We start from the raw sequence: 56,236 nt of genomic DNA on the forward strand, positions 1-56,236 counted from the left end.
CGCCCGCAGGCGGCCCGTCGAGTATGTCTGAGCACAGCACCCCCTGTGACTGCTCTCTACCCCACAGCCCCGTTGTACTCCCGCATGGTCGCCTCGGCGCCTCGCTCAAGGACGCTGAGCGCCGCCTGGGCCGCAGTCGGCAGGGAAGCCTCGAACTCCTCCCATGCCGCACCCTTGAGCGGCTGCAGGACCCAGTCGGCTGCGTCCATCCGACCCGGTGGACGGCCCACACCCACGCGCACACGCAGGTAGTCGTCCGAGCCGAGCTTGTCGTGCAGCGACCGCAGTCCGTTGTGACCACCGTGGCCGCCGCCGCTCTTCACGCGAACGTCCCCGGCCGGCAGGTCGATGTCGTCGTGGATGATGACGATCTCGCTGACGGGCACGCCGTAGTGCTCGGCGAGTTTCTTGACTGAGGCGCCGGAGAGGTTCATGAACGTCTGCGGCTTGACCAGCACCAGCTCGCCCTCGCCCACACGCACGACAGCGACCTTCGCGCCCCTCTGGTCCTTCCAGTAGGTTGCGCGAAGGTTGTCAGCAAGCAAATCGATTGCAAGGAAACCCGCGTTATGGCGGGTCCGTTCATATTCAGACCCGGGGTTGCCCAAGCCTACGATCATCTGCGTCACAGCTGTTACTCGTCCTGCGCCTTCTCACCGATCACCTGCGGCTGGACGACCTCGGTCTCGGAGACCTCCTCGACTTCGACGTTGGGCGCCATCACGGATGCCACGAGAGCATCGGCGTCGTCCAACAGAGTCACGCCTGCGGGCGCGACGATGTCGCGCACGTGCAGCGAATCACCGACCTCCAGAGCAGCGACGTCGATCTCGATGCCCTCCGGCAGGTTGCCGGGCTTGGCCTCCACGCTGAGTTCATGCAGATCGACGTTGAGGACGCCGCCGGCCTTCACGCCAACGGAGTCGCCGACGAAGTGCAGAGTGATGGTCGCGTGCACCAGCTTGTTCATCGAAACGGCGAGGAAGTCGACGTGACGGATCATGCCCTTGGTGGGATGCGTCTGCATCTGGCGAATCATCGCATGGATCGGCTTCTTCTCGCCCTCGACCTGGAGTTCGACCACAGTCGAGCCGGCCGCGTGGTGGGCCAGGAACAGTTCGAAGTCGTGACGGCTTACTGAGACCGCGAGCGCCTCGCGACCCGCGCCGTAGACAACGGCCGGAATCGCGTCACCGGCTGCCATCCTGCGGTTGGCTTTGCCGATGATGGTGCGCGGAGCAACGGACAGGTTGATGCTACTCATGCTCTTGGTGTCCCTTCCGTGGTCGGCTGCATCTCGTAAGGAGTATGTTCCCCCGCGACGACGGTCGGCCTTGCTATAGTTGAAAATCCGGATCGAAGAGCTCGGAGACCGAGTCATCGTTAAACACGTTCTGGATGGCGTGCGCGAAGAGCGGGGCCACCGAAAGAACGTGGATTTTTCCTATCTGATGTTCCTTGGGAACCGGGATCGTGTTCGTCACGACTACCTCGACGATCGGCGCGGCGTCCAAGCGATCGTATGCCGGCGGAGAGAAGATGCCGTGGGTGGCGGTGACGTAGACCTTCTCGACGCCGCCATCGATGAGTGCCCTGGCACCAGCCGTGATCGAGCCCGCGGTGTCGATCATGTCGTCGGCCACAATCGCGATCTTGCCGCGCACGTTACCGATGACGCTCGTGATCTCGGAGACATTGTGTTCCGGCCGGCTCTTATGCATGATCGCCAGGTCGGCGCCGAGCATATCGGCCAGCTTCTTGCACGCCTTCGCACGGCCGACATCCGGTGATACCACAACAAGATTTTCGAGCTTCATGGACTCGAAGTAGTCGGCAAGAATCGGCAGTGCGGTGAGGTGGTTCACCGGCTGGCTGAAGAATCCCTGGATCTGGCCCTGGTGCAGGTCCATCGTGATCACCCGGTTGACGCCCGCAGCGGTCAACAGGTCGGCCACGAGTCTCGCAGTAATCGGTTCACGTGCAGCGGACTTCTTGTCCTGGCGGGCGTAGCCGTAGTGCGTGATAACCGCAGTGATGGAACGGGCCGAGGCACGCTTGGCGGCGTCGACCATGATAAGAAGCTCCATCAGCATCGCGTTCACGGGCGCGCAGATCGACTGGATGATGAAGACGTCGGCGCCTCGGACGCTGTCCAAGTACCGGACATAGATCTCACCGTTGGCGAACTTGCGAATCTTGACCCGGCCCAGCTCGACGCCCAGGTGCTGTGCAGCATCCTCGGCAAGTTCGGGGTTGCTCGTCCCTGAGAAGAGCATCATCCGCTTGGTGTCCTCGGCCATGTGCTGCTTAGCTCCGTTCCTTCTGGCTTTCCGTCACTTAAGGTGCGTCTTGCCTTTGCGTGCGGCGGTGACGCCAATCTTCGACGTTCACCTGCTCGCTGCGCTCGACTCCCAGCGCATTTGCAGGCACATCACGGGTGATCGCACTGCCCGCCGCCGTCACTGCGCCCGCCCCGACCGTAACCGGTGCTACGAGCATGGTATCAGAGCCGACGAAGGCTCCGTCGCCGATAACGGTCTTATGTTTTGAGAATCCGTCGAAGTTGCACGTAATCGTCCCCGCGCCGATGTTCGCGCGCTCGCCGATATTCGCGTCGCCGATGTAGGACAGGTGCGGCACCTTGCTGCCCGCGCCGATGGTGGAGTTCTTGATCTCGACGCAAGTGCCGGCCTTCGAACCCGCCTCAAGCACGGTTCCGGGACGGAGGTAGGCTACCGGACCCACCTGGGCCCCGCGCCCGACCTTCGCGCCGATGACCACCGAGGAGTCCACCGTCGCGTCCTCGGCGATGGTAGCGTTGGTCAGGCGCGAGTTGGGTCCGATCACAGCGCGGTCGCCCACCGTGGTGGCCCCGGCAAGAAACGTCATCGGCAGCAACTCCACGTCGACCCCGAGAACCACATCGGGACCGATCCACACGAGATCGGGGTCGGTCATCGTGACGCCAGCGAGCATGTGGCGGCGGTTGATGCGGCGCTGCGCGATCCTAGCGACGTCTGCAAGTTGCACCCGTGAGTTCACGCCCAGCATCTCGGATGCTTCGTCGGAGATGCTCGCTGAGACCGTGAGTCCCTCGGCGTTGAAGACGGCGACCATATCGGTGAGGTAGTACTCGCCCTGGGAGTTCTCTGTCCCGAGCCGGTCGAGATGCGCGAACAGGACAGCGGCGTCGAAGCAGTATGCTCCCGTGTTGACCTCGGTGATAGCGCGTTCGTGCGCAGTTGCATCCTTCTCCTCGACGATGCGGCTCACGCCACCGTCGCGCATATCGCGGACGATGCGGCCATAGCCGTTGGGATCGGCGAGTTGTGCGGTCAGGACCGTCAACGCCGCACCGCTCGACTCTCGCATCGCAACAAGCCCGGAGATGGTCTCGGGCCGGATCAGAGGCGTATCGCCCGACAGCACCACCAACGACCCCGTGAAGCCATCCAGCGCATGCTTGGCGCACATGACAGCGTGCCCGGTTCCCAGCTGGCGGTCCTGCAGGACCGGCTCGGCATCGCCGATAAGCGTCTCGACTGTCGCAGCACCGTGCCCGGTGATGACGATGATCCGCTGGCACCCGGCATCCCTCGCCGCCTCGATCACCCAGTTCAGCATCGGCCTGCCGAGGATCTCGTGCGCGACTTTGGGTTTGGCGGAATTCATCCGGGTACCTTCACCGGCCGCGAGAATGAGTGCGGCTGCGCTCATGTTCAGCTCCTCCTCTTCTCCGAGCGAACAAGACGTGCTCGTCCGCGTCGTGGCTGGGGCACTAGGGGTCGAACCTAGATTCCGGGAACCAAAATCCCGTGTCCTGCCATTAGACGATGCCCCAACAAGAAATCCGCGTGCGCACGAAGGCCGCAGTGCAGTGTAGAGTCTCAGCCGCTGATCAGTCCAGCAAAAACACTTCGGCGTCGACAAGCTGTTCCTGAGTTGCGGAGTTGAAAGCCTCAATCCCGCCCTCGGCGGCAAACTGTGCGAGCACGGCCTGCTGGATGTCGTTTCTCGTCTCGACGTTGAGCGGGTGACAAATATCGCGGAAATCGCCATTCGGAAGTTTGCGCGAAGGCATGGCCACGAACAGCCCTTTGTCCCCGTTCACAACACGCAAGTCATGAACCGCGAAACCGTCGTCGATCACGATACTCGCCAAAGCACACACCTTGTTCATCGCCACCGGCCGCAGCACAACTTTTGTAACTCGCATTGCTCCCCTCCCATCACCGGCTGGCCCCCTCGCCGGTTCATCCCAAGACCCACGTCTAGCCTGGTTCACTACCCGCGTCCAGTGTGCGCTGATAGAGCACCCTCTCGGTCACCACTACGTCGATCGGCTTGTCGACATCCGCGCCGATGGAGGCGTAGCTCGTGTAGACCGCTGCACACTTCGCGCCCATGAGCTGGCCCATCTTGCGCTCCACGTCAGCCACTCGAAGCTGCCCCGTGACGTACTTCACGATGAACGGCACGCCGATGACCCGTGCCATGGCCACTGGGCTCTTGCGCGTATCGAACAGCCGCTGGCCGATCTCCTGGTTGCGCTGTACCAGGCCAGGCGACAGGAGCATCATGTTGCCCCCTGTGACCTTGCCGCCCGCCACCTTGACGTAGGTGCGCTGCGACCCGGGGAACTGCGCTTCCATGTCCACCTCGCGGATCAGCGGATAGCTGAAGTCGGAGCTGGAATCAAACGAACGACGCACAAAGTCATCGATCGCCTCAGGCGTCACCGCAGGTATGTCTCCCGTGAGGGCAAGAACGTGCCGACCGCTTCCAAACGACTCGACCCCCGCGATCAGGTTGCCGATGATGGAGTCGTCAGAGACCACCAGGTGATCCACCATCGAGGCCCACGAGCCAAGATTCTCACTGGTCGGCAGAACCACGGAGATTTCCGCGACCGTGTCGGCAGAGTGCAGGGCCTCGACCACCCACTGGATCATCGGCTTGCCCGCGATCGGCACGAGACCTTTGACGCCGACCGTGGGATCGACTACCGCTCCGTCACCGCCCGCCAGAACCGTCGCGTCGACCTTCACTTCAGCACTCCTCTTTGTAGGCAACTGTCACACCTGCAGTCCTTGTCGTTGTCGAGGTGCCCCAACACCCCTGCGCGCGCACGGTCTTCGCGATCTTCTCGGCGACATCCGCGTTTTCGCATATCGCGAACACAGCCGATCCACTTCCTGCCATCGTCACACCGAGAACCCCTTCCACGGTGCGCATCCATGCTATCGCGTCTGATACCTCCGGCACCAGCACAGAAGAGGCTGCGATCATGTTGTTTTCGAGCGCCGAGGCCAGCGCATGCACATCGCCAGCCTCCAACGCGACGATGAGGGCCTCGGGGTCACGCGCGGGCGCGGGCTCCCGGTCGAAGGCTGCGTAGGCCGCAGCTGTGGAGACTGCCGCAGCCGGTTTGACCAGCGCGATGTAAACCTCGATGGACGGCAAGAGCTTCGCGAGTTCATCGCCGCGGCCGATCATGAGCGCTGCGGCGCCGGCGAGAAAGAACGGGCAGTCAGCCCCGAGACTGCGGGCAACACTCATGCACCGGGCGTCGGCAGGATCGATACGCGCGTTGACGGCCATGCCGGCGATGACGGCCGCCGCATCCGACGACCCGCCGCCCAGACCCGCGCCAGCGGGAATGCGCTTTTCGAGATGAATCGCCAACGGCTCCTGCGGGCCGAACTCTCTCGCGAAAGCGACAGCCGCCCGGTACGCGAGGTTCTTCTCAGCGGGGATACCAAGGTCCACGTCGCACGAGAACGAAAGCCCCTCCGCAGGGCAAAGTGTCACCGTATCGGCCAGAGCGAGGGCGTGAAGAACGGTCACGACCTCATGGTAGCCGTCAGAACGTACGGGGCCAACGCTCAGGTGGAGGTTTATCTTTGCGGGAGCGGTGATTGCGAGGGGTTGGATCATCGGCGACACTGATCCGGAAATGGAAAGGGCGCCGACGCCGACATGCGGCCCCGCGCCCTGTGTATACCTAGATGCTGCACCCTGCGGCCTAGTTTAGCCAGGGAAGCAGGTTCTCACCGCTCTCCGCGTGGGTGAGCTCAACCGTGCCGGTGAGCACGTCAACGTACTGGTACGACGCCCGCGCAAGCCGGTCGCGCTTCTCCTGCACTTCGACGACGAACAACGCCGGATGAGTCTGCATGAGCGTGCCCTCACGCTCGACGATTTTGGACCGGCCCATGTTCGCGCGAACGCGAATGCGGCTGCCGGTGAGAGTCTCAAGGTCGGTACGAATTCGGCCGACGACTTCGGCCTGATGAGCAAGATCCATGAAAAGAGCCTCCCTCTGATTTGAGGTGGCAGTATACCCCAAAGTGCGCCCAATTACTAGCCCAATTTAGAACGGTCGGTCAGTAGACCTTCTAGCGGGAAGACCGAGCACGATGCGGAAGGGCCACTCCCCCGGCGACAAACGCCTCCGCAAGCTCCAGATAACGCTCGGGCGGCAACGTCTCTGCGCGCGCGGAACCGTCGATGCCGGCCGCCGCAAGTATCCCGTCCAGCGCAGCCCCGTCGATGCCGAGGGATGCCTTCAGGGAGTTGCGCAACGTCTTGCGACGCTGAGCGAAAGCGGCGTCGGCAACGCGCGCCGCGGCGTACAAGAGCGCAGGATTCTGGGCGAGGGGGCTGCGATTCAGGCGAAGGACCGCGGAGTCGACACGCGGGGGCGGCAGGAAGCAGCCACGCGCCACACTGAAGCGTCCCACGGGCTCGGCGAGCAGGCGAAGCTTCACCGTGTAGGCACCGTAGTCCTTGGAACCGGGTACCGCCGCCATGCGGGCCGCGACCTCGCTTTGCACCATGACTGTGGCCGAGCACAGCGCCGGTAGCTCCTCGAAGAAGCGCAGCACGACCGTGGCCGCAACAGCATAGGGTAGGTTGGCAACGAGGGTGGTAGGGGCGCCGAAGGACTCGGCGATCGCCTCCGGTGACACGGCGACGGCATCGGCGTGCACGACGGCGAAGCGGGGGCACAACTCGGTGGTCTCGGCGAGGACGGGCAGCAGATCGGCGTCGCGCTCGACAGCCACAACGGCGCCGGCCGCAGTGCACAGCGCGACCGTGAGAGTGCCTATCCCGGGCCCGACTTCGAGAACGACCTGGTCGGGGTGCACGTCGGCAAGCGAAAGAATCCTGCCGATCACGTTGTCGTCGATAAGGAAGTGCTGGCCGAGCGACTTCTTGGTCGCAAGCCCGTGACGCGCGAGGACGGCGCGCGTTGCGGACGGCGTTGCGAGCGCGGAGTACGTCACCCTTAGTTCAGGATCAGGATGGTGACGGTACGGCGCCCCCAGGCATCGCACTCGACGAGAGAATCGAAGCACACGTCGATGCGGTCACCCTTGATCGCACCGCCGGTGTCTTCCGCAACAGCGTATCCATAGCCCGGGACGTAGACCCTAGTGCCCAGCGGAATGACCGACGGATCGACGGCGATCACACCTCGCCTTGCGAGGGTTCCGGAGGCCGTGTGCTCGTCAAGCTCCGGCTGCATGGCCGAGTATGCGGTCGCGACGACCTGGAGCGAACGCGCGTAGGCAGCCGGAGCCGCCGACGCAAGGTTGAAGTTCACGGTTATTTTCTTCGGCGCCATGGAGCCGACCACCACTACCTGATTGACCGCGGGGGTCAGCACGGTGGTTGAGAAGAGAACCTTCTCGGATTCAACGCCGTTGACGACAGTGGTGTGATAGACATTCGTCGCCACACCGTTTGCGCCGGCAACGACCTCACGCGACTCGCCAACCAGCATCTTCGGATCGCTGTCGGTCTCGGTTGCGAAAGGCACATCAACCGTGTCCTCGGTGACTCGAACGAACGAGTTGGGCAGGCTGATTATCATTCCTGAGGTGAGTTTGGCATCCAGGCCGGGCTGGACGGCCGGATTATCCGTTGGGTCGATTCCTGCCGCGACGAGCGCATCTGCGACGGTGGTTCCGACGATCCTCATCTGGACCTTCGTGCCGCCCACGTCAAGAGTGACCTGGACAGCATGCCGGAGCACTACGGTCATCCCCGGAGTGATCCGAGTATCGAGCGTCGGAGAAACAACATCGCCTTGGGAATAAGGGATACCTGCGTCCTCGAGGAAGCCTTCCACGCTGATGGCCTGGGTTTCCATATATCGAGCGCGGCCGTCGACGACGACCGTGATCTGCTTCTGTGCCCACACGAATCCGGTGAAACTGATTACGACGATGAATGCTGCGACGAAGGCTACGATGATGTTCTTGGTCCTCGAGGATCGTGCCGAGCAAGTCGGCTTGTACCTCATTCAGGCCTCTCTGGCCGGAGACATTTCAACCGTTCAGTAACGAACGCGAGGCAAAATGCTAGCCCTACGAGAACCATCATGCAAACCCGCAGGTCGCCACGAATAGACATTCCGAACGCCCCGCGATTTTCGACAGAAGACCCCAGCGAAGGCGCACCACAGTCAGCAGCAGCGGCTCACAACCCCTGGTTTCTGTCAACGCCATCCACCGAAATGCGCGCCTCCAGCACGGCCAGCACGAGTTCGCGGCCGATCTCCTCGGCGCGCGAAAGAGCCTCGGGGCGCTTTGCGATGTCGGTCGGCTCGTCAGGGCCGACCACCTCCAACACGTGGTCCACAGAGACGCCGAGAACCGCGAAGACGCTCTTGGTGGGAGCGATCGCGCACCCGGTGCCAAACGGATCGCCTCCCCCGCCGACGACGAGTGCCGCACCCGGCCGCTTGTAAGCGCGCGGCGGCTCGCCGAGCACGAAGCGGCGCACCCAGTACGGCTGGCAGCGGTCGTAGAGCATCTTGAGGACGGCGGGCACCGTCGCGAAATACACAGGCGTGGCCACAATGACGGCCTCTGCCGAGTCGAGCTCGGAGTAGACGGCTTCCATGCCGTCGTGCTTAATGCAGCACCCACCACGTGAGCACGCGTTGCAGGCGCCGCAGGCGCCAATGTCGGCCTCCATGGCAACGAGCTTCACCGGCAAGCCGCCAGCCACCTCAACGCCGCGCATGAGGGCGTCCAGCAGCCCCTCGCTGTTGCCGTGCCGCCGACCGCTGCCGGCGATGCAGAGCACCCGCGGAGCGGCCGGTGCGCTCATGAGCGCACCCCGTCGAGCAGGCGCAGCGAGCTCGCGTATGTCGCCGCCGCAAAGGTGACCGGGTCCTCGCCGCGGGCCTCGGCCATCTTCGCCGCCGAGAACACCACGAACGCGGGCTCGTTCTTGCGCCCCCGAAACGGCTCCGGCGTCATGAACGGGCAGTCCGTCTCGGCGAGGATTCTGTCCAGCGGGACGACGCGAGCAGCCTCAAGTACCTCTCCAGCCTTCTTGAACGTGACAGGACCAGCGAAGCTCACCATGCACCCAAGGTCGAGAAACGCGCCGAGAACATCGGGTCCGAGCGTGTAGCAGTGCAGGATGCAGCCCGCCGAGGGCAGACCAGCCTCGGCAAGAATGAGCAGTCCATCGTCGTGAGCCTCGCGGAGATGGATGACGGCCGGGAGGTTGAACTCGTGCGCCAACAGGAGCTGGCGGCGGAACGCATCGCGCTGCTGTTCGCGGGGCGAGAGGTCGTAGTGATAGTCGAGGCCGATTTCGCCGATCGCACACGTTTCCGCACGTCGGGCAAGGCGTACCAGTTCAGTCTCAACCTCAGGTGTAAGGTCCTTCGCGTTGTGCGGATGCACGCCCACGATGATCCGGACGCGCGGCAACGGCGCGTCTTCGCGGGAGAATCCATCCGCGGCAAGCGCTCTTTCCGCCGACGCCAACCAGCCGGGAAGATCGCCGTAGGTGCGCGACGCATCCTCGCTGGGGTCGGCGACCGTCGCGATGAAGCCTACGTGTGCCCGCGCGGCGTGCGCGAGAGCGCCTGCGGGATCCTCGAGCATATCGAGGTGCGCGTGCGTATCGGCGAGGGGGCCACCAAGTGGTGGAGCCGCGACCTCGCGGCCTTTGGAATCTGTGAACAGCGGTTCTGGCATCGGCACCTCCGTTGGTTCCTAAGCGCCCGCAGCCTCTTCGACGATCCGTTGGAAGAGCGCCTCACCCTTCACGACAGGACTGCCGACCGGCAGTCCGCCCCACTGCGCTTCCGCAGCCAGATCGGTCACGTCGAGCGGATCGCCCAGCCCAAGCCGCTCGAACACGGCGGCCGAGGTGGTCGGCATGACCGGCGCGGTGAAGAGCGCGACGATGCGGACAGCTTCAAGTGCGTTATATATGACCGCGCGAAGGCGCGGCTCAGTTTCGGGCGACTTCGCGAGATTCCAGGGCGCGGAGTCCTCGATGTAGCGGTTGGTGCGCTTGACCAGCTCCCATGCGGCCTCTAGGGCGCCCGCGTAGTCGAGATCGGCCATGCGCGCATCGTAGCGCTCGAAGAGTGCCGCGGCGATCGCCTTCATCTCGGCGTCCTCGGCGGTTTCTTCCGGAGATCCGGACGGGTCGGGCACGAGGCCCCCGCAGAACTTGCCGGCCATGTTGAACAGCCGAGACACCAGGTTGCCCCAGTCGTTTGCGAGATCGCCGTTGTATCGCTGCACCATTGAATCGACGGAGATGGAGCCGTCGGTTCCGAACTGCACGTCGCGCATGAAGTAGTAGCGGTACGCGTCGACGCCGAATCTCGCCACCAGCTCCACCGGCGCCATCGCGTTGCCGGTCGACTTGCTCATCTTCTCGCCTTTTGTGAGCAGGAAGCCGTGAGCGAAGACGGTCTCGGGAAGCGGCAGCCCTGCGGCCATGAGCATCGCCGGCCAGATCACGCAGTGAAAGCGGATGATGTCCTTGCCGACGAAGTGCATCTGCGCAGGCCAGCGGCGGGCAAACTCCTCGGCGCGCTCAGGATTGCCATAGCCAACCGCCGTGATGTAGTTGAGTAGCGCGTCGAACCAGACGTACATGACGTGGTCTTCATCGAAGGGCAGCGGGATGCCCCACGAGAATGCAGTTCGAGAGATTGAGAGGTCCTTGAGCCCGCCATTCACGAAGCTGAGCACCTCGTTGCGCCGCGTTTCGGGACGAACGAACTCGGGATGTGCCTCGTAGTGCGCGAGGAGGCGATCCTGATAGGCGGAAAGCCTGAAGAACCAGTTGTCCTCGGTAACAAGCTGCACATCACGGTTGCAGTCCGGGCACTTGCCGTCGACCAGCTGGTCCTCGGCCCAGAACTTCTCCTCGGGAAGGCAGTACCAGCCCTCATAGTGGCCCTGATACAAATCGCCCTGATCCTTGAGGAGCTGCAGGAACGCCTGAGCACCGCGCGTGTGGCGCTCCTCAGTCGTGCGGATGAAGTCGTCATTGGAGATATTGAGCATCTCCCAGGTGTCGAGGAATTTGGGCGCGATCGAGTCGACCCAGTCTTGGGGTGTCTGCCCGTTCTGCTCGGCGGCCTGTGCGATCTTCTGGCCGTGCTCGTCGAGGCCGGTGAGGAAGTAGACGTCGTCACCGCGCAGACGGCGGTAGCGGGCAAGCACGTCGGCCGCAATAGTCGTGTACGCGGTGCCGAGATGAGGCGCAGCATTGACGTAATAGATTGGTGTTGTTATGTAGTAAGAGGATTGCTGGCTCATTATGTTTCGTCGCTCCATACTGTTGGGTAGAACTGGCAGCAGAAGCGCTCATCAGAAAGCGCTCTAGGCAAGATTCTACCTGTTCTTATGATTTGCGGCGTTCACGTCGATTAGAAGGGCAACGTCGATGCATGACACAGGGATCGTCAGGCGCGTGGATGACTTGGGCAGAATCGTCATTCCGATGGAACTGCGCAAGACCCTCGGCATCAAAGTGAGGGACCCGCTCGCGATCTATGTCGAGGGCGAGCGAATCATGCTTACCAAGCACAAGGACGCTTGTTCGATCTGTGGCGAGCCGGACGCCGAGATGGTCCAGGTCAAGAACCGGCCCGTGTGCTCAGATTGCATCGCCACCGTCAAGAAAGTCTGACTTCAGCTTTGAAACATCGCACCGACGGCCGTTAGGACCGGTGCGCGATCTCGTAGACCTCGCTGCGGGGAACCCCCAGCTCTTCAGCTGCGCGGCGAACCGCTGCACTCTTGCTGAGTCCCTCATCGACGAGGGACGCCACGCGGGTCAGGACGTCCTCCGGGACGACTGACTGGCGCTCCTGTGGAACCGGAGGACCGACCAGCAGCACGACTTCACCCTTGATGCCCTCCGCCCGCTCGGCGATGTTGGCTGCCACCTCTTCAACTGAGCCGCGCACGACCTCCTCGTGCAGCTTGGTGAGTTCGCGAGCGAGCACAGCCTGCCTGCCGGGGTACGCTTCAGCTAGCGAGCCCAAGCTCGCGACCGCACGGTGGGGCGACTCGAAGAACACCAGCGTCGCGTCCAAGCCAGCAAGCGCATCGAGTTCCCGCTTGCGCTCGCCCGCCTTTCTCGGCAGAAAGCCGCCGAAGTAGAAGCGCTGCATCGGCAGGCCGCTCGAGACCAGCGCGGCGAGCACAGCCGAGGCCCCCGGGAGTGCTTCGGCGGGCACGCCCACCTCCACCGCCGCAGCGATGAGACGCGCGCCGGGATCGCTCACACCCGGCGTGCCCGCGTCGGAAACGAATGCGATCACTTCGCCGCCCAGCATACGAGCCACCAGCGCGGGCGCTTGGCGCTCCACCGTGTGCTCGTCGCAGCGCTCAAGACGCGTCTCGATCCCGAAGCGCGTCAGGAGCTTGCGTGTCACGCGCGTGTCCTCGGCGGCAATGGTATCGGCTTCGCGCAGCGCGTCGAGCACCCGGAGCGTCACGTCGCCGAGGTTGCCGATCGGCGTCGCACATACCAGAAGGCGCCCTTGGCGCGGACTGTCAGCAGCCGCGTCAGTCAACGGGAGGCCCCATCGGAGCGGGCGGCTTGCTCCACCACTCCTGCGAGTCACTCGCACCGGCCACCGGGTAGACGGCCTGTGGTGCTTCCGGCTCAAGACCGGTCAGCCGGCGGAAGAACACCGTCCACAGCGCGGACGTGAACGTACCCCAGATGGCGGTGTAGAAGAGCGAGACCACAACGAGAAGCACCACCAGAACGCATATGAGCAGGACAAGTACATTCCAGTTCTGGCCGATCGCGGCGATAACGATCGGCACGACGAGCACGAGAGCGAGCACGACGAACAGAATGCTCAACGCGATGCCGGCCGCAAAGTTGAGTCCCCAGTTGATGAGCCACATGAGGGAATGGTTCTTGATCCGCGCACGGAAAGCCTTCCAGGCTTCTCTGATCGCGGCACCCACGCGCAAATCTGAGAGCGTGACGAACCGGAGCGCTATCACGTACAGAATCCCGAGGACGAAGCTTGCGATCAACAGCACGGGAACTCCGATGGCAAGCGCGCCACAGATGGGCGCGACAATCATGGAAGACGGCTCGGCCCCGCGCAGCAGAGGGACAGCGATGGGAACCAGGATGACCGCCGCAAGGATGAGCCCGCCCAGCGCGAGCGGCAGGTTGAGCACTACCGAGAGCCCAAGAACCCGCCACAGCCGGTCAGAACCGACCCGCCACGCGGCGCCGAGTACCACGGGGCGCCCCTCCTCGGTCTCGTTGACCGCATGGATCAGGCTTGCGCGAGCGACGAGGCTAAGCAGCCACCACACCAAAGAGATGATCAGGAGAACGCCCACAACCACAAAGATCACAGGCAGCGCGCGCTGCAGAAGATCCTGCCAGTCGGTCTGTGGCAGATCGCTCAGGCCAGTACTGCTGGCGCTTGTTGACGAACTGCCGCCCGACCCGCTCGAGCCCCCCGCAGCGCTCCATCCGGTGATGCCCGCGAACATGCCCAGCACCCAGAGTGCTCGATATCGCCACGTGATTCCCCACGCCTTTTTGACTATCTCCCCGTACTTCATGTCGTCCTTTCGGTCCCGAAGCGAATACCTACTCCTGTGTCCCCGGCGATTGGGGATCGGTCACTTGCGTGTCGGCGGATCCCGGAGAGGCCGTCCACCACTCCTGAGTCGGCGTGCTCGGCGGCGGGTAGACGGCTCTCGGCGCATCCGGGTCGAGACCCGTCATGCGGCGGAAGAACGCAGTCCATAGCGATGCGTTGAGAATGGTCGTGAGAAACCCGACTGCCAGACTGACCGGAAGCGTCACGATGATCGACTTCAGTACGGTGCCGAACTCCTGCGCAGAGTCGGAAGATGCCGAACTGAACATCGCGGTGGAGGCTGTGAAGACTGCCTGAATAATTGAGTTCACGATTCCGTCGATGACGCCGATGGCCAGCAGGATGCCATAAGTAATCACCAGGAACATGAACACGTACTTGAAGCATGCCCGGAACGCCTTCCAGCCGGCGCTCAAAGCGCTTCCCGCGCCCCGGTCGCCAATCACCGCGTAGCGAATCACGATCTCGATGAATGCGGATAGGAAGAACAAGACCAGTAGCATCAGCAGCATGAGCAGGCTCGTCCCGCACAGCCCGCCGACAAGAGCGCCCCCGCCGGCATCGCCGGTGCGTGCAACGCTTGCGATGCCGATGAAGAACGGCACCAGCGCCAAGATCGCCGCTAGAAACGCGGCGACGCCGAGCACAAGCTGGATCAGGAAGACTCGGCCGATACGCCCCGCGCCCCAGCCCCACGCGCCACCCACGGTTACTTTGCGGCCCGATTGGAACTCATCGGTGATGTGGACGAGGCCTCCGATCCCGATCAGCCGCAGGGGGATCGCAAGCAGAGCAGCGACCACAAACGCGGCGTAGATGACGATGAGCGGCATAAGCATCGTCAGCGACGGTTGCACTCCGCCGATCAGACGGTTCCACAACGTCTCCAGAGCGCCCGGTCCGCCCGCAGCTGCGACCGCAGCCCCGACCAAGACCAGATACAGCCCCAGCACGGCCGCCTGCACGGTCGCCCAGAACCCCCATGCGGTCCCGGACTTCAGCCCCTTGAAACCCTTGCCAACCAGTTCCGTGTAGTTCACGAATCCCCCAAAGAATCTCGTGCCGCCTAGTCCAGCTGTCTGATCTCGTACTCTCGTGTCCCGAGCCCCATCTCTTCGGCGTAGCGCATGCCGATGGTGCCGTCCACGCCCGTGACGGCGAAGAACTTGTCGACACCCGGCGCCAGCCCCTCGCCCCGCCCGCCGGGCAGGCCAGTGGCTGCGGTCACAAGGTCGTGGGCCGCCTGGTCGATGGCGACGATATCAGTCGAAGCAAGCACACCGATGTTGGCGACGAGCGGCGCGTCCGACCAACTCCAACAGTCGCAATCGGGTGTGACGTCAGTGATGAACGAGAGATAGAGCGTCTTGCCCTCTTTGCCCTTCAGGACGCCGGCCGCATGCTCGACGATCTTCTCCTGCAGCGCGGCGGGCGTCGTCTTGAAGCATGTTGCGATCGCGCCGTATGGGCAACTCGCCACGCACTCCCCACAGCCGTAGCACACCTCGCGGTTCACAACGGCGACTCGGTCCGGACCGATCACGATGGCCTGAACCGGACAACTCTGGACGCAGCGCTTGCATGCGGTGCACTTCTCGGCTGAGACCTCGGGGCGAAAGTCCGCGTGCATGCGCTGTTTCGCCGACCGGCAACCCAGCCCCATGCCGACGTTCTTCAGCGCGCCGCCAAATCCCGCAGCCTCGTGGCCCTTCACATGCGTCACGACGATCATCGCATCGGCGTGCACCGCCGCCGATGCGATCCGCACACTGTCGAAGTGCCGGAAGCCCTCGATCGCCACATCGGTCGCCTCGCGTCCGTCAAGACCGTCGGCGATGATGATGGGCGCCTCAACAGTCGCATAGCCGAAGCCGTTGTGCAGCGCGCATGCGATGTGATCGACTGCGTTGCCCCGCTTGCCGCCGTACAGAGTGCTCGAATCGGTCAGAAAGGGCTTGCCGCCCTGCTCCTTGACCAGTCGCACGATTTCGCGCAGGAACACCGGCGACACGAACCCTGTGTTTCCCGTTTCGCCGAAGTGCAGCTTCACGGCAACCATGTCGCGATCGCCCACCACGTCTTTTAGACCCGCGCGCTCGAGCAGAATGCCCGACCGTTTGACCAATGACGTCTTCTTGACACTGCGCATCGGCGCAAACCACACAACCGCCTTCTCGCTCATCGGTGCAATCCCTCCCGCATGTCATGTTCGTCAAATGCAAGCGCCGCCGCGCCCAGAATCCCTGCATCATTGCCCAGAACAGCCTGCGTGACGGTGACATCGCGCCGCCCCGCCATCGCTTCCGCACGCATGACCTCGGCCGCCCGCTCCACCATGTAGTCGGCCGACTCGCCGATACCCCCGCCCACCACAATGAGTTTCGGGTTGAAGACGTTCACAAACCCGACGAGCGCCCTGCCGAGAACCACGCCGGCGTCCAGGAGGATCTGCCGAGCAACGGCATCGCCTTTCGCAGCTGCCTGCAGCACCGACTCCGCGGTGATCGCTTCGATGTCTCCGGACGCAGCCTTCAGGATTGCGGCACCGCCGAGCTGCCCTGCGGCTTCGCGGCCCCGGGCTGCGATCGCCGGCCGGCCGAGGTAGGCCTCGAGGTGGCCCTTCCCGCCGCATGGACACGGCGCGCCGTCCATCTGCACCACGACGTGACCGATCTCCCCGCCGAGTCCCCGGCTTCCACGATACGGCTCGCCGTTCAGAAAGATCCCGCCGCCAACGCCGGTGCCCACCGTGATCATGAGGAAGTCGCGTGCGCCTTTGGCCGCGCCGAATCTCGACTCGCCGAACGCGGCCATGTGGCCGTCATTGTCGATGGTGACTTCGCGCTTGGTACGCGACATGACAAGCGAGCGCACGTCAACGCCCGCAAGCGGCAGGTTGGTGCAGTACTCGATCGACTGACGCAGAAAGTCGATCTGCGCGGGCACCCCGATGCCGATACCGGCGATCTCGGAGGGCTGCACGCCGCCTGTCGAGACCTCTTCCACAAGATCAATGATCGCATCGACTACCGAGAACGGCCCCGTCTTCGGCGTCAGTCGTTTGACGTCTTTGACGATCCTGCCCTTGCGCTCGACAAGCCCGACGGCGATGCGGGTTCCACCAACGTCGACCCCAATCGCAAAGTTCGTGCGCATGCGGCGAAGACCTCCCCGGGAAGTGAATCAAGCGTCTTTCGTAGTCTATACCAGCGCACCGACTTCGAGTGTCTCCCTACCATGTCTCGTGGTGAATGCGCGACATGTCGTAGGGTTCTCGCGGCTTGGGAGGCTCGACGGGCCAGCCGAGCGCGACCATCGCAAGCGGGCGCACGGTTCTGGGCAAACCGATGACTCTGGCGACGGCGTTCATGCGGGTGCGCCATGGGTACACGCCGATCCACACGGCGCCCAGCCCGAGCGCGTTCGCGGCGACCAGAAGGTTCTCGGTGGCCGCCGAGCCGTCGACAGTCCAGTACCGCATACCGGGAAAGCGGTCGACGAGTATGTCGCCGCACACGACGAAGCCAACTTGCGCGGCCGCCAACATGCCCGAAAACGGCGTTACCTTCGACAGGCTCTCCAACCGGTCGCGATCGCGGACGACCACGATGCGGGTGCTGCGCTCGTTCATCGCCGAGGGCGCAGCCATCGCCGCATCAAGCAGTGTAGCGATAGCCTCCTCCGACACGGGTTCGTCTGTGTACTTGCGGATGCTTCTCCGCGTGAGAATCGCCTCTAGAGCATCCATCGCTTTCGCTACCTTTCCTTCTTGTCAGGCGGACCTCACGGCTGCCACCCGAATGCTTGCGAACCTCTCGGCGGCCTTGCGCAGCTGCTCATCGGTCGCGCCTGTGTGGCGCCGAAACTCGGCTACCAGGTCCTCCGCCACCACGTCTTCGACCGCAAACGTCCGTTCTTCCGTCACGCGGATATCCTCGAAACCCGCCTCGCCGAGGAGTACAAGGTACTCGTCACGTAAGATGGCTCCCGCAAGGCAGGCGACGTAAGCCTCCATCGATCCGCGAATCTCTACAGGTATCTCCCCAAGCGTGACGATATCGGACACAGAAATCCTGCCGCCGGACTTCAGGACCCGCGCCGCTTCCGCGAACGCCTGCCGCTTGTCGGGCACGAGGTTGATGACGCAGTTGCTGATGACGGCGTCCACGGTCGCATCGGCAACCGGCAGGTGCTCGATCTCCCCCAGCCGGAACTCAACGTTGCCGTAGCCGCCGACGGCTGCGTTCTTGCGAGCGCGCGCGATCATCTCGGCGGTCATATCGACGCCGATGACGTGCCCGGTGGGACCCACCTGCCGAGCAGCCATGAAGCAGTCGATACCACCACCGCTCCCCAAGTCGAGCACGGTCTCACCCGCGGAGAGTTCCAACAAAGCGAGCGGGTTGCCACAGCCGAGGCCGAGGTCGGCGCCACCCGGGATCGCAGCAAGGTCGTCGGCCGAGTAGCCGAGTTCCTGCGAGACCGTCCCGCCGCTCACCTCGCCACCGCAGCAACTCCCGCTCGAACAGCACGATGTTCCCTGTGTGGCGTGCCCCGCATAGCGCTCGCGAACGGCTTGCTTGATATCGTCATCAGTGCTCATGATGTCGCTCCATATCTCAGTCGGATGTTCGGAATGGTCCTCAGCGGTCGATCCGCAACACGACGTGCCGCAGCCGCATGTCGGCTCCCCGCCTCGAATCCACGAATGGATAATCGCCTGAGCACACCCAACACCGGGTTTGACGCTGATCGCTCCGGCCGGACAGTTAAGCGCGCATGCGCCACATTCCATGCACGCGCCCCGGTCTGCCAGCACAGCGCGCGCGCCGCGCATGACGAACACCGCGTGCGGGCACACCTGAGCGCAGGCCCCGCAACCGATGCACGATCCCGCATCGAACTGCAGCGACACCGCGTCCTCCAAGTAGCGAAAAGTCTCCACGTCTATGCTCCCATCCCGGTCGCCCATGCAGCCGTCCACAACACCAGTGCCACGCCCGCCGCAGCCACCTGCCACGGAATCGCCCGACGCAACTCCCGCTCCACGCCGGACGGCGAAGTAAACGGCGTCGCGCCGGTGAAGTTCACCCCCACATACGAGGCGATCGCACCCACGCCGAGAATCACAGCCGGCCAAGCCAGCCACGACTCGACGCCAAATGCGAGGGCCACGCCCATGGCCACGGTCGCCACAGCCACCCCGGCGACGGCGCCCTTCACGGAGAACGCCCGGCCCGGCAGCCACGGCAACAGCGCGGGAACAGCGAGCCCTCCCGCCAATACACCGAGCGCGAAGACCCCGGCACTCGGCAGAAACGCCGTCAACAGGGCAGATGGCATCAGCCGATGTGCGCCCAGCGAAGCGCCCACAAATGCCAGAACCATGAGCACGCCGACAACCCATATCCACGGCAGCGAGCCAACCAGCTCCACCGGCGCCAAGGCAAGGCGGTCCGCCATCGGGAAACGCACCTTACGCATCTCGGCGGTCGCCCGCATCCCGACACGCAAGTACTCAGGCAGGTCGCGGGAGTAGACCGGGCCCCAGATGACGCGGAAGCCGGACAGCCGCTGAACCTCGCGGCCATTGACCCCCGGCGCCCCGAGTTGCGGCACGACGACGACCCGATGTTCGACCACGCCGTCAAGCTTCTCGGCCAGAATGCGCGACACCAGCTCACGCGTGCCGAACGTTCCTTTGCCGGCGGCACACCAGACATTGATGCCGAGCGTGTCGAGCACGAGGAGCCAAACGTCGCAGCCGGCAAGGTCGCGGCGCACGATGTCGACAGTCATCCGGTAGTTCGCCGTGACCAGCACCGGCGAAGCTGGCCCGGGCTCGCCGATCGCGTAGAGGCCGGGCCTGACCGCTGAAGTCTCGCGGCCGACTCCCCATCGCAACGCCCAGCGCTTCGCGGTATCGCGCCACGTCAGCGTGGTGGACAGAACCGATCGAGTTGTGTCAGCACCGTTCACGCGAAGTTCCTCTCGAAAGTTCGACCCTTCGATATACTTCGAACTAGATCGTCTGCTATCATACTTCGAAGGACATCGAACTTGTCAACAGTGGGAGCACAAATGCCCAACCAACCCGCCGAGACCATCGACCACACCGACCTCGTCTTCCGTGCACTCGCCTCCAAACCTCGCCGCGAGATCCTGCGTCTGCTCGCAACCGGTGCGGACGACGAGCGCTGCTGTTCGGCCGATGAGGTATGTGCCTGCGTCTTCGCCGAGACGCTCGACTTGGGCGCACCGACGGTCTCTCACCACATGAAGACGCTCATCGGAGCCGGGCTCGTAACCTCGCGCAAGCGTGGCCTGTGGGTGTACTACCGGCTGGTTCCGGATGCCATGTGCGAGCTGCTGAATGAGTTGAAGGCCATGACAGGGAAGGAAGACCGATGCCCCAATCCGTTGCAAAGCGCCTGAGTTTCCTCGACCGCTATCTCACGCTGTGGATCTTCCTCGCGATGGCGGTCGGCGTCGGAGCCGGTGCGCTCATGCCCGGAATCCCTGCATTCGTGAACTCTCTCTCCGTGGGGACCACCAACATTCCCATCGCCATCGGCTTAATCCTCATGATGTATCCGCCACTCGCGAAGGTGAAGTACGAGGAGCTTTCCGACGTCTTCCGCGACAAGAAGGTACTGGGGCTCTCGCTGTTCCTGAACTGGATCGTCGGCCCCATTCTCATGTTCATCCTTGCGGTCACGTTCCTGCGCGACCAGCCGGCCTACATGACCGGCCTGATCCTGATCGGACTGGCTCGCTGCATCGCAATGGTCATCGTCTGGAATGACCTCGCGAAGGGCGATTGCGAGTACGCAGCCGGCCTCGTTGCGCTCAACGCGATCTTCCAGGTGATCTTCTACGCGCCGATGGCATGGCTCTTCATTACGGTCCTGCCGCCATATTTCGGACTGCAGGGTGTTGTGGTCAACGTCACGATCGGGCAGATCGCGCAAAGCGTCTTCATATACCTCGGCATCCCATTTATCGCGGGTGCGCTGACTCGGCTCGTGTTGCTGCGCACGAAGGGCCGCACGTGGTACGAGACCGTCTTCGTGCCGAGGATCTCGCCGATCACGCTCGTCGCGCTGCTCTTCACCATCATCGTGATGTTCTCGCTGAAGGGCGGCCTGATCCTGCAGATCCCGCTTGACGTGGTTCGCATCGCTATCCCGCTGCTTATCTACTTCGCGATCATGTTCATTGTGACCTTCTGGCTGGGCCGCAAGATGGGCACGACGTACGCCAAAGACACGGCGCTTGCGTTCACGGCGACCGGCAACAACTTCGAGCTTGCGATCGCGGTGGCAGTCGCGGTCTTCGGCCTGAACTCAGGGCAAGCGTTCGCCGCAGTGATCGGACCGCTGGTGGAAGTGCCGGCGCTCATCCTGCTGGTCAACGCCGCGTTCGCGCTGGGCAAACGCTGGTTTCCTGGGGCCAATCCCGCCGAGGCCGATCTGCTCGGCGAGGCTGGCGCGGCATGCGCGCTTGAGGATCGCTGAGTCACGATGAGACGGATCGCCCTCTTTTCCGACGTGCACGGCAACCTTGCGGCGCTTGATGCGGTTCTCGGCGACATCGCGGCGGCGGAGCTCCCGGAGATGTACTGCCTCGGCGACCTTGTCGGCTACGGGCCGAATCCGGCGGGAGTCATCGAGCGAGTGCGAAGCCTCGCGATTCCCACCATCGCCGGCAACTACGACGATGGCGTTGGCAACCGGCGCGGAAGCTGCGGCTGCTACTACGCAACCCCTGCGGCGATCGCCGATGGGGAGGCGTCGTACGCCTTCACCGACGCCGCGCTCTCAGACTCCGACCACGACTGGCTCGCGCAGCTGCCCGCGCAGATCCGCCTCGGGCACGCGGGCCTGCGAATCCTGCTTGTGCACGGCAGCCCGCGCAAGATCAACGAGTATCTGCTGCCCGACCGCACCGACACGTTCCTTGCACGCCTCGCCGATGAGGCCGAAGCCGACGTCGTCTGCGTCGGCCACGTGCACATCCCCTACCACCGTGTGCTCATTGCAGCAGAAGGTCGGCGGGTGGACTATGTGAGCTGCGGCTCCGTCGGCAAGCCCAAGGATGGCGACGCGCGAGCGACCTGGGTCGAGCTGCTGCTGGGCGACGATGAGTCCGAGGAGCCTGTCGCAACCCTCACGCACCGTGTGAGCTACGACGTCGGCGCGGTCGCAAGCGCGATCAGATCCGCGGGCCTGCCTGAAAGGATCGCTGCCGCCCTTCTCGGCGGGTGAGAAGGCGATCTGCTTGCGCTCGCGGCTCGGCTTCTACAACTCCTTCCGGCGAAACGCGAGTGTCGCCAGCGCCACCAGCGCCACAGCGAGCACGAGCGCCGTCACCACCGGCCACAGCGCGTCCACGTGCCCGCCGGAGGCCAGCGTCGACGGCTGGGTGGTGAGCGCCGCCGGCGAGTACTTGCCAAGCGGCTTCCAGATCGCCGCGATCGATACCAGCGCATACACGCCCAGCCCTGCGCCGGCCGCGCCCGCAGCCGAATTGATGAGCACCGAGAGCAGCGTCATGATCGCGATGAAGAGGACGCCGAACACCAGCCACAGCATCGCCGAAGACCACAGCGCGCGTCCCGGCGCCTCGCTGAAGACCATCCGCGTGACGCCCCAGGTCAGAAGCGTGCCAACGACCAGCAGCACAGAGAGGAACGCCGAGTGCACCGCCGCCTTCGCGATCACAAACGCCGAACGCGAAACCGGTTTGGTCAGCACGAGCACCGCCGTGCCGCTCTTGCTCTCCGACGAGACGATGCCGCCGTAGATGATGATGAGCGCGAACAGCGCGATCTGCGACAGATTCTTAATCCACTGCCCGTATGCGTCGAAGTATGTTGGCGGTGGAATCACGAAGCCTCCCAGCTGATCGCCGGCAAGCGACCCCACGATCTCAGGAGTGAACCGGGCGAGCACGGGACCTGACAGCGCAAAGAACAGCATGATGCCCGGGAGCACCCAGATCCGCCACGTGCGCAGGATCTCGCGTGCCTCCTTGCGCGCGAACACCGCAAACCCGCTCATCGCTGTCCACCTCCCACAAGCTCCACGAAGACCTCTTCAAGTCCCATTTCTCCCGCTTCCATGCGGACAAGCCCGATCCCTTTCGCCGAGACCATGGCCGGTATCTCCATCCGTGCGGCCACCACGTCCTTCACGGTGATCTCAATGGTGCCGTTCGCGTTGTGCGCAACCGCGCTCGCCCACTCCCGCCGCCGGATCTCCTCGGCAAGCCAGCCGGCCTCGGCGGTGACCTCGATCACGACCTTCTGCTCGCCATAGCGTTCCTTGAGTTCATCGATGGGCGCCTGGACTACCACCCGTCCGCGATCCAGGATCGCGACCGTGTCGCACACGCGCTCGACATCGGCGAGGATGTGCGTCGAGAAGAATACCGTCGTGCGCCCACGCAGCGATGAGAGCATGTCGAGGACGTCCTTGCGGCCCATCGGGTCAAGCGCGCTCGTCGGCTCGTCGAGCAGCAGCAGCCTGGGCGCGTTCACGAGCGCTTGGGCCACACCGAGGCGCTGCTTCATTCCGCGCGAGTAGCCGCCGATCTTGGTCCTGACTCCGGTAAGACCGGCGAGATCAACCAGCACCCCCACACGCTCGTCGAGGACTCGCGCTTCGATCCCGAAGAGGCCACCGGCGAAGCGCAGGAACTCCGTTGCGGTCATCCACTCGTAGAAGCCGGGCACGTCGGGCAGAAAGCCGATCTCGGCACGGATGGCGTTACCGACCTGCATCACGTCTTGGCCGAGGATGCGCACCGAGCCGTTCGTAGCTTGCGCGAGGCCGGTCAGGATGCGAAGTGTCGTGGTCTTGCCCGCGCCGTTCGGGCCGAGAAACCCGAAGATCGAGCCTTCCTCAACGGCCAGATCCACGCTATCGAGCGCGCGCTTCTGGCCGTAAACCTTGGTGAGTCCTGTTATCTCGATCGCCGCGCTCATTGGGTGTCAGCATCCTTGCGTGTGCCGTAGAGCGCGTCGGCGACGTTCTCGGCGCGGACCGAAGTTGGAGCGGGGGGCACCAATCCCTCGGAGACGGCGGCGGGTTTGCGTCCGGCCACTAGGTAGATGATGGCGCCGATGGTGTTCACCAGCAGAATGATGGCAACCCAGATCCACTTGTTGCCGAAGACCACCTGCGCTACGGGCCGCCGATAGAGGTCGACCAGCGAGATCACATCCAGCACGATCTCGACGAGGATCAGCACGCCGACGGCCACAAGCACCCCGGTAGGAATGGCAGACAGATCCATGTTCATCTCACACGTCCCTTCGACAGGTCACGGCGCTGTTCCGCAGCGCGGCCGATCCGTGACATGACCACAAACAGCGCAAACGGCACCAGCACCGAGCACGCAATACCGACCCAGATGAGCCACGTCCCTGCGCCGCCGGAGAGCGCAAAGAGCGTCTGCGCGAACACCGAAAGCGCCAAGATTGCGAACACCGAGCTGAACGCGGAGGCAACAACCCGGTTCAGCGGCGACCGGCGGCGCAGGTGCGTCCGGAAGGCGAACGCCAACGGAACGCCCGCCATCAGAGACAGGAAGACAACCGCCTGGCCGCGGCCTTGGTAGTCATCAACACCCGAAACGCCCCAATGCGACGGCACCAGCGCCGGCAGACTCGGCCAGCTCACGGCGACGAGCACCGCGAACGCTGCGACAATCGCCAGCGGAAGGACGAGTGTCGCCGAGACTAATCGCGACGGCACGGCACCGAAGGGAACTTCCTCGTCGTCAGGACGCACGATGCCAGTCAGAACCGCTAGCGCGCCAAAGTTCACGGTCCACCCCAAGCCGAAGATTCTCGGCACAAGGACCCGCCGATCAAGGGGATCCCACCACCGCTGGGCCAGGCGCTCCGCGTTGGGAACACGAACGTCATACGGCATGCCGAGAACTCGCCCCGAAAGCCCACCGGCGCCAGCCTCAGCGAGCTGCTGCGCCTCCGCATATTCGGCGGCCAGCGCCTCCGGCGTGCCGAGCTTTGCGAGCACGCGTGCGATCTCCTCCGGCGTGTCGGCACCACCGAGCTGTTCGGACACGTGATCCCGTAGGTCTGAGATGGCTTCCTCGGCTCCCGAAACGCCAGCCGCAAGAAGCGCATCCTTGAAGCGCGCGAAGTAGGCGTCGATCTGCTCGGCGGCCTTGGCGGTGATGGTATCGGGCTGACGGATTTCAGACGCGGTCATCGGACGGCCTCCTTGCCGAGCAGACTGTCCATTGCACCCGTCACGCCTTCCCACGCTTTCGCCATCGCTCCGAACTCCCTCTCGCCCTCAGTCGACAACCGGTAGTACTTCCTCGGCGGTCCTAACGGCGACTCACGCCATACCGAAGTGACGAGTCCCGCTTTCTTCAGCCGCGACAGCAGCGGATAGACCGTCCCGGCGCTGATCGCCAACCCCGGATGCTCGCCGAGGCGATCAACGATCTCGGCGCCGTACGCCTCGCCGCCATGCAGCAGTGCGAGAATGGCGAGTTCAACCACACCTTTGCGAAACTGGGAAAACACCGCCTCACCACCTGCAGACATCACGTGCTCCACTCTGTGCTTCGACGCTTGTCAGACAAGCTTCCTTGTATTGCACGGTAGATGGTAATACATACTAGAGAGCATGGCAAGAAGAAGAGCTGGAACACTTCCGACGTGTGCGTTAGCTGGCCACCGGGTCGCTCGATGCGAGCGATTTCAGTGTGCATGGGATGCGGAAGTAGGTGACGCTCATGCCTTCCGGATGGCGCGGTCGCAACACCGGAGTCAGCATGACTGCCCCCCTGATGCCCGCCTCGGCCAGAACATCGAGAGCCGCGTCGACCGCGTCGGGCGCACATGCGATGAGCGCGAGCGACACCCCCAACTCCTGCACCCGGACAGACGCATCGGCAAGCGCCTCCACTGTGACGCCGGCGATCTCCGCGCCCACATCCTCGGCCCTCTCGGAGAAGTAGGCGACGGGACGCATTCCAAAGTCCCGCGCCGGAAACGTGATCGCAAGTCCGCGAAGGATATCGGCATTGCCGACGATGACAAAGGGATGCGCCGCCGAGAGCTCCAGAAACTCCTGGAGCGCCTCGTACAGAGGCTCCAGCGCGAAACCCGACCCGGGACGTCCTTCGATCGGCACGTTCCTCAAATCGTGGCGCACGGTCTCCTCGGAGAGTCCGAGTTCCTCTGCGATCTCCCGCGATGTGACCGGCCGAGAAGGACGCGCGCCCAACAGCCCGCCGAGAAAACAGTGGTAGCGAGAGAGCCTGAGCATTGTCGCCTCAGATGATTGTGTGTACTCGCTCATGCACAACCCCCTCGAGTTGAGCCGCGTCGATACGCACCCGACGATACCGCACTGCACGAATTTGCGCCAACACGTTAGATCCTCCCCCTACTTTGGTACAGAGATACACGAGGTTCGTTACAGCCTCAACGAATGCCGGAAGAGGCCCCAGCGGGGGTGCAGATGGGAAAGTGAGGAACCAACATGGCACGGGTCAATTGGAGGCGGGTCGGAATGCTGGCGGCGTGCGGCGCTCTCTTGATGGCTGCGCTGGCACTCGGCGGATGCACTAACAGCAAGAGTGCGGACGCGCAATCCACGCAAACCTCCGCCGGCACGCAGACAACCGTCAGTAATAGCCCGAGCGCAGCGACGTCTGTCGCAACGCAGACGTGCGCCGCGTGCACCACCAAGGTGATGCCCACCATGGTGGTGGGGACGGTCAAGGACACCGGCGGCACGCAAGTCATTGAGATCGGCGTCAAGGACGGCTACTACTATCCGAACCAGTTCACCGTCAAAGCGGGCTCACCAGTCAAGATCGTCTTCACAGGCAAGGTCGCCGGCTGCCTCGGCAAGCCCAAGTTCACGAGCCTGAACAAGCAGGCCGACTTCAGAGAGACCGGAACTGCGACTCTCGAGATTGGAACGCTTGCGGCCGGCACGTACGAGTTCACGTGCGGCATGGGCATGCTGGGTGGCAAGCTCATCGTCCAGTAGCGTAACAGGGTCTCAGCTCTCAGACGCAATACAGGTGCGCACGGCCCGTGCTCCGCATAGGCCGTGCGCACTTTGGGAATGTAATCGACAGCCCGACAACGTCCGCCCGAACATGCCAGAAAGAACACGCCCATGGAATCGCACGCAATGCGCCGACGCACAATTGCCCTCGTGGTGTTGATCGCTCTGTCCATCACTCTGGGCGCCTGCAGCAAGAAGACATCGTCCACCGACCAATCGTCGAATGGAGCATCGGGCGCATCCACACAGACGGCGACCTCAGATTCCACGACGGGTACCGCCTCATCCTCCGGCGTCACCACGGCCCCAGCGTCAGCGGCGTCGGCTTCCGGCGAGTGCGCCGCATGTGCGGGTCTGGGCACGGCACCGATCGTGGTAGGCACCGTGACTGTCATTCCCGATGCGCAAGGGACGAGCACGGGCGGCGGCTCCGGTGGCGGAATGATGGGCGGCGGCGGACAGGCCGCGCCGACAGCGACCGTCGGCGGCACACAGGTAGCTTCAGTCCTGATCAAGAACGGCTACTACAGCCCGAACGTCTTCTACGTGATCTCCAGTCTACCGGTGAGGGTTGTATTCACTGGTAGCGCAACGGGGTGTCTGGCCAATCCGACGTTTCAGAAGCTCGGTAAGACGGTCAATTTCGAGAAGACCGGCTACGGCGTCATCGACCTCGGTAAACTCGCTCCTGGAACCTACGAGTTCACCTGCGGCATGGACACGTTTGGCGGCAGAATCGTGGTTCAGTATTAGCCGACTGTTCGACTCTACTGCGCGTCCACCACAACGATCGTGGCTTGTGCCATTCCTGAACCACAGGTCATGACATAGGTTCCGGCCTTCGTGGGAGGTATCGGCACGGCGGTCAGTGTCGAAGGCGCGATGTCTTGAAGGATATGAAGCTGAGGCACCTCGACCTGCTTGACCTTGGGTCCGGGATCGCCGCACGCCCCGACAGCCGGATCGTTGCGCCTATCCACAATCAAACGGACGGATCGGTTGGCCGGAATCTCGACCGTGCGCGGCGTGAACTCCATGCTGGCGAACTCAATCGCCACCTCGACAACACCGTCCTGCGCAACCGACCAGTTTGTCTGCTCCTGAGAAGGCGACTTCAGCGCATGAGTGACCGCCTGCCTGGCCGTTTCGAACGTCACCGGCGAGCCCACGAGTACGAGTCCCCGGTTGAAAAACACGAGGCCGAAGACGATCAGGACGACCGCCAGCCCGAGACTCAAGCGATCCCGAAACCGCTTTGGGATGAGGCTCGCGCTCGTGCCGAACGCCACAAGCAGCGGAGCGGTTCCCACCCCGAACGCCAGCATGCCGAGCGCTCCGGTCACTGCGCTGCCTGAGGCCGCAGCCATCAGCTCCGCGCCCACGAGCGGGCCACACGGCATCAGCCCGGTCAGAAGGCCAAACATGGCGGGCGTCGCCAGCGAAGCTTCGCCCGTCTCGGCGTCGGACTTCGCTTTGCGCCGTGTCCGTCTCAGAGCGCTGACCAGGAACTTCGGCGGTTCAGGCATCAGCCGAAGCGCCCATGGAACTCTCCCCGTCAGACCGATCCCGAGCACGACCATCAGTACACCGGCGGCGAACAGTGCCCACGGGCGCACCCTGTCAAAGTCGAAGAATGCGCCCACCGCGCCGAGAAGCAGTCCAACGATGGCGTAGCTGATGAACCGGGCCACGTGATAGGCGGCGTGCGGTGCCAGCCTGTGACCCCATGCGCCTTCTGCATCGCCCTTCACGGCGTAGCTGAGGATCAGAGGTCCGCACATTGAAACGCAGTGCACGCTTGTGACAAGCCCGAGAGCGAACATTGAGTACACGAAGACAGACATCGACGCCCTTTCGGCCCAGTCTTGCAGTCGGCTAGGCTATTCCCTATTCGTTCACGCTCTAACGAAGTCCGGAATCGCTGCTCGCATCCGGCTCGACGTCGGCGGATTGCTGCGACTCAATTGGCCTCGACTCCGTATGGGAGTGCGACAAGGAGAAGACTCCGAAGATCGCAACAGCTGCAGAGACGGTCATCCAGAACCCCACCCAGGCTGTTATGTTCGCACCCTCTCCCAGCACGACTATGCCAAACAGCACGGCAACCACGGGGTTCGTCACCGTGAGCGCTCCCACCACAACCTCGGCAGGCCCCGTGGCGTATCCCTGCTGAAGCATCCAGGCACCCCTGACCGATCCCGCCACAAGGGCTGCTGCGATAACCCAGAAAAGCGGACTGTGCAGCCAGTCGGTACGCCGTATGAACTCGGTCAAGGTCCTGACCAATGCGGACTCCAGCCCATAGAAGAAGGCACCTCCAGAGGCCCAGAAGAAGCACCGCCACTTCTCGCGGCCGCGCGCGCCGAGGCGGACGAGCCCTTCAGCGGCCGCGTAGACGACGGCGCACGCGATCGGAATCCGCCAGGGGTCAAGAACCGTCTGCGTGGTTGCGTGCGTTGCCGCCAAAATGGTGAAGCTCAGGGTCCCGACAAGGGCCTCCGCCACGGCCAGCCACTTCATCCGGGGGATCGTATGGCGGTGGATCTTTGCGGAAAGAATAACCGACCAGGGAACCGCCAGAATCCCAATCGGCTGCACCACGGTTACCGGCGCCAGCACGAGGCCCACAATGTTCAGCACAGACCCGACGCCAGCGAGCGCCAGCCCTGCAAGCCAGCGAGGGGCACGCACCAATGCCCACAGGTCTGAGATGCCCATGTGCAGCTTGAGGCGGTTTTCCCCGATTTGTCTGCCCACCGCGTTCTTCTGGACCGTTGAGCCGAGGGCAAAGAAGAGCGATGCGATGACCGTTATCACAATCGCCAAAGGAATGTTCTGATTCACCGTCAACCTATTTCGTTCGGCAGCCTTGGTCGGCCGATCCGGGCGTTTCGCAGATCCGCGGGGAGTCCCACTACAGGGTACGCGAAAGACCTCGACTTTGTCGCCGAGGCCCCAATCTCGCCGCGAAGACCAGCGGCTCTCTCCGAACTTCGAACGCCTATCTCGACCACGGCAATATAGTGTCCTACCAGCTAAAACGCCCCTTCGAGTATCTCCGGAGAGACCCCTCAGGGGCGTTTCGTTTCCAATTGTGGGCGATGAGGGATGCACTTCGAACACCCTGAATCACCCGACCTAGACTCCTTCCCATCATCTAAATGCAACGTGACGATTGAAGACTACTGTTTCGGCGAGACTGTCTCGAGGGTTTCTATCAACTCTAGGAGGTATTTTGCCAGCTTGAAGGCTGTCTGCATTCTCTATGCAGACGGCGACAAAACCCACGCTTTTTCAGCGCAGACCACTTCTTACACCTACAAGAGAAGGAGTCTCAGCCCGCTGGCTGCCCGCACAATTCTCGGACTCAATGCGCACAAGTCGTTCGCTCGGCGTTCACCTACTCTTCACCCTGTTACTTCAGGCTGAGTGCACCGGGAGAGACAATCTCCCGCAATCTACGGAGGTTATCAGCATGCGCAGATCACTCAATCGCACTGCTGGCTTCATAGCGGCAGCCTCGCTCGCACTCGTGCTAACGGTTTCGGCAGTCGCGTGCGCTCCAACCCGCAGCGCAGTGGATGTCGCCACCTCGGTGACGGCGACCACCCCTTCGACCGCCGCCGACTCGCAACTGGCAGCGAATGTTGGCACCCCGGTGCCGACGACCACCCCTGCGAGCGCCGCCGACTCGCAACTGGCAGCGGACTTGGCCTTTATGCGCGAGGAAGAGCGGCTGGCGCATGATGTGTACACGGTACTCGCACTGAAGTGGGGCACCCCTGTATTCACCAATATCGCGGCAAGCGAGCAGCAGCACACTGACACCATGGCCGCGCTCCTCTCTCGCTACGGAGTCGCGGACCCCGCTGCGGGCGAAGCAGCCGGCGTCTACGCATATCCCGCGCTACAGGAGCTCTACAACCAACTCGTGGCCAAAGGCTCGACCTCGGTGACCGCCGCATTCGAAGTCGGCAAGACTATCGAGGAAGTCGACATCGCCGACCTCGATGAGCGGATCGCGCGTAACGACGAGGCCGATGTGTTGGCGGCCTTCAAGAACCTGCGGGCCGGCTCAGAGAACCACCTTCGCGCTTTCAACAACCAGCTCTAGGGCGGCACCACGGACAATGGCACTGGTGCCCAGGACGCCGACGAGGACAACGGTATGCGTCGCAGATCCGGTCTCAGTAGCCATCCCCTACACGACAGCGCCGGACATCAAAGAACGGCCCCCCACGGGGCCGTTCAGACTCGAAACTATCAGGCCATCCGAAGATCAGATGTGTCCACGTTGTCCTGGCACATCTGTCCACGATGTCCTGAGACATGACATGGTGGGCGATGAGGGATTCGAACCCCCGACCTCTTCCGTGTAAAGGAAGCACTCTCCCGCTGAGTTAATCGCCCAAATGCGGAAATCATTATTGCACGGACTGAAAACCTCTGCCCCTGAAACCCTCAGTGCCTAGCCTATCCATTCGGCTTGCGATATTCGCCGACACAGAAACTTGAGGTAACTCAATTAATGTCCGATACATGCAGCAGAGAGTTCTGCGGAATCGGCACGGATACGATGGTGGAGCCGCAATCCGCTCAGGGGGAAGGGAATCGCATTGGAGAGTGAGTTGCTTCAGACGGCGCTCATCATCGTTGCATTCGGCATCAACATCGTGGCTTTGAGTCTTACCCGTGGCCGGCTGACCCGAGAGTCCGTCCGGAAATCGGCCGCCTTGCGTCTCGAGCGTGACAAGTTCGAGGCTCTGCTCAGCATCACTGGTGCCATGATTGTGGGCCTGACCACTAATGGCAGGGTTCTTCTGGTCAACAACAAGGGCTGCGAGACACTCGGGAGAAGCCGAGCGGAAGTCCTGGGACTCGACTGGTTCTCCAGTTTCGTGAGCACCCGAACCCGCGACGCCGTGCGAGCTGGGTTCTCGGCATTTGTGGGTGGGTTGGAGCGCAACAGCCATACCGAGTACTGCATCATCGACGCCGAGGGGGTTGAACATTCGGTCGTCTGGACGCGCACTCTGCTCAGGGATGATACCGGCGAGGTTATCGGCGTCCTAGGATCCGGAGAGATCATCGCCGAGTATGCAGGGGTGGGAGACCGCCTGCGACTTGAGTCTTTCTTACTGGACAACGCCAGCGACTCGATTCTCATTCACGACCACAGTGGAGCGATCCTCTACGCGAATGCGGCAGCGTGTAGCCTGCGCGGACTCACGCGCGAGAAGCTGTTGTCGCGCACGTTCTCAGAGTTCATGGAGCCGCGAGACTCTGGTTTGAACATCATGCTAGATGACCTGAACGGACAGGGAAGCGTTGTCTATGAGGTTGAGCATCATCTGCCAAACGGCGACACACTGGTTCTGGAGATGCACTCCCGGCTCATCATCTACGAAGGAAGGAGCGCCATCCTCAGCATCGGCAGAGATATCACCGAACGTCAGCGCGCCGAGAGCCTGGTCCATCACCTCGCCTATTACGACGGGCTCACCGGACTAGCCAACCGCACTCTGTTCATTGACCGGCTTGAGATCGCCTCGCGCTTCGCGAAGCGCACCTCCGAAAAGATGGCTGTGCTCTTCCTGGACATTGACGACTTCAAGTCAGTCAACGATGCCTACGGCCACCTTGTCGGCGACCAACTCCTGCGTCAGATAGCGCGTCGCCTCGAAAGCTGCGTGCGCGAGTCCGACACCGTCTCCAGATTCGGCGGCGACGAGTTTGCCGTACTGCTCAACGGGCCGAAGTCGGAAACTGACACTGAGAGAGTCGCCTACGACATACTCAAGGCATTGAATTTGCCGTTTCACATTGGCGAGTGCGAAGTCGAAACGAGCGCAAGCGTCGGCGTGGCCCTCTGCCGAGGCGACCTTCCCATCGATGCGCTGATCGCGCAAGCCGACGGCGCCATGTACAACGCCAAGGGCGCAGGACGCGGTGCCGTGCGGTTCTACTGCTTCGACCCGACGGAAGCCGATATCGAGTTGGTCAGCATCTCCGATGGGCAAGAACAGATAGAATTCGAGCAGACGAAACTGGAAGGATCACCATTGTGACCATTGCCGAAACTCCCAAAGACCTGTACGACGTGGTGATCATCGGCGCGGGACCGGCCGGACTGACCGCCGGCATGTACTGCGCCCGGGCAGGGCTGTCGACCGCGATCGTCGCAGGCAAGGTGGGCGGCCAGGCATCCTGGGCGCACAAGATCGAGAACTTCATCGGCTGGAACCTCATCAGCGGACCGGAGCTGGTGGAGCGCTTCCGAGCACACGTGGGCCAATTTGAGGTCGACTGCTTCGAAGGCCAGCTCGTCAACGCGCTCATTCCCGGCGACGGGATCTTCGAGCTGTTCACTCGCGAGGGTTTGTCGTTTCGGGCACATACCGTGATCATCGCGACCGGCCGAGCCCGGAACAAGGTGACCGTCCCGGGCGAGAACGAACTGCTCGGCGCCGGTGTGTCGTATTGCGCGACGTGCGATGGGGCGTTCTTCATCGGCAAGCCGGTCGCCGTTATCGGCTCTGAGGAGATGGCAGCGGACGCGGCGCTGCAGCTGTCCACGCTCGGCGCGGGTCCGGTCATCCTGCTGGGCGCCTCGGCGATCAAGGCTCCCGAGACCGTACTCGCTCATATCGAGGCCGATCCCAACCTGTCGGTGCGTACCGGCGTCAAGCTGGTAGGCATCGAAGGCGAGACCAAGGTCACCGGAGCACGCGTCAAAATCCTCGCAACCGGTGAGGAGGAAGTGATTCCGGTCACGGGCGTGTTCATCGAGACCGGCGCGATTCCCGCAGCCGACTTCACAAGCGGCATGATCGCGACCAATGACAAGGGCGAAATCGTCGTCGACTGCAGCAACGCGACCAACGTCACTGGCATCTATGCCGCCGGCGACGTGACCAACGGATTCGCCAAGCAGATCATCGTCGCGGCCGGCGAAGGCGCGCGTGCGGCCATGGCGGTCAGCCGCGACCTCAAGCGGCGGTAGCTGTTGGCCGACAGACCCAGCGCGCCATCAGGCGCGGTGGATAAGCCTGCCGAGAAGCGGTGTCTTCACACTGATCGCGCGCTCGGGGCACAACTCCTGGCAGCAGTAGCAGCGGATGCACAGGCTGTAGTCGTGCTCGGGCGGTGTGCCTTTCTCGGCGGCGGGGCGGAAGTTCACGGCCTTGGGATCGACCGGGCACACCTTCACGCATGTGCCGCAGGCGGTGCACTTCGCCGGATCGATGACCGGCCGAGGAACGACGAGATTCTTGAAGAGCCGCATCGCCGCACCCTGCGAGCCCGTTGTCGAGCCCGGACTGCGGTTCACCTTGAAGTCCGGCGCCACAAACGTCTCCAGCGCATCGCCGAGGTACTCGATATCGGTCGCTGTCCCCAGGCCCCGCTCGGCGCCGTAGCGTATCGGTAGCACGAGCATCGGATCTAGGTCGACCAGTCGGCAGACCGTGGCGTCGATGGCAACCGGGTCGTCCGAGAAGATGAGAACGTTCATCATGCGCGGGTCGCCACTGCGCGGGCCGTTGCCTTCCATCGCCAGGATGCCGTCCATCATGCAGAGACGCGGGGCGACGCAGTGGGTCAAGTCCACCAGCATCTGCGCGAATCGGTCGATGTCAGGCATCCGCGCGTGGAACTCGCCCTTGAGCATACCGGGGATGCAGCCGAACTGGTTCTTGATCGCCCCGGTGATGCGCGTCAGACCGTGCGTCTTGAGCTTGCAAAGCGACACGAGCCCGTCGGCGTCGAGAACTCCGTTTGCGAGCGTGAACTGCTTGATGAAGTAGCCGTCGGGAAACGAGACGGTTCGCCCTGCCGAGAAGTCCGCGCTGGGAACGCCGAGCCGCTCGGCGACCTCTGTAAGGCCGCTCTTCTTGGCGGCGCCCTCCCGGGATGCGGGCATTGGGTCTCCTTCCGGATGCGCAAATTGCAGCAGAAGCATGGTACTGCCGATTGACCTAAAACGGCAGGCACGCCGTCTCGGGCGTGCCTGCCGGATCCGCATTCAGATTCAGGCCTGCTTGAGCTTGTCTGTCGTATCGCCGTGTACGCCGTTCTTGCCATTGTCGCGGGCGAACTCCCTAGCCTTCTCGGCAAGGGCCGCCAGATGATCGACTATGAGACGGTTGATCGAGCCTGCGGGATAGGTGCCTTTGGAGCCGAGAGCCCCGGCGGGAAGGCCGGTCAGCACGCCGATTCCTTCGTCGATGGTGGAGATCGGGTAGATGTGGAAGTGGCCGGCGGCGATCGCGTCACGTACGGGCTCGCTCAGCATCAGGTGCGGCACGTTGGCCTTTGGGATCAGCACTCCTTCATCGCCCTTGAGCCCGCGCGCCTTGCATACCGCGAAGAAGCCTTCTATCTTCTCGTTCACGCCGCCGATGGCCTGAACCTGCCCATGCTGGTTGACCGACCCGGTGACGGCGAACCGCTGCTGGATTGGCACGCCCGAGAGCGATGACAACAGACAGTACAACTCTGCCGAGGACGCGCTGTCGCCCTCGACACCGCCGTACGACTGCTCGAACACCAAGCGTGCCGAGAGCGACAACGGGCGGTCGGAAGCGTACTTGGAGCCGAGATAACCGGCAAGGATGAGCACACCCTTCGAGTGGATGGGGCCGCCCATCGCGACTTCCCGTTCGATGTCCACGACCTCGCCTCGGCCCAGGCGGTGCGTGGCTGTGATCCGGCTTGGCATACCGAATGCGTAGTCGCCGCTGGACGAGACCGACAACCCGTTGATCTGGCCGACCACCTCCCCTCGAGTGTCGACCATGATGGTGGCGTTGGCGATCATCTCCCGAACCCGCTCCTCAATGCGGTTCGAACGATGAGCCTTCTCGTCAATGGCTTTCTGGACGTGTTCCCGCTTGACTACGGGCGCACCTTTGCCGTGGCGCTGGCGCTCGGCCCAGTACGCGGCTTCAGTGAGAAGATCGGCGATGTCGACCACGCGCGTGGTCATTTTGCGCTGGTCCTCCACAAGACGAGAGCAGTGCTCGATCACGCGGGCGACTCCGTCGGGCGAGAAAGAAGCCAACCCGCGCTGCCGGCAGATCTGACCGACGTACTGCGCATAGAGTTGCTCCGTCGCCGGTGTGCGATCGACCACGGTATCGAAATCGGCCTTGACCTTGAAGAGCTCCCTGAAGTCCGGATCCTGCGAATACAGCAGGTGGTAGATGTACGGCTCGCCGATGAGGACCACTTTCGCCTTGAACGGGATCGGTTCGGGCTCAAGGCTCGCTGTCGTGGCAAAACCCATCTGCTGCGCGATATCCTCGATGCGGATCTCGCCGGTCTTCAGCGTCCGCTTCAATGCGTCCCACACATACGGCTTCAGCAGAACGTCTCTGGCGTCGAGTACCAGAAAGCCGCCATTCGCCTTGTGCAACGCGCCGGGCTTGATCATGTTGAAGTCCGTGAACAGCGCCCCGAACACGGCCTGATGTTCGATCCGGCCGACGAGGTTCTGCAGCAGCGGGTTGCTCTCCGTCACCACCGGCGCGCCGACTTGAGCGGAGTTGTCGACGAGCACGTTCACTTTGTACTTGAGAAACGCGTTCTCTGGGTTGCGCTGACCAGGCATTGGCATGCCCATGAACCCAGGCTGCCCCTGCCCCTCTTCCTCGGACTTCTGGAAGCCATCGGCGTTGTCAGCCACGTCTCCAAGAACCGCCTTCAGGAACTCAGTGATCTCTGGCGCGGTGCACCATATCTCGCACGCCTCATCGATGAGGTGCTTGGCCGCGAACGTCGTGACCTCGCGATCGAGATTTCGCAGCGAGTCGCGACCTTCGCGTTCATCCTTGCGGACAAGCCGCATGACCTGCTGAAGCTGCTCGTTCAGGCTCCGTATCGCGGCGTCGATGCCTTCCCGCTCTTCTGCGGGCAGCATCTCGTAGGCCTCACGAGCCATTCTTTCCCCCGTGGGAGTCCGCGGAATGAAGATAGGGCCGGCCGGCGTCGGAGCCATGAGCAGCCCGCGAGACTCGGCTTTCTTGCCCAGCGCCTCGAACTTGCTCGCCTGTTGCTCGCCTACCTGTTTGATGATGCTTCGTTTCTTCTTCGCGTACTCCTCGCTGTCGAATGCCTGAGTAATGGCTGCCTTCAGATCCTCGACCAGTTTCTCCATGTCCTTCCGGAACTCCTGGCCCCGTCCGGCCGGAAGCCGTATCGCATTGGGCTGATACGGCTTCGCGAAATTGTTGACATACACCCAGTCACTGGGCGCGGGGCGCGAGGCCGCCTGTCGAGTGAGAAAGTCATAGACGGTGTCGGACTTGCCCGTGCCGACAGGACCTACCGCAAAGATGTTGTAGCCGCCGTTTTCGATCCCCATGCCAAACTCGACCGAGGACACGGCCCGCGCCTGTCCGATCGTCTCGGCAAGTCCGGGCAATTCGGCGGCTGTCACAAATGCGAACGCACCGGCGTCGCAGGCTCGGTAGACATCGGCGGACTCGAGCTCTCGAGGTGTTTTTGACATTGTCTTCCTCCTAAAGTACGGTGGCTCCCCCACCCGTCTTCGAACGTACGTTAGACATCTACCCAAACGCTTCGGGATTGGCTCGCCTTGTTCGGTGGGGTCGCAGCGACGTGTGCGCTTAACGGGTATATGGTTGGAACAGGATCTCGAACCGGAAGGGTGATCTCATGGGGTGCTGCTTGGGCGTTCTCCTGCTTGGCGGCGCTCCCCGTCTGGCGCTCGTCTTGTGGTGGTTGCTGGATCCAGCCCGCATTACCGCAACGTTCAGCGGCTGGAGCGCGACGATCGGCAGCTGGACGGCTTCCGGCTGGGTCTGGCCGCTGGCCGGCCTCCTGCTGCTCCCGTGGACGACGGTCGCCTACGTGTTCGTCGCGCCCGGCGGCCTCGCGACGCTCGACTGGATCATCTTGGGCATCGGGCTGCTTCTGGACCTGAGCACTCACGGCGGCAGCGGCCGCGCATACCACCATCGTCGTTCAGCGAACTAGCGCACCGATGTCGCTCTTGAGCGCCAACGACTCTCTGCTCGTCACGGTGCTGCTCGTGCTCTTCTGGATAGTGGCCGTCACATTGATCGTCTCCCAGAACCGCGACCCTGCGATCACCATGGGATGGATCCTCATCTTCCTGCTTCTGCCCTACGTGAGCCTCGCCATCTACTTCTTCGCGGGCCGCGACTGGAAGAGGATTCACGCGAGGCAACGCTGGGTCCGAGACTTCGGGACAATCCAGAAACCGTTCATGGAATCCATCTATTCCAGGTACCGAGGGTATTCCGATTCGATCTCCGCGAAATACGACGGCACTCCGATCGAGAGGCTGGAGTGCGCCATCTCCAGGGAGCGCGGGAACCGGCCCCTGCCGGCAAATGAGATCGCAATCTGCCCCGATGGCGCGGAGTACTTCCCGCTTCTGATCGAAGACATCTCAAGGGCGCAGCACTCCATCCACATGCAGTACTACATCTGGGAGCGCGACGAGCTGTCGGCGAAAGTATGCAGGGCGCTAACGGAACGCCTGAACGCCGGCGTCGAAGTGCGCATCCTGAACGACTTTCTCGGCAGCTTAAGGTACCGCAAGGACGAGCTCAGGGCTCTCGCGGCGGCTGGGGCCCGGGTTGGCTCGGACGTGAGACAGATCGGCAAGCTCAACTACCGCGATCATCGCAAGATCGTGGTGATCGACGGAGTCATCGGCCATACAGGCGGAATGAACATCGGCCAGGAGTACATCGATGGCGGCGACAGGTACCCAAGCTGGCGCGACACCAGCATCCGAATGACGGGCCCGGCGGTCGCCGAGCTTGCACACCTGTTCGCCGAGCGCTGGTATGGGGTGTTCCGCGAGAGCCTGTTCGACGCGAAGTACTTCCCGCCGGCCGATATTCTCGTGGCCGAGAATCCGATCATGACGCATGTGGTCGCCCAAGGTGTCGAGGAATACTGGTCGTCCTCGACACGCGCACACGAGATCGCGATTTCGGGCGCCGAGAAACGCGTCCTCATCCAGTCGCCCTACTGGGTGCCCGATGCGACGATGCTCGACCTGTTTCTGAACACGGCGCTTTCGGGCGTGGAACTGAAGTTCATGATGACCGGCTGGCCGGACAAGAAGATCGCCTACCGCGCCGCACAGTCGTACTGGGAGCCGGTTATCAGGGCAGGGGGACACGTCTACCTCTACAATGCGGGATTCTTCCATGCCAAGACGATCGCCATCGACGGTATGGTCAGCGCCGTGGGGACAATGAATCTCGACATACGGAGTCTGAGGCTCAACCACGAACTCATGGTCTGGCTCTACGACGAAGGACTGGCCCGCCAACAGGAGGAGATCTTCGCAGCAGATCTGGCTCACTGCACGGAGGTCACACTGGACGACATCGCGGCCTGGAGCCGCCTCAAGCGGTTTGGCGACTCCTCGGCAAGGCTAGCCTCCAACCTGCTGTAGCGCCGACGCACGGCTCACGCGCCCGCGTGCTCCCGCGGGGGCAAGGGCGCATCCGGCCGACGGATCAGCCTGGCGTACGCATATGGAACGGCGGCGGCGGTCAGCACGCCGACCAGGACGCCCGGCGCCCAGACGCCGACCGACTGCATGAGCAGGCCGGCAACCGACGGCGCGGGGATGCGGGTGAGCGAGCCGACCGACGTCGAGAGCCCGATAATGCCGCCGACCTCATCGGCATAGACCGCCTTGGTCAGAGCGCTTCCGACGATCGTGTTGGCGACCGTCATCCCCAATGACAGGAACGGCATCAGCGCAAGGAGCGTCCATACATTGGGCGAGACTCCCCACGCGACCAGCATGAGGGCGGCCAGCGCAGTTCCGCCCACGATGAGTTGGGGGTCCTTCAACCGCTTGGTCAGCGGCCCGATGAACCCCAGCTGGATGACAACCTGGATCACGCCGACGTAGGCAAGCACCAGCCCGATGGCGCGCGCATTCATGCCCAGGGCCACGGCCGCCCACAACGTGAAGCCGCCTTCAAAGACGGCGAATGTGAAGCCGATCACGATGCGCACCCACATGAGCGGCCCCACCCGTGGGAACTTGAGCGCTGATGCGAGCTCGCGAATGCTGAACGCTTTGGTCGGCGCTGCAGCGATCTCACCTCGGCGTTCTTTCGAAAGCGACTCGCGCAGGACGAACGTCACCAGAAGAAGGTTCACCACCGCCAGCCCCGCTGCAACGAAGGCCGGAATCTGCGACCCATACACGGCGAGCAAGCCGCCGGTGAGCGGTCCGATGATGAATCCGAGCCCGAAGGCCGCACCGACAAGCCCGAACGCCTTGCCGCGGTCATCCTCGCTGGTTATGTCGGTCATGTAGGCTTGAGCCACCGAGATGTTGCCGCCGGTGATCCCGTCGATCATGCGGCTCGCGAAGAGCATCCACAGCGAGGCCGAGAAGCCCAGCAGCACGAGTGCGCACGCCGTGCCGCCGATGCTCAGCAGCAGGATGGGCTTGCGCCCGTAGACATCCGACATCCTGCCGAGGATCGGCGCTGCGATCACCTGCATCAGCGGGTATGCCGAGAAGATCAGCCCCGTGACAAACGGGCTAGCGCCAAACGCCTCGGCGTACCCGGGCAGCAGCGGCAAGACGAGCGAGAAACTCAGCATGTCGACGAGCACGATGGAGAAGATGACGAGCAGGCGGCGGTCTTTCATCGCAGTCTCTCTAGTCGTGTTGGCGCGCTGGCTACTCCTCGGTATTCCCCGCATCGTTGTCGCGAATCGCAGCCCGACGGATCTTGCCGTTGACGGTCTTGGGCAGCGAGGCCACAAAATCGATGATGCGCGGGTACTTGTATGGCGCTGTGCGCTTCTTGACCCAGGTCTGCAGCTCCTTGACCAGTTCGTCGCCGGGCGTGTAACCGTCGTTTAGGACGATGGTCGCCTTGACCGCCTTGCCGCGCACAGGATCGGGCACGCCCGTGACAGCACACTCGCGCACGGCGTCGTGCTCCATCAGGACGCTCTCGATCTCGAACGGGCCGATACGGTAGCCGGACGACTTGATGAGGTCGTCGTTGCGGCCCACATACCAGTAGTAGCCGTCCTCGTCGCACCATGAGGTGTCGCCGGTGTGGTACCAGCCGTCGTGCATCGCCTCGGCGGTCTTCTCGGCGTCACGGTAGTAGCACATCATCAGACCGTCCGGGTGCGGATCGCTCTTGATCACAACCTCGCCAGTCTGGCCGGGGGCGCAGAGGTTGCCGTCGTCGTCCTGGATCTGAACCGTGTACTGCGGTGACGGCTTGCCCATCGAGCCGGGCTTGGGCATCATCCCCACAAGATTGCATACCACGAGCGGCGTCTCGGTCTGCCCAAACCCTTCCGTGAGCGGAAGTCCGGTGTGCTCGCGCCAGCCCTCGAAGAGATCCGGATTGAGCGCTTCCCCCGCGGTGGTGCAGTAGTTCAGGCAAGAGAGATCGTAGCCGCCGAGACCTTCCTGCATCATGAGCCGGTACATCGTCGGCGGACAGCACAGCGTGGTGATGCGATACCTCTCGATCAGGCCGAGGATCTCGCCCGCGGAGAACCTGTCGAAGTCGTAGGTGAAAACGCACGCCTCCATGAGCCACTGGCCGTAGAGCTTGCCCCAGACCGCCTTGCCCCAGCCCGTATCGGCGATGGTGAGATGGATCCCGTTGCCGTCACTCTGGACGTTGTGCCAGTGTTTGGCTGTGGGAATGTGCGCAAGCGCGTAAGCGCTGTCATGCAGGACCATCTTGGGATGGCCCGTGGTTCCGGACGAAAAGTACAGCAGAAACGGGTCGCGCACGAGGGTCTCGGCACGCTCGAACTCCTCCGAGGCCGCCGAGACGCCCGCGTTGAAGTCGAGCCAGCCGTCGCGCTCGATGCGCGCGGCGCACACGCCCGCAGGACCGCTGAGCGCCGCGCCGATTCCGCCGTCGACCGCGCCGACCGTCGTGCCGCCGCCGGCGCCGTTGAGGATGATCTTCGTCTCGAGCGACGGGCAGTCGGCCTCGACGTTGTCGGCGGTCTGCGCAATGTCGCCCAGGGACGTGCAGATGATCGCCTTGGCAGACGAGCGGTTGATGCGGTACTCGAGGTCGTGCTCCTTGAGCATGAACGTCGCGGGGACGGCGATGGCCCCGAGCTTGTGCAGTGCGACCGCCGTAAACCAGAACTGGTAGTGGCGGCGCAGGATGACCATCACCGTGTCGCCGCGCCCGATACCCAAGCCGGCGAGGTAGTTGGCGGTCTTGTCGGACCACCGCTTCATGTCGGCGAAGGTGAAGACATGCTCCTCGCCCTCGGGATTGCACCACACCATCGCCCGGCGGTCGGGGTCGTTCTCGGCAATGTCATCCACCACGTCGTAGCCGAAGTTGAAGTCGTCGGGGTAGTGGAGCCCGAAGCTCTCCAGCACTCCCTGCTCGTCGTACGTCTCGTCTACGTACCTGAGGTTGATGTGTCGCATGTGGACTCTTCTTTCGTCGAGCGCCGCCGCGTCGGCGGGCAAGGTCGGCAACAGTGCCTAGCGGATCTCGGCTTCGTGGTCCTTGAGAACGATCGCCAGAAAGGTGCAGGGCTCGCCACCGGTCGCGATCATGCCGTGGCCGCGGCCCGAGTCGTAGAGCAGCGCATCGCCGGCCGAGAGTTCCTCGATGTGGCCTTCGTAGGCGAAGCGCATGTGCCCGGACACGATGTAGTCGAACTCCTGCCCGACGTGTCGGGACAGCTGGATCGGCGCGCCCTGCGCCTCCTCGCTGTACGGCGCGGTCACGAAGAACGGCTCGGCAAGCTTGTGCTTGAAGTTGGGAGCGAGATGGCGGTACTCGAAGCTCTCGCGCCGCTTGATGGAGAGTCCCTCGCCTCCGCGCACCACCGAGTAGCCCGTCAGGTGCGGGCCCTCGCCGGTGAGGAGTTCAATCATGTCGACACCGAACTTCTCGGCGCAGCGGTAGAGGAACGTGAACGACAGGTCCTGCTCGCCGCTCTCCATTTCCACGTACTCGGCGACGCTGCGGCCGGTGGCGTCGGCCATTTCTTGCATCGTGAGGTCCATGTCCTGGCGCAGTGACCGTATTCGGCTCGCCACCTCGGCGATATTGGGCTCCATGCGTGTCTCCCTCCGATGCGGAAATGAACTCGTCAAATGCCGTCTGCCGATGCCAGATGCCGCATGCGTGTACGATGTTCGCGACGTATGCGCGGGCGCGCTACAGTGTAGCAATTCGCTCATCGACAAAGGAGTCCGGCCTGCACGGCATCCCCGACATCAAGCGGTTCACGATAGTGACCGGCCATTACGGGTGCGGGAAGACCAACCTGTCGATCAACCTTGCGCTCGATCTGGCGAAGGAGCACGGCGAGGTCACCCTCGTGGACCTCGACATCGTGAACCCGTACTTCCGCTCCTCGGACTACGCGCAGATGCTCGCCGAGCAAGGCGTGCGCGTGATCTCGCCGACGTTCGCGGGGACCACGCTTGAGACGCCATCGCTGTCGGCAGCGGTCTACTCGGCGTTCGAGAGTGCGGGGGCGGTGATCTTCGATGTCGGAGGCGACGACGCGGGAGCAACGACGCTGGGCCGCTTCTCGCGCGAGATCGCGGCAATCGACTTTTGTATGCTCTACGTGGTCAACCGCTACCGCAACCTCATCGCCACGCCCGCCGAGGCGGCCGATCTGCTGGCGGAGATCGAAGCCGCGTCGCACCTGCAGGCAACCGCGGTCGTCAACAACTCGCATCTGCGGGACGAGACCACTGCAGCGACGGTGCTCGACTCCATCGGGTATGCGCGCGAAACGGCCGGGCTTCTCGGCCTGCCGCTCGCTTTCACCACGGTACCGAAGCGGCTGGCCCACGAGTTCTCGGAAGTGCCGGGCGCCGCGACATATATAGAGAACGCGTATCCTGTTGGAGTTTACGTTCGCACCCCCTGGGAGAGCGATCCCGGGGTGGACGAGGAGGTCATGTAGAACGATGCCGAGAATCATCGTGGACGAGCGCTATTGCAAGGGATGCGGGCTGTGCGTGGACGTGTGTCCGCGCCACATCATCGCCCTGGATCCCGAGAAGATGACAGACAAGGGGTACCGCCCAGCCATGCTCACAGACGAGTCGCAATGCACCGGTTGCGCCACGTGCGCGCTGATGTGCCCCGACGTGGCGATCACGGTCGAAAGATAGGATGTGCCAAGTGTCCGATAAAGTACTCATGAAGGGTAACGAGGCGCTGGCCGAGTCCGCCATCCGTGCGGGCTGCCGCTTCTTCTTCGGCTACCCGATCACCCCGCAGACCGAGCTCGCCGCCTACATGGCCAAGCGCATGCCCAAGGAGAACGGCACCTATCTGCAGGCCGAGAGCGAGATCGCCGCGATCAACATGGTGTATGGCGCTTCGGCCGCCGGGGCACGCGCCATGACGTCGTCAAGCTCGCCGGGCATCTCGCTCAAAGCCGAGGGTATCTCGTACCTGGCCGGCGCCGACCTGCCCAGCGTCATCATCAACGTGCAGCGCGGCGGCCCGGGCCTGGGCGGCATCCAGCCGTCGCAGTCCGACTACTGGCAGGCCACACGCGCGACCGGCCACGGCGACTTCCATGTCATCGTGCTGGCGCCGTCGACGGTGCAGGAGATGGCCGACTACGTCTACGACGCCTTCGATCTGGCCGACAAGTACCGCACACCCGTCATGGTGCTCGCCGACGGCATGCTCGGCCAGATGATGGAGCCGCTGGTCCTGCCCGAGCGCAAGACCTCGCTTCCCGAGAAGCCTTGGGCCGCAACCGGCCACCGCCACCAACGCGCCCACAACGTCGTGAACTCGCTCCACCTGCAGCCGGAGGACCTCGAGGTCACCAACATCGAGCGCTTCGAGCGCTACGAGGTCATCAAGGCGACCGAGCAGCGCGCCGAGACCTACCTGACCGAGGACGCCGACATCGTGCTGGTCGCCTTCGGCGCCTGCGCGCGCATCGCCCGCAGCGCCGTGAGCAAGGCGCGCGCGGAAGGGATCAAGGCCGGCCTCATCCGCCCGATCACGCTGTGGCCGTTCCCGGTCGACACAATTGAGCGTTGCGTGGACACCGCTAGAGCGTTCCTCACTGTGGAGATGAACATGGGCCAGATGGTCGACGACGTGCGCCTCGCCGTGAACGGGCGCAAGCCGGTCGAGTTCTTCGGGCGCGCCGGCGGCATCATTCCCACGCCGCTTGAAACGCTCGCTCGCGTCGAAGCTCTCGCCGAGAAGGTCGGCGCGGCCGCTCCAGAGAATGTGGGAGGTGCCAACTGATGGAGACCATCTTCGAGCGCCCTCATGCGCTTTCCGACCCGCAGTTCTCATACTGTCCCGGTTGCACGCACGGCATCATACACAGACTCGTTGCCGAGACACTCGACGAACTGGGCATTGAGGGAACCACTGTGGGTATCGCCCCGGTAGGCTGCTCAGTGCTTGCCTACGATTTCTTCGCCTGCGACATGGTCCAAGCTGCGCACGGGCGCGCGCCTGCGGTCGCCACCGGGCTCAAGCGCGTGATGCCGGACAACGTCGTTTTCGCATACCAGGGAGACGGCGACCTCGCCTCGATCGGCATGGCCGAGACCGTGCACGCCGCCACGCGCGGCGAGAAGATCACCGTCATCTTCGTCAACAACGCCATCTACGGCATGACCGGAGGCCAGATGGCCCCCACATCGCTGCCAAACCAGGTGACTCAGACGAGCCCCTACGGCCGCGACGTGAACACCGCGGGCTTCCCGATCCGCGTGTGCGAGCTGCTCTCAACCCTGGACGGCGTAGCGCTCGCGCAGCGAGTGAGCGTGGACTCGCCCAAAAACGTACGTGCCGCCAAGAAGGCCATCAAGAAGGCGTTCGAGTACCAGATCGAGGGCGTGGGCTACACCATCATCGAGGTGGTTTCCACGTGCCCCACAAACTGGGGGCTCTCCCCCACCGACGCCCTGCAGTGGCTGCGGGACAACATGCTTCCGTACTACCCGCTGGGCGTCTACAAGGACGTGAAGGCCGAAGGCTTCGCGAATATCGCCGAAGCCGCATCCGCGAAGGCCGCCTGCCTCGCCGAGGGAGGCGCGCGCTGATGGGTAAGCCTCTCAACCTGCTGCTTGCCGGCTTTGGCGGCCAGGGCGTGCTGTTCACCGGCAAGCTCATCGCGTACGCCGGGCTCATCGAGGGTCGCGAGCTCTCGTGGTTGCCGTCGTACGGCCCCGAGATGCGCGGCGGCACCGCCAACTGCAGCGTATGTCTCTCCGACGAACCCATCGGCTCGCCGCTCGTGCTCGAACCGGACGTGCTCATCGCGATGAACCAGCCGTCACTCGACAAGTTCTTCGCCGACGTCGTGCCCGGCGGCCTCGTAATCGTCGACAGCACGATGATCGCCACCGTCCCCGAGCGCGACGATGTGACGGTCATCCGAGTCCCCGCCACGCAGCTTGCCGAGGACTCGGGACTCAAGGGCCTTGCAAACGTCATCCTCGCCGGCAGGCTGTTCAATGAGATCGGCTTCTGCGGTCGCGACACGCTCGATGGCGCCCTGGTCAAGTGCATTCCCGCACGAAAAGCCGAGATGCTCGAGTTAAACCGCAAGGCACTTGAGATTGGCATGAAGAGCTAGGGCGATAACGGAAGGGGCCTGCCACATGACCACCGAGTTCACGGAGATTGGCCTGCGCATCAAGGGCCTGCGTGAGGCGTGCGACATCACCCGCGAGGAGCTCGCCGGAGAGCTGGGCGTCTCGGCCGAGACCTACGCCTCCTATGAGGAGACCGGCGCCGACGTGCCTATCTCGGCGATCTACCACATTGCGAACAGGTTCGGGGTGGACCTGACCGAGATTCTCACCGGCACCCGCGCCAAGCTCGACACCTACCAGGTGGTCGAGGCCGGCGGCGGGCGCACCGTCGACCGCTACCCCGGCTACCACTACGAGGACCTCGCCTGGCGGTTCAACCACAAGATCATGCAGCCGCTGTTGGTCACCCTCGACCCGACCGACGAGCCCGCCGAGCCGGTCACGCACAGCGGCCAAGAGTTCAATCTCGTGCTCGCGGGATCGATCGTATTGACCTTCGATGACAAGGAACTGGTGCTCAACGCCGGCGACAGTATCTACTTCAACCCGACCCACCCGCACGGCCAGAAGTGCAACGGCAACGTGCCCGCCATGTTTGTCACGATCATCGCCGAGTAGCCGCACCACCCGTCAGCAACCGCCCCTAACAGGAGACGCCCGGGACCATGGATCACATACTCAGGAAGTACTGCCCCCGCATCGAGTTCGACTCCTACGAGGACTTCGCCGAGAACTTCCGGATTGTCCCGCCCGAGAACTTCAACTTCGCCTACGACGTGGTGGACGAGTGGGCTCGCGTCGAGCCGACGAAGCGCGCCCTCCTGTGGTGCGACGACGACGGCAACGAGGAGACGTTCACCTTCAACGACCTGATGCGCCTCTCCAACCAGGCCGCCAATGCGTTTGCGGGGCTCGGCGTCAAGAAGGGCTCCGTCGTCATGGTGATCTGTCGCCGCCGCTGGGAGTATTGGGTGGTTGCGACGGCGCTGTGCAAGATCGGCGCGATCCTCATCCCGGCGTCACTCCAGCTCACGAAGAAGGACATCGTCTACCGCGCCGCGAGTGCAGGCGTCGAGATGATGGTCTGCGTGGCCGATGAATACGTGCTCGCCCAGGTCGAGGCTGCGATGCCCGATGCACCGACGATCAAAAATCTGGTCATCGTCGCAGGGCAGCGCGAAGGCTGGCACGGCTTCAACTGGCTCCTATCGACGTCCGACGATGAGTGGATCCGCCCCACGGGCGACGAGGCCACCCGCAACGAAGACACGATGCTCATCTACTTCACCTCCGGAACCACCGGCCTGGCAAAGATGGTGTGCCATAACTTCACCCATCCTCTCGGCCACATCATCACCGCGAGGTACTGGCAACAGGTCAAGGAGAACGCACTGCACCTGAGCGTATCGGACTCCGGATGGGCGAAGTTCGGCTGGGGCAAGATCTACGGGCAGTGGATCTGCGGCGCGACCATCTTCGGCTACGACATGAAGAAGTTCGTGCCTACGACGCTCATGCAGAAGGTGCAAGACTACAAGCTCACGACGTTTTGTGCGCCCCCGACCATGTACCGCTTCATGCTGCAGGAGGATGTCTCGGCGTTCGACATGTCCTCTGTCGAGAACTGGACCACCGCCGGCGAGCCGCTCAACCCCGAGGTCACCAAGCAGTGGCTCGAACTGACCGGCAAGAGGATCCGCGAGGGCTTTGGCCAGACCGAGTCGGTCGTGCTGGTCGCTACATTCCCTTGGGTCGAACCCAAACCGGGCTCTATGGGTAAGCCGTCGCCGCTGTACAACATGAAGCTCATCGACGAGGACGGCCGCGTCTGCGAGGACGGCGAAGAGGGCGAGATCTGCGTCACCGGCCTCAAGGATGCGTATCCGCCAGGACTCTTCAGGGGCTACTACCGCGATGCCGAGATGACCGAGAAGGCCGTGGGCGGCAACTACTACAACACCAAAGACGTCGCCTGGCGCGACTCTGACGGCTACCACTTCTTCGTGGGCCGCAACGACGACGTGATCAAGTGCTCCGGCTACCGCATCGGCCCATTCGAGGTGGAGAGCGCGCTCATTGAGCACCCGGCGGTCGTCGAATGCGCAGTCACCGCAGCGCCTGATCCTGTGCGCGGCCTGGTGGTCAAAGCGACCGTGGTCCTTGCAAAAGGCTGGGAGCCCAGCGACGCACTCGTCAAGGAGCTGCAGAACCATGTGAAGACAACGACGGCGCCGTACAAGTACCCGCGCATCGTGGAGTTCGTGGACGAGCTGCCCAAGACCCTCGGCGGCAAGATCATGCGCGCGCAGATCAGGCAGGAGAGTGGGGTAAAGGAGTAATACGCCGATCCGGCCGGCTAGCCGGTTGCGGCGGCGCACAAACAACCTCGCGAAGGTGGTGGTCTGTCTTGAACCTGAGACGCTTTGCGACAGCAGGAGGCGGCTTCCCCTTCGCGACGCTCCTAGTCGCGCTGACGACGCTTGCGCTGCTGCCGTTTCGGCCACTGCTGACATCGTCGACCGTTATGCTGCTCTATGTCCCGGTGATCATCACGATCGCACGCCTGACAGGCGTGAAGAGCTCGACCTTCTCGGCTGTGTTTGCCTTCCTCCTGCTCGATCTGGTGTTCGTCCCTCCCTACTACCGGCTCACAGTCGCGTCGCTCGCCGAGTGGCTCGGACTCATCGTGTTCTTCTTCGTCGCGCTCATCTCCGGGCAGCAGACCGCGCAGCTTCGCAAGCGTGAACAGCTCGCCGTTCGCCGACAGGAAGAGCTCGCCCTTCTCAACAGCCTCGCGTTCAGGATCGCCTCCGAGAAGGGCGTGGGCGACATCGCCGAATTCATCGTCACTCAAGTTACCGACGTTCTTAAGGCCCGGCGGACCGCCCTATATGTGGAACAGCCCGAAGACCGCTCGCCGCAGTGCCTTGCGCAAGCGGGAGCGTCTGACGAGTCCGAGGGCGAGCGAGAGCTGGTGAGCTGGGTGATGCGCACCAGCAAGGCCATCGGCATGCCGTCCTCTCACAGCGTGCCCTACGATCTGCGTCTCGTATCGGTTGGCGCCGCCGAGGCTGTTCCCGGAGTCACTGCCAGAGGCATCTTCCTTCCTTTGCAGACCTCCGCTAGTCTCGAAGGCGTGCTGTTCGTCGAACCCGCTACCCATGGGGAGCCTCTTCCTTCCGACGACGCACGACTTCTCGCAGCCGTCGCCAATCTTGCCGCCACCTCACTGGAGCGCCAGCGTCTTGAGGCAGAAGCGTCGCACGCCGAGGCTTTGCAAGAGGCCGACCGCCTCAAGTCAACGCTCGTCAGCTCTGTCTCTCACGAGCTCAAGACGCCGCTGGCCGCCGCGACCGCGCGCATCACGGGCCTCATCGATGAAGAAGGTTCGTGCGACTCCGCACGCATGCACGAGGAGCTCACTGCAGTGGCCGAAGACCTCGGGCGCCTCAACGACTCAATCGGCGACCTGCTCGACCTGTCGCGCCTGGAGTCCGACGCTTGGCAGCCGCGCTTTGAAGAGTACGACGTGCACGATATCCTCGGCACGGTGCTCTCGCGTCTGACGACCGCTCAGCGCGATCGGATGCGTTTCGATCTGCCGGATGATGTGCCCACGATCCACGCAGACTTCTCTCAACTTGCACGCGCTCTTTCAAACGTGGTCGAAAACGCACTGGAATACTCGCCCCAGGGCAGTCCCGTCAGCGTTCATTCCCGCCTTGTTGGTGACTGCGTGGAGATCGTCGTCGACGATCTCGGCCCCGGAGTGTCCGATGCCGAGAAGACCCGCGTCTTCGAGAAGTTCTATCGCGGCAAGGCCTCGGCGAGCACCCCGTCGGGCACCGGCCTCGGGCTGGCGATCGCATCCGAAATCGTCCGCACACACGGCGGATCGCTTACGATTGAAGATGCGCCCCGCGTTGGCGCCCGATTTATCCTGTCGATACCGCGCGGCGAGATGGAGACCGAGTGACCCTCGAAGGCGCACCGCAGCGCTCACAGCGCGTCCTCGTCATCGATGACGAGGTGCAGATCCGTCGCGCCCTCAAGTCCGTTCTGCAGGTGCGCAACTACGAGGTCGATCTCGCCGAGACCGCCGAGGAAGGTCTGGAGCTCACAGCCACGCGCACACCGGACATCATCATCCTGGATCTGACGCTGCCGGGGATGAGCGGCCTTGAGGCGTGCCGCCGACTGCGCGAGTGGTACCGCGGCCCGATCCTGATCCTGTCTGTTCGCAACGGCGATGACGACAAGATCGCCGCGCTGGACCTTGGCGCCGACGACTACCTCACCAAGCCGTTCTCAACCGGCGAGTTGCTCGCACGTGTCAGAGCACTTCTGCGTCGTGTTCAGGGGCAGGACGCTTCAACCACTGAGATACGATCCGGCGATCTTGTAATCGATCTTGCCAAGCGTACCGTGAGTGTCAGAAACGAGCCCATTCACCTCACGCGAATTGAGTTCGACATTCTTGCCCTTCTCGCCCGCAACGCGGGACGTGTTGTCACTTCGCACATGCTGCTCGGCACCGTATGGGGACCCGAGTATGTGGGCGACACACAGACCCTACGCGTTCATGTATCGCACCTGCGACGCAAGATCGAGGCTCCTGGCGACGTCTCACGCCATATCCTCACCGAGCCCGGAGTGGGTTTCCGCTTCACTGAGCCCGAGTAGTCCGCCGCCATCACCATCGCGCCGCTCTGCGAATCTTCGCGGAAACTTCACAGGGCACCTCGCCCCCTTCACGCATCCTGAACACGCCCCTGCCCATACTGGAACGTGCAGTTGGGCCGTCTCGATTGCCGAGACGGCAGACGGGTCGCCGACTCGCCTCTGACGACCAGGAAGGACGGGCACAGTGAACATTGTCACCGATGTGCTGGTGGTGCTTGGCGTAGTTGCGGCCGTCGGCGTTGGAGTGCTGTACGTATACCTCGCCGATCGGATGGTGTCGCACAGATGAACCCCGGAGACGTCATCGTGGGTGTCATTGCCGTGGGCGTCTTGCTCTACCTGCTGTGGGCCCTCATCAATCCGGAACGTCTGTAAAGAGGTTGCTCATGCCCCTCATCGATCTGGTGCAGTTGGCGCTCTTCTTGGTGCTCCTCGTGGCATCGGCGAAACCCGTTGGCACCTTCCTGTGGCACGTGTTCTCAGGACAACGCACCTTCCTTCATCCCGTCTTCGCGCCAGTGGAACGCAGGATCTACCGTCTTGTCGGCCTAGATCCTGATGGCGAGATGACATGGGTCTCATACGCAGTGTCACTCTTGGCGTTCTCGGGAGTATGTATTCTGCTGCTGTTCCTGCTCCTGAGGCTGCAGGGGATACTACCGCTCAACCCGGCTCACGTTGGCAGCATGCCCACCCTGCTCGCCCTCAATACGGCCGTCTCGTTCGTGACGAACACGAACTGGCAGGCGTATTCCGGAGAGAGCGGCGTTAGCTACCTGACCCAGATGGCCGGGCTGGCATGGCAGAACTTCATCTCGGCGGGCGTTGGTATCGCTATCGCTGTGGCGTTCGTGCGCGGGCTCACTCGAACCGGTCACAAGGAGATCGGGAACTTCTGGGTGGATCTCACAAGGGCGTGCGTCTACGTCCTGCTGCCCATCTCACTTGTTCTCGCCGTCGTATTCGTCTCGCAAGGTGTGATCGACAACTTCAACGCCCCCACGACAGTCAAGACGGTCGAGGGCGCGATCCAGACAATCGCACAAGGACCGGTGGCCTCGCAGGAAGCGATCAAGGAACTGGGCACGAACGGCGGCGGCTTCTTCAACGCGAACTCGGCGCATCCGTTTGAGAATCCCTCGCCGCTCACGAACTTCCTGCAGATCTTCGCGATTCTGGTCATCCCCGCAGGATTGACCTATATGGTCGGCAAGTTCGCGGGGGACACCCGACAGGGGTGGGCTCTCCTGGCAGCGATGACGCTGCTGTTTGTCATCGGCTTGTCGGTCGTTTACGGATCCGAGCGCGCCGGCAATCCTATCCTCACCGACGCCGGGGTCAACCAGGCGCAGACAAGCGGCAGTTCCGGCGGCAACATGGAAGGCAAAGAGGTACGTTTCGGCATTGCGCAAACGTCCCTATTTGTGAATGCGACCACATCTGCGTCGTGTGGGGCCGTGGACGGAAGCCATGACAGCCTGACACCGCTGGCGGGCGGGATGGCGATGCTCAACATCGCGCTCGGCGAGGTTGTTTTTGGCGGTGTTGGCTCGGGACTGTACGGCATGTTGATCTTCGTCATTCTGACGGTGTTCATAGCCGGTTTGATGGTCGGGCGCACACCCGAATATCTCGGCAAAAAGATCGGCCCGACCGAGATGAAGCTCGCAATGCTCGCCGTGCTTGCGCTTGAGGCGTCGATCCTCATCATCGCGGGCATCGCGGTGGTCTACCCGCCGGCGGCCTCCGCCGTGCTCAACCAAGGCCCGCATGGACTCTCGGAGATACTCTATGCGGCCACTTCGGCGGTAGGCAACAACGGTTCGGCGATGGCGGGAATCACCGCGTCCGGCGCGTTCTACACAATCGCACTGAGCATCGGTATGTTCATCGGACGGTTCTTCTTCATCATCCCGGTCTTAGGTATCGCCGGCTCCATGGCGAAGAAGAAAGTCTCGCCACCATCCTCCGGCACGTTTCCCACGAACACCGCGCTGTTTGTCGGCCTGTTGGTGGCTGTGATCGTGATCGTCGGAGCGCTGACGTTCTTCCCCGTCTACGCTTTGGGTCCCCTTCTCGAGCAACTGCTCATGTACGCCGGCCAACTCTTCTAGGAGCATCGATGTCTGAAGCCAATCTCACCGATGCCGTCAACGTTCCGAAACCAAAGTCGCGACGGCGCGCCACTTCGGACTCTCGACTGATACTTCGCGCCTGTGTCGACGCGTTGGTCAAGCTGGACCCACGCACCCTGTACCGCAACCCCGTCATGTTCGTCGTGGAAATCGGCAGCGTCATCACGACGTCGTACGCGATCTCCTCGGCAGCAAGCGGAGCAAGCGAGTTCGGCTTCTTCACGGCCCTCGCGTTGTGGCTCTGGTTCACCGTCGTCTTCGCGAACTTCGCCGAGGCAATGGCCGAGGGCCGCGGCAAGGCACAGGCTGCCGCCTTGCGCACCATGAAGACCGACACAACTGCCCACCGCCAAACGCAGGATGGCTCGGTCGAGGTCATCCCCGCCTCCGAGCTTCGCCGAGGCGACACCGTTGTCGTGGTTGCCAACGAGATCATCCCCGGCGACGGCGACGTCATCGAAGGAATCGCTTCGGTGGATGAGTCGGCTATCACGGGCGAGTCGGCGCCGGTCATCCGCGAAAGCGGGGGCGATCGCAGCGCCGTGACCGGCGGAACCAAGGTGCTTTCCGACCGCATTGTGGTGCGTATCACATCAGATCCCGGCCAGACGTTCTTGGATCGCATGATCGGGTTGGTCGAGGGAGCCAGCCGCCAGAAGACACCCAACGAGATCGCGCTCGACATCCTGCTCATCGTGCTGACGATCATCTTCGTGTTGGTCGTAATGACGCTCAAGACCTTCGCGGTCTACTCCGGAGGAAACGTCTCAGTCAGTGTGCTCATCGCGCTGCTGGTCTGCCTCATCCCGACAACCATCGGCGGGCTGCTCTCGGCGATCGGCATTGCAGGCATGGACCGGCTCGTGCAGCGCAATGTGCTCGCAATGAGCGGACGGGCCGTCGAAGCCGCAGGCGACGTGGACACACTGCTGCTCGACAAAACCGGCACCATCACCTTTGGGAACCGTCAAGCCGCCGAGTTCCTCCCGGTTACCGGTGTTTCCGAAGAGGATCTTGCCGATGCCGCCCAACTCGCCTCGCTGTCCGACGAGACTCCGGAGGGCCGCTCGATTGTCGTACTCGCGAAGCGATTCGGCATCCGCGAGCGCCACCTCGACGAGGCGACCACCGAGTTCATTCCGTTCACCGCGCAGACACGCATGAGCGGCATCGACATCGGCCCGGAGCGGATTCGCAAAGGCGCGAGCGACGCGGTCGCAGCTTGGGTGGAATCGCTCGGCGGCACCCTTCCCACAGACCTCGATGCTCTGGTTCGCAGCGTCTCGCAAGCCGGCGGCACGCCGCTGGTCGTATCGCGCGGCCCGAAAGTGCTCGGCGTCATCCACCTCAAGGACATCGTGAAGGGCGGTATCCGCGAGCGCTTCGAACAACTGCGCTCGATGGGCATCCGCACCGTCATGATCACGGGCGATAACCCGATCACCGCGGCGGTCATCGCCAAAGAAGCCGGCGTCGATGACTTTCTCGCGCAAGCCACGCCCGAGACCAAGATGGAACTCATCCGCAAGGAGCAGTCGAGGGGCAAGCTCGTCGCCATGACAGGCGACGGCACCAACGACGCGCCGGCGCTTGCACAGGCCGACGTGGGCGTTGCGATGAACACAGGCACCAGCGCGGCCAAAGAAGCCGGCAACATGGTTGACCTAGATTCCGACCCCACCAAGCTCATCGAGATCGTCGCCATCGGCAAGCAACTGCTCATGACCCGGGGTGCGCTTACGACCTTCTCGATCGCCAACGATGTCGCCAAGTACTTCGCAATAATCCCGGCTATGTTCATGGTCACACACCCAGAGCTCGCTCGGCTCAACATCATGGGTCTCCATTCGCCGGAAAGCGCGATCTTGAGCGCCGTCATATTCAACGCGCTCATCATCGTGGCGCTGATTCCCCTTGCCCTGCGCGGAGTGAAGTACCGGCCGGTGGGCGCCGACGCTCTGCTGCGCCAGAACCTGCTCATCTACGGCTTGGGCGGCGTCATCCTTCCGTTCGTCGGCATCAAAGCGATAGACGCCCTACTCGTCGCATTGCACCTTGGATAGGAGAAGGGTATGAGGCGCACACTTCTGGTTTCGCTGCGAATGGCGGTCGTCACGATCGTGCTGACCGGCATCATCTATCCTCTCGTGGTTTGGGGTATCGGCACCCTCGCATTTCCCGAGCAGGCGGCAGGAAGTCTGATCACTGACGCATCGGGCACGGTGATCGGATCGAAGCTGATCGGGCAATCCTTCTCTGCCGACAAGTACTTCCATCCACGGCCCTCGGCAGCCGGAGCTTCTGGCTACGACGCAATGTCTTCAGGCGCAAGCAACCTCGGGCCGACGAGCCAGACGCTGATCTCTGAGGTGGAGACGCGCGTCGCCGATGCAGTGAGTACCGACGGCGCAGCGAAAGGTGCCGTGCCGGTCGATATGGTGACCGCTTCTGGGAGCGGGTTGGACCCGGACATCTCGCCCGACAACGCGTACCTGCAAGTCGCGCGTGTCGCCAACGCGCGGGGCATGTCGGCTGAAGCCGTACGCCACCTTGTCGAGCAGCATGTGACCAAGCGACAGCTCGGTTTCCTCGGCGAGCCTCGGGTCAACGTGCTGGAGTTGAATCTTGCGCTGGACGCGCTATCGTCCAATTAGCAGACGAATCGAGGCGACGTGACCGATCCACTTGATGTCCCGAGTACGCGAGGACGCCACAAGATCTTCCTCGGCTACGCTGCGGGAGTGGGCAAGACGTACGCCATGCTCTCCGAGGCGCATCGGCGAACATCGCGCGGGGAAGACATAGTCGTCGGCTACGTCGAACCGCACCTGAGACCGGAGAC

At 63.2% G+C, this 56,236-nt stretch carries 58 protein-coding genes, 2 tRNA genes and 2 pseudogenes (1 of these 62 cut by a window edge); 25 read left to right on the forward strand and 37 right to left on the reverse strand.

Annotation, left to right across the window (positions count from 1 at the left end):
• Positions 1-56: 56 nt before the first annotated feature.
• From HGA39_01600 to metG, 14 genes are all read right to left on the reverse strand, one after another.
• Entirely contained in the window at positions 57-620 is a 564-nt protein-coding gene (locus HGA39_01600) for an aminoacyl-tRNA hydrolase (protein NTW28047.1), read from the reverse strand.
• Between the two features lie 14 nt (positions 621-634).
• Entirely contained in the window at positions 635-1,264 is a 630-nt protein-coding gene (locus tag HGA39_01605) for a 50S ribosomal protein L25 (GenBank protein NTW28048.1), read from the reverse strand.
• A gap of 73 nt (positions 1,265-1,337) precedes the next feature.
• A complete protein-coding gene (locus tag HGA39_01610; GenBank protein NTW28049.1) occupies positions 1,338-2,300 on the reverse strand; it encodes a ribose-phosphate pyrophosphokinase in 963 nt (320 codons plus the stop codon).
• Between the two features lie 37 nt (positions 2,301-2,337).
• Complete coding sequence (glmU, locus tag HGA39_01615) at positions 2,338-3,717, reverse strand: bifunctional UDP-N-acetylglucosamine diphosphorylase/glucosamine-1-phosphate N-acetyltransferase GlmU (protein ID NTW28050.1); 1,380 nt, start codon at positions 3,715-3,717, stop codon at positions 2,338-2,340.
• 50 nt (positions 3,718-3,767) lie between these two features.
• Positions 3,768-3,841 (reverse strand) — tRNA-Gln (locus HGA39_01620).
• Positions 3,842-3,898: 57 nt separating this feature from the next.
• Complete coding sequence (locus HGA39_01625; GenBank protein NTW28051.1) at positions 3,899-4,216, reverse strand: septation protein spoVG; 318 nt, start codon at positions 4,214-4,216, stop codon at positions 3,899-3,901.
• Positions 4,217-4,271: 55 nt separating this feature from the next.
• On the reverse strand, positions 4,272-5,048 hold the full coding sequence (locus HGA39_01630) for an NTP transferase domain-containing protein (GenBank protein NTW28052.1): 777 nt from the start codon (positions 5,046-5,048) through the stop codon (positions 4,272-4,274).
• A gap of 1 nt (position 5,049) precedes the next feature.
• Positions 5,050-5,937 (reverse strand): 4-(cytidine 5'-diphospho)-2-C-methyl-D-erythritol kinase, encoded by an 888-nt coding sequence (ispE, locus tag HGA39_01635; protein NTW28053.1) that lies wholly within the window; start codon positions 5,935-5,937, stop codon positions 5,050-5,052.
• An 88-nt stretch (positions 5,938-6,025) separates the two neighbouring features.
• Positions 6,026-6,307, reverse strand: a complete 282-nt coding sequence (locus HGA39_01640; protein NTW28054.1) for a hypothetical protein — start codon at positions 6,305-6,307, stop codon at positions 6,026-6,028.
• A gap of 91 nt (positions 6,308-6,398) precedes the next feature.
• Complete coding sequence (gene rsmA / locus HGA39_01645) at positions 6,399-7,289, reverse strand: 16S rRNA (adenine(1518)-N(6)/adenine(1519)-N(6))-dimethyltransferase RsmA (GenBank protein NTW28055.1); 891 nt, start codon at positions 7,287-7,289, stop codon at positions 6,399-6,401.
• A gap of 2 nt (positions 7,290-7,291) precedes the next feature.
• Positions 7,292-8,311 (reverse strand): DUF348 domain-containing protein, encoded by a 1,020-nt coding sequence (locus HGA39_01650; GenBank protein NTW28056.1) that lies wholly within the window; start codon positions 8,309-8,311, stop codon positions 7,292-7,294.
• 176 nt (positions 8,312-8,487) lie between these two features.
• A complete protein-coding gene (locus HGA39_01655) occupies positions 8,488-9,123 on the reverse strand; it encodes a hypothetical protein (GenBank protein NTW28057.1) in 636 nt (211 codons plus the stop codon).
• Entirely contained in the window at positions 9,120-10,007 is an 888-nt protein-coding gene (locus tag HGA39_01660) for a TatD family hydrolase (protein ID NTW28058.1), read from the reverse strand. Before HGA39_01660 ends, HGA39_01655 begins: the two co-directional genes overlap by 4 nt.
• Positions 10,008-10,025: 18 nt before the next feature.
• The gene (gene metG, locus HGA39_01665) at positions 10,026-11,594 is read right to left on the reverse strand and encodes a methionine--tRNA ligase (GenBank protein ID NTW28059.1); all 1,569 of its coding nucleotides are present in this window, start codon (positions 11,592-11,594) and stop codon (positions 10,026-10,028) included.
• 127 nt (positions 11,595-11,721) lie between these two features.
• On the opposite strand from metG, the gene HGA39_01670 reads away from it, so the two are divergent.
• Complete coding sequence (locus HGA39_01670) at positions 11,722-11,967, forward strand: AbrB/MazE/SpoVT family DNA-binding domain-containing protein (GenBank protein ID NTW28060.1); 246 nt, start codon at positions 11,722-11,724, stop codon at positions 11,965-11,967.
• A 31-nt stretch (positions 11,968-11,998) separates the two neighbouring features.
• Here the strand turns inward: HGA39_01670 and rsmI are convergent, their stop codons facing one another.
• The 9 genes and pseudogenes from rsmI to HGA39_01715 all read right to left on the reverse strand — a co-directional run bounded on the left by rsmI (position 11,999) and on the right by HGA39_01715 (position 19,873).
• On the reverse strand, positions 11,999-12,859 hold the full coding sequence (gene rsmI, locus HGA39_01675; protein NTW28061.1) for a 16S rRNA (cytidine(1402)-2'-O)-methyltransferase: 861 nt from the start codon (positions 12,857-12,859) through the stop codon (positions 11,999-12,001).
• A complete protein-coding gene (locus HGA39_01680; protein NTW28062.1) occupies positions 12,852-13,883 on the reverse strand; it encodes a hypothetical protein in 1,032 nt (343 codons plus the stop codon). The genes rsmI and HGA39_01680 overlap by 8 nt, the downstream gene beginning before the upstream one ends.
• Positions 13,884-13,911: 28 nt before the next feature.
• Positions 13,912-14,964: a hypothetical protein gene (locus HGA39_01685; GenBank protein NTW28063.1), complete on the reverse strand. Its 1,053-nt coding sequence runs from the start codon at positions 14,962-14,964 to the stop codon at positions 13,912-13,914.
• A 26-nt stretch (positions 14,965-14,990) separates the two neighbouring features.
• Positions 14,991-16,106 (reverse strand): DUF362 domain-containing protein, encoded by a 1,116-nt coding sequence (locus tag HGA39_01690; GenBank protein ID NTW28064.1) that lies wholly within the window; start codon positions 16,104-16,106, stop codon positions 14,991-14,993.
• Positions 16,103-17,080: an ROK family protein gene (locus tag HGA39_01695; GenBank protein NTW28065.1), complete on the reverse strand. Its 978-nt coding sequence runs from the start codon at positions 17,078-17,080 to the stop codon at positions 16,103-16,105. Before HGA39_01695 ends, HGA39_01690 begins: the two co-directional genes overlap by 4 nt.
• Before the next feature lie 76 nt (positions 17,081-17,156).
• Complete coding sequence (locus HGA39_01700; protein NTW28066.1) at positions 17,157-17,672, reverse strand: nitroreductase family protein; 516 nt, start codon at positions 17,670-17,672, stop codon at positions 17,157-17,159.
• A gap of 24 nt (positions 17,673-17,696) precedes the next feature.
• Positions 17,697-18,527 carry an arsenite methyltransferase gene (arsM, locus tag HGA39_01705; GenBank protein NTW28067.1) on the reverse strand — a complete coding sequence of 277 codons (831 nt, stop codon included), beginning with the start codon at positions 18,525-18,527 and terminating at the stop codon, positions 17,697-17,699.
• A 93-nt stretch (positions 18,528-18,620) separates the two neighbouring features.
• Positions 18,621-18,869, reverse strand: a pseudogene (locus HGA39_01710) (4Fe-4S binding protein).
• A gap of 2 nt (positions 18,870-18,871) precedes the next feature.
• The gene (locus tag HGA39_01715; GenBank protein NTW28068.1) at positions 18,872-19,873 is read right to left on the reverse strand and encodes a hypothetical protein; all 1,002 of its coding nucleotides are present in this window, start codon (positions 19,871-19,873) and stop codon (positions 18,872-18,874) included.
• A 132-nt stretch (positions 19,874-20,005) separates the two neighbouring features.
• On the opposite strand from HGA39_01715, the gene HGA39_01720 reads away from it, so the two are divergent.
• From HGA39_01720 to HGA39_01730, 3 genes are read left to right on the forward strand one after another with little or no spacing between them, the layout of a single operon-like run.
• Positions 20,006-20,359 (forward strand): helix-turn-helix transcriptional regulator, encoded by a 354-nt coding sequence (locus HGA39_01720; GenBank protein ID NTW28069.1) that lies wholly within the window; start codon positions 20,006-20,008, stop codon positions 20,357-20,359.
• Positions 20,332-21,441 (forward strand): ACR3 family arsenite efflux transporter, encoded by a 1,110-nt coding sequence (gene arsB / locus HGA39_01725; protein NTW28070.1) that lies wholly within the window; start codon positions 20,332-20,334, stop codon positions 21,439-21,441. The genes HGA39_01720 and arsB overlap by 28 nt, the downstream gene beginning before the upstream one ends.
• A 6-nt stretch (positions 21,442-21,447) precedes the next feature.
• Positions 21,448-22,191: a metallophosphoesterase family protein gene (locus HGA39_01730; GenBank protein NTW28071.1), complete on the forward strand. Its 744-nt coding sequence runs from the start codon at positions 21,448-21,450 to the stop codon at positions 22,189-22,191.
• A gap of 33 nt (positions 22,192-22,224) precedes the next feature.
• On the opposite strand, the gene HGA39_01735 is transcribed toward HGA39_01730, so the two are convergent.
• The 6 genes from HGA39_01735 to HGA39_01760 form a co-directional block, all read right to left on the reverse strand.
• Positions 22,225-22,986 carry an ABC transporter permease subunit gene (locus HGA39_01735; GenBank protein NTW28072.1) on the reverse strand — a complete coding sequence of 254 codons (762 nt, stop codon included), beginning with the start codon at positions 22,984-22,986 and terminating at the stop codon, positions 22,225-22,227.
• Positions 22,983-23,912: an ABC transporter ATP-binding protein gene (locus tag HGA39_01740; GenBank protein ID NTW28073.1), complete on the reverse strand. Its 930-nt coding sequence runs from the start codon at positions 23,910-23,912 to the stop codon at positions 22,983-22,985. Before HGA39_01740 ends, HGA39_01735 begins: the two co-directional genes overlap by 4 nt.
• The gene (locus HGA39_01745) at positions 23,909-24,223 is read right to left on the reverse strand and encodes a PLDc_N domain-containing protein (GenBank protein NTW28074.1); all 315 of its coding nucleotides are present in this window, start codon (positions 24,221-24,223) and stop codon (positions 23,909-23,911) included. The genes HGA39_01740 and HGA39_01745 overlap by 4 nt, the downstream gene beginning before the upstream one ends.
• 2 nt (positions 24,224-24,225) lie before the next feature.
• Positions 24,226-25,164 carry a DUF1648 domain-containing protein gene (locus HGA39_01750; GenBank protein ID NTW28075.1) on the reverse strand — a complete coding sequence of 313 codons (939 nt, stop codon included), beginning with the start codon at positions 25,162-25,164 and terminating at the stop codon, positions 24,226-24,228.
• Positions 25,161-25,508: a PadR family transcriptional regulator gene (locus HGA39_01755; GenBank protein ID NTW28076.1), complete on the reverse strand. Its 348-nt coding sequence runs from the start codon at positions 25,506-25,508 to the stop codon at positions 25,161-25,163. Before HGA39_01755 ends, HGA39_01750 begins: the two co-directional genes overlap by 4 nt.
• Before the next feature lie 121 nt (positions 25,509-25,629).
• A complete protein-coding gene (locus HGA39_01760) occupies positions 25,630-26,268 on the reverse strand; it encodes a hypothetical protein (GenBank protein NTW28077.1) in 639 nt (212 codons plus the stop codon).
• 183 nt (positions 26,269-26,451) lie between these two features.
• Between HGA39_01760 and HGA39_01765 the strand changes: the two genes are divergently transcribed.
• Entirely contained in the window at positions 26,452-26,967 is a 516-nt protein-coding gene (locus HGA39_01765) for a cupredoxin domain-containing protein (protein ID NTW28078.1), read from the forward strand.
• 132 nt (positions 26,968-27,099) lie between these two features.
• On the forward strand, positions 27,100-27,741 hold the full coding sequence (locus HGA39_01770) for a hypothetical protein (protein NTW28079.1): 642 nt from the start codon (positions 27,100-27,102) through the stop codon (positions 27,739-27,741).
• A gap of 14 nt (positions 27,742-27,755) precedes the next feature.
• On the opposite strand, the gene HGA39_01775 is transcribed toward HGA39_01770, so the two are convergent.
• Positions 27,756-28,832 (reverse strand): hypothetical protein, encoded by a 1,077-nt coding sequence (locus HGA39_01775; GenBank protein NTW28080.1) that lies wholly within the window; start codon positions 28,830-28,832, stop codon positions 27,756-27,758.
• A 58-nt stretch (positions 28,833-28,890) separates the two neighbouring features.
• Positions 28,891-29,832: an EamA/RhaT family transporter gene (locus HGA39_01780; protein ID NTW28081.1), complete on the reverse strand. Its 942-nt coding sequence runs from the start codon at positions 29,830-29,832 to the stop codon at positions 28,891-28,893.
• A gap of 631 nt (positions 29,833-30,463) precedes the next feature.
• Between HGA39_01780 and HGA39_01785 the strand changes: the two genes are divergently transcribed.
• Positions 30,464-31,102 (forward strand): DUF2202 domain-containing protein, encoded by a 639-nt coding sequence (locus HGA39_01785; GenBank protein NTW28082.1) that lies wholly within the window; start codon positions 30,464-30,466, stop codon positions 31,100-31,102.
• A 221-nt stretch (positions 31,103-31,323) separates the two neighbouring features.
• Here HGA39_01785 and HGA39_01790 read toward each other — a convergent pair.
• A tRNA-Val gene (locus HGA39_01790) sits at positions 31,324-31,398 on the reverse strand.
• Between the two features lie 206 nt (positions 31,399-31,604).
• On the opposite strand from HGA39_01790, the gene HGA39_01795 reads away from it, so the two are divergent.
• Both HGA39_01795 and HGA39_01800 read left to right on the forward strand, forming a co-directional pair.
• Positions 31,605-33,056: a diguanylate cyclase gene (locus HGA39_01795; GenBank protein NTW28083.1), complete on the forward strand. Its 1,452-nt coding sequence runs from the start codon at positions 31,605-31,607 to the stop codon at positions 33,054-33,056.
• The gene (locus tag HGA39_01800) at positions 33,053-33,991 is read left to right on the forward strand and encodes an FAD-dependent oxidoreductase (protein NTW28084.1); all 939 of its coding nucleotides are present in this window, start codon (positions 33,053-33,055) and stop codon (positions 33,989-33,991) included. The genes HGA39_01795 and HGA39_01800 overlap by 4 nt, the downstream gene beginning before the upstream one ends.
• A 27-nt stretch (positions 33,992-34,018) precedes the next feature.
• Here the strand turns inward: HGA39_01800 and HGA39_01805 are convergent, their stop codons facing one another.
• A complete protein-coding gene (locus HGA39_01805) occupies positions 34,019-34,909 on the reverse strand; it encodes a DUF362 domain-containing protein (protein ID NTW28085.1) in 891 nt (296 codons plus the stop codon).
• A 108-nt stretch (positions 34,910-35,017) separates the two neighbouring features.
• Positions 35,018-37,498 (reverse strand): AAA family ATPase, encoded by a 2,481-nt coding sequence (locus HGA39_01810; protein ID NTW28086.1) that lies wholly within the window; start codon positions 37,496-37,498, stop codon positions 35,018-35,020.
• A gap of 167 nt (positions 37,499-37,665) precedes the next feature.
• On the opposite strand from HGA39_01810, the gene HGA39_01815 reads away from it, so the two are divergent.
• Together HGA39_01815 and cls are read left to right on the forward strand one after the other, a co-directional pair.
• Positions 37,666-37,986, forward strand: coding sequence for a hypothetical protein (locus tag HGA39_01815; protein ID NTW28087.1), 321 nt, complete (start codon positions 37,666-37,668; stop codon positions 37,984-37,986).
• 7 nt (positions 37,987-37,993) lie between these two features.
• Positions 37,994-39,448, forward strand: a complete 1,455-nt coding sequence (gene cls / locus HGA39_01820) for a cardiolipin synthase (protein NTW28088.1) — start codon at positions 37,994-37,996, stop codon at positions 39,446-39,448.
• Between the two features lie 14 nt (positions 39,449-39,462).
• On the opposite strand, the gene HGA39_01825 is transcribed toward cls, so the two are convergent.
• From HGA39_01825 to HGA39_01835, 3 genes are read right to left on the reverse strand one after another with little or no spacing between them, the layout of a single operon-like run.
• A complete protein-coding gene (locus HGA39_01825) occupies positions 39,463-40,671 on the reverse strand; it encodes a major facilitator superfamily domain-containing protein 9 (GenBank protein NTW28089.1) in 1,209 nt (402 codons plus the stop codon).
• 31 nt (positions 40,672-40,702) lie between these two features.
• On the reverse strand, positions 40,703-42,451 hold the full coding sequence (locus tag HGA39_01830; GenBank protein ID NTW28090.1) for an AMP-binding protein: 1,749 nt from the start codon (positions 42,449-42,451) through the stop codon (positions 40,703-40,705).
• Positions 42,452-42,508: 57 nt separating this feature from the next.
• The gene (locus HGA39_01835) at positions 42,509-43,093 is read right to left on the reverse strand and encodes a helix-turn-helix domain-containing protein (GenBank protein NTW28091.1); all 585 of its coding nucleotides are present in this window, start codon (positions 43,091-43,093) and stop codon (positions 42,509-42,511) included.
• 149 nt (positions 43,094-43,242) lie between these two features.
• On the opposite strand from HGA39_01835, the gene HGA39_01840 reads away from it, so the two are divergent.
• The 14 genes and pseudogenes from HGA39_01840 to HGA39_01905 form a co-directional block, all read left to right on the forward strand.
• Complete coding sequence (locus HGA39_01840) at positions 43,243-43,956, forward strand: ParA family protein (GenBank protein ID NTW28092.1); 714 nt, start codon at positions 43,243-43,245, stop codon at positions 43,954-43,956.
• Positions 43,957-43,960: 4 nt separating this feature from the next.
• Positions 43,961-44,167 (forward strand): 4Fe-4S binding protein, encoded by a 207-nt coding sequence (locus tag HGA39_01845; GenBank protein ID NTW28093.1) that lies wholly within the window; start codon positions 43,961-43,963, stop codon positions 44,165-44,167.
• Positions 44,168-44,177: 10 nt separating this feature from the next.
• Positions 44,178-45,272 carry a 3-methyl-2-oxobutanoate dehydrogenase subunit VorB gene (locus HGA39_01850; GenBank protein NTW28094.1) on the forward strand — a complete coding sequence of 365 codons (1,095 nt, stop codon included), beginning with the start codon at positions 44,178-44,180 and terminating at the stop codon, positions 45,270-45,272.
• Entirely contained in the window at positions 45,272-46,081 is an 810-nt protein-coding gene (locus HGA39_01855; GenBank protein NTW28095.1) for a 2-oxoglutarate oxidoreductase, read from the forward strand. Before HGA39_01850 ends, HGA39_01855 begins: the two co-directional genes overlap by 1 nt.
• Complete coding sequence (locus tag HGA39_01860) at positions 46,081-46,617, forward strand: 2-oxoacid:ferredoxin oxidoreductase subunit gamma (GenBank protein NTW28096.1); 537 nt, start codon at positions 46,081-46,083, stop codon at positions 46,615-46,617. Before HGA39_01855 ends, HGA39_01860 begins: the two co-directional genes overlap by 1 nt.
• Before the next feature lie 25 nt (positions 46,618-46,642).
• Positions 46,643-47,194 carry an XRE family transcriptional regulator gene (locus tag HGA39_01865; protein ID NTW28097.1) on the forward strand — a complete coding sequence of 184 codons (552 nt, stop codon included), beginning with the start codon at positions 46,643-46,645 and terminating at the stop codon, positions 47,192-47,194.
• A 47-nt stretch (positions 47,195-47,241) separates the two neighbouring features.
• On the forward strand, positions 47,242-48,915 hold the full coding sequence (locus tag HGA39_01870; GenBank protein ID NTW28098.1) for an AMP-binding protein: 1,674 nt from the start codon (positions 47,242-47,244) through the stop codon (positions 48,913-48,915).
• Positions 48,916-48,983: 68 nt separating this feature from the next.
• A complete protein-coding gene (locus HGA39_01875; GenBank protein ID NTW28099.1) occupies positions 48,984-50,552 on the forward strand; it encodes a DUF4118 domain-containing protein in 1,569 nt (522 codons plus the stop codon).
• Entirely contained in the window at positions 50,549-51,259 is a 711-nt protein-coding gene (locus HGA39_01880) for a response regulator transcription factor (GenBank protein NTW28100.1), read from the forward strand. Before HGA39_01875 ends, HGA39_01880 begins: the two co-directional genes overlap by 4 nt.
• Positions 51,260-51,544: 285 nt before the next feature.
• Positions 51,545-51,634 (forward strand): potassium-transporting ATPase subunit F, encoded by a 90-nt coding sequence (locus HGA39_01885; GenBank protein NTW28101.1) that lies wholly within the window; start codon positions 51,545-51,547, stop codon positions 51,632-51,634.
• Positions 51,635-51,645: 11 nt separating this feature from the next.
• Entirely contained in the window at positions 51,646-53,373 is a 1,728-nt protein-coding gene (gene kdpA / locus HGA39_01890) for a potassium-transporting ATPase subunit KdpA (protein ID NTW28102.1), read from the forward strand.
• Between the two features lie 8 nt (positions 53,374-53,381).
• Entirely contained in the window at positions 53,382-55,457 is a 2,076-nt protein-coding gene (kdpB, locus tag HGA39_01895) for a potassium-transporting ATPase subunit KdpB (protein NTW28103.1), read from the forward strand.
• A 9-nt stretch (positions 55,458-55,466) separates the two neighbouring features.
• A complete protein-coding gene (gene kdpC / locus HGA39_01900) occupies positions 55,467-56,048 on the forward strand; it encodes a potassium-transporting ATPase subunit KdpC (protein NTW28104.1) in 582 nt (193 codons plus the stop codon).
• Positions 56,049-56,096: 48 nt separating this feature from the next.
• A pseudogene (locus HGA39_01905) lies at positions 56,097-56,236 on the forward strand (universal stress protein) (it continues 943 nt past the right edge of the window).

The organism is Coriobacteriia bacterium, assembly GCA_013336165.1.
Classification (GTDB): Bacteria; Actinomycetota; Coriobacteriia; order Anaerosomatales; family JAAXUF01; genus JAAXUF01.

Coding starts and splice junctions, on each gene's coding strand:
- HGA39_01720 (NTW28069.1), top strand. CDS start 20,006: ATGCCCAACCAACCCGCCGAGACCATCGACCACACCGACCTCGTCTTC.
- cls (NTW28088.1), top strand. CDS start 37,994: ATGTCGCTCTTGAGCGCCAACGACTCTCTGCTCGTCACGGTGCTGCTC.
- ispE (NTW28053.1), bottom strand. CDS start 5,937: ATGATCCAACCCCTCGCAATCACCGCTCCCGCAAAGATAAACCTCCAC.
- HGA39_01755 (NTW28076.1), bottom strand. CDS start 25,508: ATGTCTGCAGGTGGTGAGGCGGTGTTTTCCCAGTTTCGCAAAGGTGTG.
- HGA39_01700 (NTW28066.1), bottom strand. CDS start 17,672: ATGGATGCTCTAGAGGCGATTCTCACGCGGAGAAGCATCCGCAAGTAC.
- HGA39_01640 (NTW28054.1), bottom strand. CDS start 6,307: ATGGATCTTGCTCATCAGGCCGAAGTCGTCGGCCGAATTCGTACCGAC.
- HGA39_01625 (NTW28051.1), bottom strand. CDS start 4,216: ATGCGAGTTACAAAAGTTGTGCTGCGGCCGGTGGCGATGAACAAGGTG.
- HGA39_01740 (NTW28073.1), bottom strand. CDS start 23,912: ATGAGCGCGGCGATCGAGATAACAGGACTCACCAAGGTTTACGGCCAG.
- HGA39_01845 (NTW28093.1), top strand. CDS start 43,961: ATGCCGAGAATCATCGTGGACGAGCGCTATTGCAAGGGATGCGGGCTG.
- HGA39_01660 (NTW28058.1), bottom strand. CDS start 10,007: ATGCCAGAACCGCTGTTCACAGATTCCAAAGGCCGCGAGGTCGCGGCT.
- HGA39_01750 (NTW28075.1), bottom strand. CDS start 25,164: ATGACCGCGTCTGAAATCCGTCAGCCCGATACCATCACCGCCAAGGCC.
- kdpC (NTW28104.1), top strand. CDS start 55,467: ATGAGGCGCACACTTCTGGTTTCGCTGCGAATGGCGGTCGTCACGATC.
- HGA39_01770 (NTW28079.1), top strand. CDS start 27,100: ATGGAATCGCACGCAATGCGCCGACGCACAATTGCCCTCGTGGTGTTG.
- HGA39_01600 (NTW28047.1), bottom strand. CDS start 620: ATGATCGTAGGCTTGGGCAACCCCGGGTCTGAATATGAACGGACCCGC.
- HGA39_01885 (NTW28101.1), top strand. CDS start 51,545: ATGAACCCCGGAGACGTCATCGTGGGTGTCATTGCCGTGGGCGTCTTG.
- HGA39_01730 (NTW28071.1), top strand. CDS start 21,448: ATGAGACGGATCGCCCTCTTTTCCGACGTGCACGGCAACCTTGCGGCG.
- arsM (NTW28067.1), bottom strand. CDS start 18,527: ATGAGCACTGATGACGATATCAAGCAAGCCGTTCGCGAGCGCTATGCG.
- HGA39_01785 (NTW28082.1), top strand. CDS start 30,464: ATGCGCAGATCACTCAATCGCACTGCTGGCTTCATAGCGGCAGCCTCG.
- HGA39_01735 (NTW28072.1), bottom strand. CDS start 22,986: ATGAGCGGGTTTGCGGTGTTCGCGCGCAAGGAGGCACGCGAGATCCTG.
- HGA39_01605 (NTW28048.1), bottom strand. CDS start 1,264: ATGAGTAGCATCAACCTGTCCGTTGCTCCGCGCACCATCATCGGCAAA.
- HGA39_01810 (NTW28086.1), bottom strand. CDS start 37,498: ATGTCAAAAACACCTCGAGAGCTCGAGTCCGCCGATGTCTACCGAGCC.
- glmU (NTW28050.1), bottom strand. CDS start 3,717: ATGAGCGCAGCCGCACTCATTCTCGCGGCCGGTGAAGGTACCCGGATG.
- HGA39_01855 (NTW28095.1), top strand. CDS start 45,272: ATGGAGACCATCTTCGAGCGCCCTCATGCGCTTTCCGACCCGCAGTTC.
- HGA39_01655 (NTW28057.1), bottom strand. CDS start 9,123: ATGAGCGCACCGGCCGCTCCGCGGGTGCTCTGCATCGCCGGCAGCGGT.
- HGA39_01765 (NTW28078.1), top strand. CDS start 26,452: ATGGCACGGGTCAATTGGAGGCGGGTCGGAATGCTGGCGGCGTGCGGC.
- HGA39_01805 (NTW28085.1), bottom strand. CDS start 34,909: ATGCCCGCATCCCGGGAGGGCGCCGCCAAGAAGAGCGGCCTTACAGAG.
- HGA39_01690 (NTW28064.1), bottom strand. CDS start 16,106: ATGAGCGAGAAGGCGGTTGTGTGGTTTGCGCCGATGCGCAGTGTCAAG.
- HGA39_01860 (NTW28096.1), top strand. CDS start 46,081: ATGGGTAAGCCTCTCAACCTGCTGCTTGCCGGCTTTGGCGGCCAGGGC.
- HGA39_01865 (NTW28097.1), top strand. CDS start 46,643: ATGACCACCGAGTTCACGGAGATTGGCCTGCGCATCAAGGGCCTGCGT.
- HGA39_01695 (NTW28065.1), bottom strand. CDS start 17,080: ATGCGCACGAACTTTGCGATTGGGGTCGACGTTGGTGGAACCCGCATC.
- HGA39_01830 (NTW28090.1), bottom strand. CDS start 42,451: ATGCGACACATCAACCTCAGGTACGTAGACGAGACGTACGACGAGCAG.
- HGA39_01775 (NTW28080.1), bottom strand. CDS start 28,832: ATGTCTGTCTTCGTGTACTCAATGTTCGCTCTCGGGCTTGTCACAAGC.
- arsB (NTW28070.1), top strand. CDS start 20,332: ATGCCCCAATCCGTTGCAAAGCGCCTGAGTTTCCTCGACCGCTATCTC.
- HGA39_01835 (NTW28091.1), bottom strand. CDS start 43,093: ATGGAGCCCAATATCGCCGAGGTGGCGAGCCGAATACGGTCACTGCGC.
- kdpB (NTW28103.1), top strand. CDS start 53,382: ATGTCTGAAGCCAATCTCACCGATGCCGTCAACGTTCCGAAACCAAAG.
- HGA39_01825 (NTW28089.1), bottom strand. CDS start 40,671: ATGAAAGACCGCCGCCTGCTCGTCATCTTCTCCATCGTGCTCGTCGAC.
- HGA39_01760 (NTW28077.1), bottom strand. CDS start 26,268: ATGAGCGAGTACACACAATCATCTGAGGCGACAATGCTCAGGCTCTCT.
- HGA39_01680 (NTW28062.1), bottom strand. CDS start 13,883: ATGAAGTACGGGGAGATAGTCAAAAAGGCGTGGGGAATCACGTGGCGA.
- HGA39_01745 (NTW28074.1), bottom strand. CDS start 24,223: ATGGATCTGTCTGCCATTCCTACCGGGGTGCTTGTGGCCGTCGGCGTG.
- kdpA (NTW28102.1), top strand. CDS start 51,646: ATGCCCCTCATCGATCTGGTGCAGTTGGCGCTCTTCTTGGTGCTCCTC.
- HGA39_01670 (NTW28060.1), top strand. CDS start 11,722: ATGCATGACACAGGGATCGTCAGGCGCGTGGATGACTTGGGCAGAATC.
- metG (NTW28059.1), bottom strand. CDS start 11,594: ATGAGCCAGCAATCCTCTTACTACATAACAACACCAATCTATTACGTC.
- HGA39_01870 (NTW28098.1), top strand. CDS start 47,242: ATGGATCACATACTCAGGAAGTACTGCCCCCGCATCGAGTTCGACTCC.
- HGA39_01650 (NTW28056.1), bottom strand. CDS start 8,311: ATGAGGTACAAGCCGACTTGCTCGGCACGATCCTCGAGGACCAAGAAC.
- HGA39_01610 (NTW28049.1), bottom strand. CDS start 2,300: ATGGCCGAGGACACCAAGCGGATGATGCTCTTCTCAGGGACGAGCAAC.
- HGA39_01815 (NTW28087.1), top strand. CDS start 37,666: ATGGGGTGCTGCTTGGGCGTTCTCCTGCTTGGCGGCGCTCCCCGTCTG.